We start from the raw sequence: 46,511 nt of genomic DNA, 5'->3' as shown, positions 1-46,511 counted from the left end.
CAGCCAGCAACCACCGTCGACTCAGGCGACGACCAAACCGGCGACAACAAAGACGGCGCCGACCAGACCCTCCAAAACGCCCTCAACCAAACCGGCTCCGTCATCGGAGAGGTCAGCTACGGAGATGATCTCTATGAGGCGATGGCCAACGACCCCGCCCGCCCCCATCCCGACCGCTTCTTTGAAATGGCCGGATGTTTCCCAGGCCCAAACTGCGTCATGCCCGAAGGCTGGGTGGGCGAGTACGGAGACTACCTCCCCCTACCAGGCGAAGATCTATTCGGAGAACTGTTTCTGGCCGCCATTCCTCTGCCACTTCCCACTAAGCTCCTGGCGCTCGGCCGTGGCGCCAAGCTTCTGAAGGGAGCGATAAAAGGTGGAAAGGCAGGGAAGCTAACGGGTGAGATCGCCAAGCGTTGCAATTCCTTCCTGCCAGCGACGGCCGTTCTGATGGCTGACGGCACCACCAAACGAATCGACCAGATCAAGGTCGGTGACAAGGTAATGGCCACGGATCTTGAGAATGGCAAGACGACGGCGCAGTCGGTGACGAAGGTTTATGCCCACCGCGGCGACGAATTGATGGTCGAGGTCGACGTGGAGGAGAGAACCCAGTTCGGTCTGCCGCTGCATGGAGGCGTGATCGCAACGGCGCAGCACCCCTTCTTCGAGCGGCGCAGCGAGTCGTGGATCGAGGCTGGCGATCTTCGGCCGGGTGATGAACTTGTCAGTCCGTCGAAGGAGCGCGTTCTCGTCGCAGGTACCAGGCAGAGCCAGATCTCGGTGCAGGTATACAACCTCACGGTAGCCAATGCGCACACGTACTATGTTCTTGCTGGCGTGGCGCCAGTGCTAGTTCACAATAGCAACGGTGATCTGACTCCTCGCCAACTTAAGACTATAGACACGTATAACGCTCTTATTGAGGAGCATGAGGCGAAGCTCAGGGACTACTTGGCGAACCCGGACGCATATGACAATAAAGGATTTTTGAAGAATGCGCCGAGCGATGCTGTTCGGCAACGGATAATCGATGGGCGCGCAAAACACTTGCGAACAGAGATTGAGACTTTCCGCAATAATATCGCAAAGATTACTGGGGGTGTTTGTTGATGGTTGAAATTCCAGTGGATAGGCTTGACGCGGTGCTTGGCTTGCTCCTGGATCGTCTTCGTGCTGACGGAGCGGTTGTGGAGATCGACAAGGAAGCGTTCTGGTCTGTTCCTCCGGATCAGATTTACGATGTCTACAATCAGCCGCAAGATCTCACAATTGGGATGCTTTCAGAGTCCTGGAGTCACCTAGAGGACATGTTGTCCAACCCTGACCGTGTAGTTGGCCATGGACTCATTTGGCTTGCTGAAGTGCTTCGTGCCATCGGCGACCAGGCGAGTTGATGGTGTCCTGGATGGATACCGTGCCGATGGGCCGCATTTGTGTGCGGTGCCGGCTGCCTACCGCACTTCAACAGCCACTGTCGCGATGAGGGTTTCTCAAGGGTGGCGTCGGCGTGAGTTGAGGGGAGGACTGGGGCTCTTTGCTGTGGCGGGGCGACCTAGACGGGCCCGGGCCGCGGGGCCGGCTGCGGGCTGGGCGGAAGTGCCGTGTCAGGATCTTGGGCATGCGGACCAAGGCGCTGTGGGGGTTGGCGGTTGGGGTCTGTGGGGTTGCCAGCATCGTGTTGCCGATGCTTTGGCAGCACTCGTTGGTGGATTTGAAGGTTTACAGGCTGGGTGGGGTGACGTTGCTGGATGATGCGGCGGGCCTGTATGACGTGCGGTTGGCGGGGTTGCCGTTTACTTATCCGCCGTTTGCTGCGGTGGTGATGGTGCCGTTCGCGGTGGTGCCGTGGGCGGTGGCTGTGGCGGGTTGGACCTTGGGGACGTTTGTCAGTTTGATTGCTGTTTGGCGGCTGTCGGTTGGCAAGGGGTTGGCTTCGCCGGTGTTACTGGCGGTAGTTGCGGGGTCGCTGGTGCTGGAGCCGGTGCGGGAGACGTTGGGGTTCGGGCAGGTCAATCTGATGTTTTGTGCGCTGGTTTTGTATGACCTGCTGGGGCCGGTGGAGCGGCGGGGGCGGGGGATCTGGGTTGGGTTGGCGGCGGCGGTGAAGTTGACGCCGTTGGTGTTCTTCGGGCTGCTGGTTGTGACGAGGCAGTGGAAGGCGTTGGCGCAGGCGGCGGCGGCTTTTGCGGTGACGGTGCTCGTCGGGTTTGCGGTGACGCCGCACGGGGCGAAGGAGTACTGGACGTCGTTGCTGGCGGATACGACTCGGATCGGTGGGTTGGCGTTCTCCAGTAATCAGTCGTGGAATGGGTTTTTGGTCAGGCTCACGGGGGATCTGGACGGCGGGGGTGTGGTCTGGGCTGGGTTGGTCGCTGTGACGGTCGCGGGTGGGTTGTGGTTGGCCGGGCTGCTTTGGGTGCGGGGCGAGCGGGTTGCGGCGGTGTCGGTGACGGGGTTGGTGGGGTTGTTGTGTTCGCCGGTTTCGTGGAGTCATCACTGGGTTTGGGCGATTCCGTTGGGGGTGGCGGTGATCGGGCGGCTTACGAAGTACCGGGTGGTTTTTGGGGTGTTGTGGTTCGGGGTTTTTGCGATCGCGCCGATCTGGTGGCCGCCCAACCATGAGAATCGGGAACTGGGCTGGTCGTTCGCGGAGCAGTTCAGTGGGAACGCGTATCTGATCGCGGCAATGGTCGCGGTGGTCATACTCGCGCTCGGGTTGAGACAGAACTGTAAAAGTGGCATAGACCGCCGTGACCCCAGTGGCTGTCAGGCTGACTTGGGTGATATTGGGGATCCTGGGGGACCCGGCCAAGCGCCGGTGGTGGGTGGCGGCGGGGGTTTGCGTCGTCGTCGCGGCGGTTCTGCCGTTGGTGTGGGACCACACCGGGGCTGATCTGAAGGTCTACCGGCTGGGCGGGGCGGCGTTGCTGTCCGATCCGGCGAGCCTCTACATGGCTCGGCTGCGGTACATCGCGATGCCGTTCACCTACCCGATCTTCGGCGGCGTGGTGATGGCACCGGTCTCGCTGCTGCCGTGGGGGCTCGCGTACGGCGCCTCGATCGCGGTGTCGCTGATCGCGCTCATGGCGATCTTGCGGATGAGCCTGACGAAGCTGCTCAAAGACCGCATGCACCCTGCGGTCCTGATCGCCATCACAGCAGCATCCCTGCTGGTCGAGCCGGTCCGCGAGACGCTGTCGTACGGGCAGATCAACCTCATTCTCTGCGCTTTGATCCTGTACGACGTACTCGGCCCGAAGGACCGGATGGGGAGAGGTGTCTGGCTCGGGCTGGCGGCCGGCATCAAGCTGACCCCGTTGGTCTTCTTCGGCCTTCTCCTGGTCACCCGCCAATGGAAGGCGCTCGCGCACGCGTCGGCAGCCTTCGCGGGGACTGTGTTGATTGGATTCTTGATCATCCCGCGGACGGCGTACGAGTACTGGACACATCTGATCTCCGACACCAGTCGGATCGGCGGGCTGGCTTACTCGGGCAACCAGTCGTGGAACGGCTTCCTCGCAAGGCTGACCGGCGATCTCGATGGTGGGGGGAACGTCTGGCGGGGCGTAGTACTGCTGACTGTGATCGCAGGGCTCTGGCTGAGTCGTAGCCTATGGCTGCGGGGTGAGCAGTTGGCGGCGGTTTCGGCCACGGCGTTGATCGGCCTGCTCTGCTCGCCGGTCTCCTGGAGTCACCACTGGGTCTGGGGCATACCGCTCGGCGTCTCGTTGCTGACGGCAACGCAGGTAGGCCGGAGATATCCGTTGCCAACAGCCCTCACTTGGGCCGGCTTGTTCATGCTGGCGCCGATCTGGTGGCCGCCGAGAGGCAACAACCAGGAATTCGACTGGAACTTTCTCCAGGTTCTGGTCGGCAACTCCTACCTCTGGCTCTCGATCTCCGCCGCCGTCCTGCTCGCCGTCGGCCGTCGGCACGAAAAAGACCCCGCAGCATCGGTCGTCCAACTGGATGCGGTCACGTAGCTCTACTGGTGAATGGCGTCCAGCCATTCGTCCAGCTCAGCGAGGAACTCGGTCGGTCGCGTGCGTTGGATGGCGTGGCCGGCGCCCTCGATCGTGACGAGCCGCGCTGCCGGGATCCGATCGGCCACCTCGACGAGCTTGCCCTGCGGTACCGGGCTGGTGGAGCCGCCGCCGAGGATCAGCGTCGGTACGGCGATCGCCGGCAACTCGTCCCACCAGGCTGGGTCGGGTTTCGCCAACTGCCCGAAGATCGCGGGGAGCACCTCCCAGTCGAATCCGGGCTCCTCGTCAGGCCGCTCCGGTACCTTCCACTCGCCCTCACCGTCCGGCGGCGGGCTGTCGACCAGGATGAGCCCGCTGAGCCGATCGGCGTACCGCTCGGCGAAGAGCGTCGCCACCGTCCCACCCATCGAATGCCCACACAGCAGAAACTCCCCGAGCTCGAGTTTCTCGACCAGCTCCAGCAGATCGTCCCGCATCTCTTCGAAGGAGTACGTCGGCGTCCAAGCGCTCTGCCCGTGTCCGCGCTGATCCACCGCATAAACCCGAAACCGCTCACCCAGCCCCGGTACCACCTGCCCCCAACCCGACGAGTCCGAGTTGGTCCCATGCAACAACACCATCGGCGGAGCACCCTCAGCCCCCGACACCTGAACGAAAATCTCCCCAGCGGACAGCTGAACCCTCATCCACATCCCCTCACCTGAGTCGCTCACAACCAGCAAACCCTGCTGGAGGGTCAGCCCGGTCGAGGCGAGGCCGACCGGCCGTAGGCTGCGGTGGCTGCTGGACGGCGTCAACCGCTCCGCGTCGCCGCGCCCACTCCAGCCAGGGTTCTAGACTCCCGGCCATGGCTCAATACCTTCAGGTTTCGACAGCGACTCCGTCCCGCGATGAAGCAGTTCGCTTGGCGGGGTCGTCGGTAGAGGCTGGTCTCGCGGCGGGTGCGCAGGTCGTCGGGCCTGTCGTCTCGGTGTTCTGGCACGAAGGTCAGTACGGCGAGGGTGAGGAGTGGCAGGTCTTGTTGAAGACCACCGAAGCCCGGTACGCCGAGTTGGAGGCTCACCTTCTGAAGCAGCACCCATGGAGCAACCCCGAGGTGGCAGCGGTATCGCTCATCGCCGGATCGGCGGGGTACTTCGAGTGGTTGGACCGCACGACAGCTAAGCACTAACCGCGTGCCCTTTCCAGTACTGCGGATACCTCGGGTCCGCCGTACTGCGTAAGCCGACTGATGCCAGACGGGTCGGCCACCAATTACGTGCCCTCGGCAGTGGTCCGGGTAGGCTCAAGACGCTGGTGCGCAACGCGAGTACGGGTGGGTGTGTGCGCCGGTCGGGCCAATGCCGAGATGAGTCAGCCCATGCGGGTCGCCGACGGTGGTTTGGGCGGGCTCAGGACGCTGGTACGCAACGCGGCACGGGTGGGGCTGCGCGCCGGCCCACGGACGCCAGACGGGTCGATCACTCAGCGCGCCGCACCGCTAATGATCTGGGCGGGCTCAAGACGCCGGCACGCAACGCGGGTCCGGGTGGGGTTGTGCGCCGGTCGGACCGATGCCAGATGGAGGGTTGCTCAGTGCGTGCGCTCGACGATGGTTCGGGTGGGCTCAAGACGTCAGGCCGCAACACGAGTACGGGTGGGGCCGTGTACGGAAAGAGAAAACCACCGGAAGCGTGAGGCTTGGGGTGGTTTGGGGGTGGGTTTAGAAGTCGCCGCCGCCGAAGTCCCAGCCGTCGCCGCCGTCGAAGCCGCCGCCGTCGCCGCCGGGGTTGTCGCCGAACCTGCAAGCAGCTCCACAATTGCCCGGAACCGACTTGCAAGCAGCTCGGCAATTGCCCGAAGCCAACTTGCAAGCAACTCGGCAATTGCCCGAAGCCAACATGCAAGCAACTCGGCAATTGCCCCAAGCCCCCGCCGCCGGTCTGTGACCCCGAGTGCGAACGCAAGAAGAAGATCGATCGGGAGCCGATCGCATAGACGACGGCGCCCAGAACGATGACCACAACCCGCCCGGCACCCCTGACTGCGCCGCCGGCAACCCTGCCCTCTGCCCACGCAACCCCAACAAGCCAGCAACCACCGTCGGTGCCGGCGATGACCAAACAGGCGATAACGGGGCAGGCGCTGACCTGACCTACCAAGATGCCCTGGACCAGACCGGCTCCGTCATCGGCACCATCAGCGACGGCGGCCGCAATGACCTGTTCTCAGCCATGGCGAACGATCCAGCCCGCCCCCACCCCGACCGCTTCTACGAAATGGCCGGCTGCATCCCAGGCCCATCCTGCGTCATGCCCGAAGGCTGGCAAGGCGAATATGGAGATTACCTGCCGTTGCCCGGCGAAGAGCTATTTGGCGAAGGTCTCCTACTTCTAATTCCAATTCCAATTCCGAAGTTGATGGCGCTCGGCGATGGCGCCAAGCTACTCAAGGGAATCATCGGAGGTGGTAAAGCGGGCAAGGCGGGAGAGGTTGGCAAGGGGCTTGCCGAGCGGTGCAATTCTTTCCTTCCTGCAACGGCAGTTCTCATGGCTGATGGAACCACGAAGCGAATCGATCAGGTCAAGATCGGTGACGATGTTCTGGCCGCCGACCCGATAGATGGCCGGACTGGGTCCCATCCAGTCACCCGAGTTATTGTAGGTGACGGCCAGAAGTCGCTGATTGAAATCTCGATCGTAGAGCGAAAGAATATCCTTTCACCCTCCTTTCCGTCGAAGATCGTTGCAACCGGAGGCCATCCATTCTTCATTCGAGGAACACAGGCTTGGGTAAATGCTGATCATCTCCATGTGGGGGATCAGTTGTCTCCGTTCCGAAGCCTCGATCGAGTTACTGTTTCGGCTGTCAGGGCCTACGGCGCTCATGCTCGAGTTTATAATCTGACGGTCGATTCTGCGCATACGTATTACGTGGTTGCCGGGACTGTTCCGGTGCTTGTTCACAACGCTAATGGTCCAGATTGGGATGATTGGCGGAAACTGGTGGAGAAGAACTGGGATCCGGGCGATCGAAGTAAAGACGATGGCTACCGGGCGCCACGGGGAAATCAAGCCGAAAATAAGCAGTTCAACGACGCGGTTCGTGAGTATGAGCGGCAAAGTGGACGCAAGGTGAGTCCTGCCGAGCGGCAGGCTCTCCACAAGAGGATCGGCAGTCAAGGGTACGATTACCATCAGATTCTCGACGAGGCAAAGGATATTTTCGGTGGCTGTGGATGAACTGGCGAGGGTGATTCACGACCTGATGGAAGGAGCGGTTCTGCGGTCGGTCGGCCGGGCGGCCGGTACCGGGATGGTAAAGCTTTTCGGAACTGAAGGGGAGCTCATTATACATATTCAATGTCCCTTCCGAATGGTGAGAGATGGGCGCATCCTGGTTGGATCTGCGGATATGAATTTCTCCTTGGAGTCTGCGGGTGACGATGCTTTTGACAACTTCGATACTCTGTACGATGCGCGCGTGCGTGATATCAATGAAATTGTTCAGAAATTCAATCTGAAAGTCTCTGATGTCTCTTTGGATGGCGCCGGAGGGTTGGTGTTGACCTGGGCAGAAGAGCTGTTCCTGGAGATTTTCCCGAACTCATCCAGGGAAACCGAGGCTTGGCGCGCCTTCTATCTATCTGGTGCGCATTATGGGTATCCTCCTCACTTGATTTGAGCTTGGATCCGTGCGCATTCGAAGCGGTCCATGATGCGGCGGCGCAGGGAAGTCATGTGGTGTTGTGCGGTGTTGCCGTTGTTGCGGTGGCATTCGTTGGTGGATTGGAGGTTTACCGGTCGGGCGGGGAGGGCGCCGGTTGAGTGCGCGGATCCGGGTTTTGGTATGCCGAATTGGTTTCGATAGTTGGTTGAGATTCAGTTGGCGGCGGAGAGGCTTGGGTGGGTACGCGGTGGAGTTGTGTGGAGGCGCTTCGGAGGCAAGTGGCGGTGGGGGATGTTGTGCTGCAGTCGTTCATGCCTGAGGTTCGGCACGGGGTGGTGAGGTCGTATCGGTGTTTGGTGCTGTTTGCGGCGGAGGGCGATGGTGGGGCGGGTGCGGTCACCACCATTGATCGTGAACCGGCCAGGTTCTTGTCGCTGGAACGGGGTGACCACGATGCGGATGACCGGGCGGCGTTCGTGCGGATGTTCGCGCTGACGACGAGTGGGGTTTCGATGGCTATGAAAAAGTAGTTGGGTCCTGGGGCGTGGGAGAGGCGGAATGCGTGCCGTGCCAGGCTCTTGGGTATGCGGAGCAAGGTGTTGTGGGGGATGGCCGTTGGGGTTTGTGTTGTGGCGAGTGTGGTGTTGGCGATGCTTTGGCGGCATTCGTTGGTGGATTTGAAGGTTTATCGGTTGGGGGGAAACGCTGCTGGATGATGCTGCCGCATCTTATGACGTGCGGTTGGCGGGGTTGCCGTTTACTTATCCCCGTTTGCTGCGGTGGTGATGGTGCCGTTTGCGTTGCTGCCGTGGTCGTCGCGGTGTCGGTGTGGACGTTGGGGACCTTCGTCAGTTTGGTTGCTGTCTGGCGGTTGTCAGCTGGGCGGGTGCTCAAGTCGCCGGTGCTGTTGGCAATGGTGGCGGGGTCGCTGGTGTTGGAGCCGGTGCGGGAGACGTTGGGGTTTGGGCAGGTCAACCTGATGTTGTGTGCCTTTGTTTTGTACGACTTGCTGGGGCCGGCCGGGGCGCCGGGGGCGAGGGGTTGGGTGGGACTGGCGGCGGGGGGAAGTTCACGCCGTTGGTGTTCTTTGGGCTGCTGGTCGTCAGTAGGCAGTGGAAGGCGCTCGCGTACGCGTCGGCCACCTTCGTGGGCACGGTGCTGATCGGATTCCTGATCACGCCGCGGACGGCGTACGACTACCGGACCCAGCTGATCTCGGACACGAGCCGGATCGGCGGTCTGGCCTATTCGGGGAACCAGTCATGGAACGGGTTCCTGATCCGGGTGACGGGCGATCTCGACGGCGGTGGGTGGCTGTGGCAGGGCGTCGTCCTGCCTGACCGTGATCGCCGGCCTCTGGCTGAGCCGCATCCTCTGGGACCGGGGCGAGCAGTTGGCCGCGGTCTCGACGACCGGCCTGATCAGCTTGCTCTGCTCACCGGTCTCCTGGAGCCACCACTGGGTCTGGGTTATCCCGCTCGGTACTTCGTTGCTCACGGCAACCCGACTCGGCCGGCGCTGGCCGTGGCAGGTCGCGGCGACGTGGGCCGCGCTGTTCATGCTCGCCCCAATCTGGTGGGTGCCGCGAGGCGACAACCAGGAACTCCACTGGAACTCCATCGAGATCCTGGCCGGCAACGCCTACCTCTGGCTATGCCTGCTCGCCGCAATCCTCCTGGCCCTCGGCGCCCGACGGCAAACGGTGCCGATAGCAACAAAGATCGAGCTGGGCGCGAAGACCTAGCGATCGCGGAGCCACTCGCCGACCGCGGCGAGGAACTCGGTCGGGCGGGTCCGCTGGATGGCGTGGCCGGCGCCCTCGATCGTCACGAGCCGCGCTGCCGGGATCCGATCGGCCACCTCGACGAGCTTGCCCTGCGGTACCGGGCTGGTGGAGCCGCCGCCGAGGATCAGCGTCGGTACGGCGATCGCCGGCAACTCGTCCCACCAGGCTGGGTCGGGTTTCGCCAACTGCCCGAAGATCGCGGGGAGCACCTCCCAGTCGAAACCGGGCTCCTCGTCAGGCCGCTCCGGTACCTTCCACTCGCCCTCACCGTCCGGCGGCGGGCTGTCGACCAGGATGAGCCCGCTGAGCCGATCGGCGTACCGCTCGGCGAAGAGCGTCGCCACCGTCCCACCCATCGAATGCCCACACAGCAGAAACTCCCCGAGCTCGAGTTTCTCGACCAGCTCCAGCAGATCGTCCCGCATCTCTTCGAAGGAGTACGTCGGCGTCCAAGCGCTCTGCCCGTGTCCGCGCTGATCCACCGCATAAACCCGAAACCGCTCACCAAACCCACCTACCACCTGCTCCCAGGCGGACGAGTCCGAATTCGTCCCATGCAACAAGACGATCGGCGACGCACCCTCGTGCCCCGACACCTGTACGTAGAACTCCCCGGCAGATAGCTGAACCTTCATCCGCATCCCCTCACCTGACGTCGCTCAAAAGCAGCAAACCTTGCCGAGGGGTCAGTTCCGATCGAGGCCGGCGTGGGCAATGCGGTCGAGTTCGAATCAACCAGGCGTGCCCGTCGATGGATCCGGATAGACCAGAGGTGCAAGCACACGCGCGGCGGCCTCGGCGCCCTGAGTTGCTTCGACCGCGAAAGCTTTGGCAATCAGAGCCCGCGCCTTTGGCGATGTCTCGGCCGCGTGCTCCTCCGCGAACTCGCGCGCATCCCGAGAACGCCCCGCCAGCAATGCGCTGTGGACAGTCGCCGCAATGACATCGGCTCCAGCCGTTCCTGCCCAGCCGAGCCCTTCAACCCGCCAGTCGGTGTCGGTCTCGCCGGTAGCCGGATCGTCGTCCTGGTCGCCCATACGTCCAGAGTGTAGGCAGCCAATGCAGCCGAAGGTCAGCCGACAGTTACGCCCGACCACCCGCACCCGATCCCCCGCACACGACCCTGCGCCCACCACAAGCACCCGACCCGACCACCTGCGCCCTATCCCGCGCCCGGCGCGCCCGACCCTGCGCCCGGCCACTCGCGCCCGACCCTGCGTCCGGCCAGACCCGGCCACGCGCGCCCGAACCGACGGTGGGCCAGCCCGTCGAGTCGGACTCCAAACCAGAAAACCGCGGACCTGCTCAGCCCAACCCGAGTCAGTCAGCCCGTTGCAGCGCCGGTGTGTTCGTGGGCTCAGGCCGCTGGCTCCCGGGTGCCGGGCGAGCTTAGGGCCGCCCCAACGCCAAGCGAGTCGGACCCCGCCCTGCCCCATCGCCAGGGGCAGAGATGAGCTCAAGACACTGGCGGGGCAGCGGAGACGGGTGGAGCTAGGGCCGCCCAAACAAGTGCCAGACGGGTCGATCAGGCAGCGCGCTGCATCGCTGGTGGTTTGGGTGGGCTCAAGACGCTGGTGCGCAACGCGGGTACGGGTGGGGTTGTGCGCCGGTCGCGCCGATGCCAGGGGTCCGAGGCGCTGCATAGCGGGTGGTTCGGGTGGGCTCAAGACGCTAGTGCGCAACGCGAGTACGGGTGGGCCTGTGCGCCGGTCTGGCCAACGCTAGACGGGTCGGTCACCCGAGGCGCTGCATCGCTGGTGGTTCGGGTGGGCTCAAGACGGTGGGGCGCAACGCGGGTACGGGTAGGGCTGTGCGCCAGTCGGACCGATGCCAGATGGGTCGGTTGTTCAGCGCGTGGCCTCGACGGTGGTTTTGGTGGGCTCGAGACGGTGGGGCCCGACGCGGGCACGGGTGGGGCTGCGCGCCGGTCGGACCGATGCCAGAGGGGTCGGTTGCCCATTGCGTGCGCTCGACGATGGTTCGGGTGGGCTCAAGACGTCAGTCCGCAACGCGAGTACGGGTGGGGCCATGTACGGAAAGAGAAAACCACCGGAAGCGCGAGGCTTCCGGTGGTTTGGGGGTGGGGTTAGAAGTCGCCGCCGCCGAAGTCCCAGCCGCCGCCGCCGTCGCCGCCGTCGAAGCCGCCGCCGTCGCCGCCGGGGTTGTCGCCGAAGTTGAAGTCGCCGTTGTCGCCTCCGCCGCCGTCGCCGCCGTCGGACATGCCGGCGTCGTAGCCGGCTGCGTAGTCGCCGTAGCCGCCGCCGGCGAACATGCCGCCGAGCATGGTGCCGAGGAACATGCCGGTCATCACGCCGCCGAGGCCGCCGAACATGCCTTGGGCGTAAGGGGAGTAGGCCGGGCCGGCTTCCCAGTACGGGACGCGCTGCGGGCCGACCATGACCTTGCGGACGTCGGGCTCGGCGCCGGCCCGGACGCGCTCGGCGTCGGCGGCGCAGGCGGGGACCTCACGGGGGGCGCCGCCGGGCGGGGACCACATGACGTCGACGACCGAGGGGCCGTGCTGGGGGTTGAAGAAGCAGGACGGGCGGCGCTGGGGCAGCGGCTCGTTGTTGACCCGGGCGCGGACGCAGGCCATCGCGTACCGGCCGTCCTCGAGGATCTCGATCACGTGCCGGATCTGCTCGGCCTCGGTGACCTGGCCGACCGCCTGCTTGGCCGACTCGTAGGAGTCGAGCGCGCGCTGGTAGTCCTGCCGGGCGCCGTCGCCGAGGTCCTTGCCGACCATGTCCAGGTCGAGATCCTGCAGCTCCTCGCCGAACCGGGTGATGTCCTCGTCGGCGGTCTTCTTCACCGACTCGAGCTCGGCCGCGGTGATCTCGTGCTGCTTCCTGTTCTGCAGCTGCGTTCGCTGGTAGGAACGGTACGCCAGGACGCCGATCACGACGAGCGCGATCAGCAAGATGACTGTGAACATGTCGGGCCTTCCTCGACTGGTGTTGCGTCGAGCCTACCGGGCGGTCGAATCCGACCGAAATCTCCTGAGAATCTCCTGAAAATCAACGCATTCCAAGGCTATGCATAACGCTGGCGCATCGCTTCCGAGGCAGCAGGCCCGGCGGTGAAGACGTAGTCCGGCCCGTCGATCCGCCGCCCGGTCGACCGGTCCACGACGACCGGCTCGACCTCCTCGCCGGTACCGGCGTCAACGAGGATCATCGAGCGCTCATCGGCCGCCAGCCGCGAGTTTCCCCACGCGGCGAGCGTGATGATGACCGGGCGCAACGACCGCCCGAGCGGCGTCAGCACGTACTCGTAACGCGGCGGTTTGTCCTGGTACTTCGTACGCTCCAGCAGCCCGTCGTCGACCAGGCTCCGCAATCGCGTCGTCAGCATGCTGGACGAGATCTTCAGGTTGCGCTGGAACTCGTCGAACCGGGTGTACCCGTCGAAGGCGTCGTGCAGGATCAGCAGCGTCCACCACTCGCCGACGTGCCGAACCGTCGTCGACAACGGGCAGGACAGATCCTCGTCCCGGAACCGGTTGGCACCCGTCATCACGCCGCCTCGAAGTCGCTTCGATTTCAGCAGTCATCTTAGCAAGCGACCAGCGCCACGCAGGGTGACGAAAATGCCGGGCGAGCGCTCACGCAGTGCGCATAATCGATTACTGCTGTCCCGTCTAGCAGAAGGCTGTCCGATGAGCAAGACCTTCTCACCCCGACTGGCGCTGACCGCGGTGACTGGCCTGGCCCTGTTCGTACCGCTCGCGCCCGCCCCCAGCCAAGCCCTCCCCGAGCTGACCCAGCAGGCCAAGACCCAGCAGACCCAGCGGCCGACGATCGACCCCGACTACGTCGAGATCCCTTTGCGGCAAAGCGGTCGGTACGTGACCGCCGCCGCCCATCAGACCAAGCCCTTCGGCATGCTCGGCGTCACCTGGCCCTACCGCAAGAACTCCGCGCCGGTGCAGGTCAAGATCCGGATCCTCCGCAACACCCAATGGTCGGCCTGGGAGACCCTCAAGGTCGAGGACGACCACGGCCCGGCGACCGGTACGGCGGAAGGCAACGAGCGCTCCGGCACCGAGCCCTACTGGGTCGGCACCGCGAACGGCATCCAAACCGCCCTCACCACGACGGACGGTACGACCGTCACCGACGCGAAGGTCGTCCTGATCAACCCGGGCGTGCAGGCGACCGACGACGACCCGGCGACGGCACAGGATCCGATCCAGACCAACACCGCCAAAGCGCCGTACCCGATGCCCCTCATGGTCACCCGCCGCGGCTGGGGCGCCGACGAGCGACTCCGCGCCCTGAACGGCAAGTCCTGCGTGAAGCCGAAGTACACCGGCACCATCCAGGCCGCCTTCGTCCACCACACCGCTGACCGCAACAACTACACCCGCGCGCAGGTGCCCGCGATGGTCCGCAGCATGTACGCGTACCACGTGAAGAGTCGTGGCTGGTGCGATCTCGGCTACAACTTCCTCGTCGACCGCTTCGGTCGTGCCTTCGAGGGCCGGTACGGCGGTGCGCAACTGCCCGTGCTCGGCGCCCATACCGGCTCCTTCAACGCGAACTCGTTCGGCGTCTCGCTGATCGGCAACTTCGACCAGGTCGCGCCGCCGGCGCCGATGCTGGAGATGACCGCCCGCATCATCGCGTGGAAGATGGACGCCAACTACCGGTCGCCGACGGCAACGATCGTGCTCGACGGCAGCAAGCTCCACACGGTTTCCGGACACCGCGACACCAAGGCGACCGCCTGCCCCGGCAAGAACCTCTACGCCAGACTTCCTTGGCTGAAGCAACGAATCCTCACCCTGATGAGCAGAGGCGTGTCCACCGAGATCTACCGGTACGCCGTGAAACTCGGCGGATTCAGGGTGACCGGGCAACCATTCTGGGGCGAACACCGGACCAGGACCGGCCGGGCGACGTACTTCAAAGCCCGCGACATCTACTGGTCGCCCAAGACCGGAGCGCACTCGGTGCGCAGCCTGTTCCGGACCCGCTACCGCCAACTCGGCGGCCCGGACGGGCTGCTGAAGCAGCCGACGAGCGAGTACCGTCTCGGCCGCGCCAACAACAGCAAGGTGCAGAGCTTCCAGAACGGCGGCCTGTACTGGTCGAAGCGGACCGGGATGCGTCCGGTCGCCGGGATGATCCATCGCAAGTACGCCGCACTCGGCGCGGAGCGCTCGCGACTCGGGCTGCCCACCTCGGACATGTACCGAATCAAGGGCGGCCTGCGGCAAAGGTTCCAGCACGGCTGGCTGACCTACAACAACCATGAGCGCAAGGTCTTCATCTCATGAAACGCGTCTTCGTTGCCCTGATCGCCGGTTCCACGTTGCTGAGCGCAACGGCCGTGGCCGTCCCGCCGCCCGAGCCGGAGGCGGTCCAGACGATCACGGGTCGCGGCTTCGGCCACGGCCGCGGCATGTCGCAGTACGGGGCTCAAGGCGCCGCGCTGGCCGGCCGGTCCGCCAAGACGATCCTGGACTTCTACTACCCCGGTACGACGGTGGGCAAGGCGACCGGCAACATCCGGGTGCAGCTCCGCGCCGACACCACCGACGGCGTACGGATCGCCGCCGTCGACAAGCTCCGCCTCCGCGACCTGAAGACCGGCAAGGTCTACACGTTGCCCAAGGCATCGACCCGGAACCAGTGGTCGATCGACCCCAACGGCGAGCACGGCGCGAAGGTCAGCTCGTACAACACCAAGACGAAGACCTGGACGCTCTGGAAGAAGCTGACCGGAATCGGCCAGTTCGAGGGCCCGACCGTCATCTCCCTGATCCTGCCGAGCGGGGCCGTCAAGCGCTATCGCGGCGTACTGCGGCCCGCCGATCTGTCCGGCGCGCATTTCGACACCATCAATGTGCTGCCGTTGGAGCTCTACCTGCGCGGCGTCGTCCCGCGGGAGGCCGTGACGACGTGGAAGCCGGCCGCGCTCCAGGTGCAGGCCGTTGCCGCGCGCACCTATTCGGTCTTCCATCGCAATCGGTCCACCAAGCGGGCGTACGACCTGTGTGACACGACCTCGTGCCAGGTCTACGGCGGGTACAACGACGAGGAGAAGACGACCAACGCTGCCATCACGGCAACCGCTGGGCAGATCCGGCTCTACCAGGGCAAGCCGATCATGGCCGAGTTCTCGTCCTCCAATGGCGGCGCGACAGCCGATGGCCCAGTGGCGTACCAGGTGATGAAGGTCGACAGCTGGGACAGCTACCCCGGCAACAAGAACCCGAACGTCACCTGGACCGTCACGCGGACCAGTTCACAGCTCCAGGCGACGTTCGGCGTCGGCACACTTAAACGCCTCCGCGTCGTACGCCGAACCGGTATCGGGCCGTCAGGCGGCCGGGTGCTCACGGTCGAAGCGGTCGGCTCGAAGGGCAAGGTCGTGCTCACCGGCGACCAAGTCCGGATACGGCTGCACATGCGCTCGGCATGGTTCACGTTCGCCGGGGTCCAGCCGCTCGTACTTGATATGCCAACTAAGCCCTGATCGGACGAGCCATTGACGGCGAATCCCTTGGCCAGCTAGAACGTGACATCGATGTCAACCGCTGCCGCCCCAGGAGGAGCAGGTCGATGCGCAGAAAATTTGGTATATCAACTCAACGGTTCGCCGGGGGTTTGCTCGCGGTCGGAATGCTCGCCGCGCTGCACACCCCAGCGGCCACCGCGAAGGTCGACGACGTGACCGGCGGCCCGCATTCAGCGGCGGCCAGGGCACAAGCGTCGTACCAGGCCCTGAACAAGTATTTCGACACCGGCAACCAAAACCTGCTGCTGGAGGAGTACCCGAACACCCAGCAGAACCCGTACTCCTACGTCTGGCCGTACTCGCAGGCCGCTGTCGCCGCGGAGAACCTGGCCGGCATCCCAGGCTCCGGCCGCAAGGCTGACCGCGAAGCCCAACGCCGGCTGGACGGGTACCAGCCGTACTGGAACGCGACCACCACTCCGAAGGGCTACGACTCATACGTCCGGCCGCCGCTCGGGCAGGGTGGCGACAAGTTCTACGACGACAACGAGTGGATCGGCCTCAACCTGATCCAGCACTACCAGCGGACTGGTGACCGCTCGTCGCTCGCCCGGGCGAAGGAGATCTTCGCGCTCGTCGAGTACGGCTGGGACAACGCCCCGTCGCATCCCTGCGCGGGCGGGACGTTCTGGACCCAGGCGCCGTGGAGCCAGGACCGCAACACCATCTCCAACGGGCCGGGCGCCGAGCTCGGTGCGCACCTCTACCTGCTGACGCACGACAAGTCGTACCTGACCTCGGCGAAGCGGATGTACGCCTGGGCGCAGCAGTGCATGCTCGCACCGAACGGGCTGTACTGGGACCACATCGACCTGGCCGGCAACGTCGAGAAGACCCAGTGGAGCTACAACCAGGGCGTGATGCTCGGCGCCGGGGCCCTGCTGTACAAGGCGACTCACGACCAGAAGTACCTCACCGACGCGAAGGCGCTGGCGAAGGCGTCGCTGGCCTTCTACGCGGCTGAGGACCGGCTGTGGAAGCAGCCGACCCGGTTCAACGCGATCTACTTCAAGAACCTGCTGATCCTCGACTCGGTCTCCCACGACCGCGCCTACACCAAGGTCGCGCAGGCCTACTCCGACCGGGCATGGAAAGAGACCCGCGATCCTGCCACGGGCCTCTTCCACTTCGCCGATGGGCCGGTCACACTGCTCGAGCAGTCCGGCATGGTCCAGATCGACGCCTTGCTGGCCTGGCCGCGCAGCAAGTACGACGAACTGGCCTAGGGCTTCAGGCGGCCGCGGTGGCCGTCTTGATCTTGACCTCGGTGGCGGGCTTGCCGTCGGTAGGCCCGCCCTGGGGGATCACGCCGGCCTTGGCGACCTTGTCGATCGCCTCCAGGCTGGCCTTGTCGAGCGTGCCGAAGGCCGTGTACGACGGGGGCAGCTCGGCGTTGCCGTAGACGATGAAGAACTGGCTGCCATTGGTGTTGGGGCCTGAGTTGGCCATCGCGAGGATGCCACGGCCGTACTTGAGCGTGGGGTAGACCTCGTCCTTGAAGCTGTACCCTGGGCCGCCGCTGCCGGTGCCGGTGGGGTCGCCGCACTGCAGTACCTGCAGGCCGTCGCCGACGGTGAGCCGGTGGCAGATGGTGTTGTCGAAGTACTTCTGGCCGACCAGGCTGAGGAAGCTCTTCACCGTGCAGGGCGCCAGCGCGCTGTCCAGGGTCAGGTGCAGATCACCGATCGAGGTGGCGAGCGTGACCGGCTTGGTGCCGCTGGCCTTGACCTTGCCGTTGGAGGGCAGGTCGGCCTTCTTGCTGGCCGGCTCGGCGGACTTGGTGTAGCTGCAGTCCACCTCCGCCGCGAGCGGCGTGGCCCGCTTCGGCGCGGGCGCCAGCGCGGTCGGGATCGACTTCGGCTTGTTCTCCGGCCCGGCTGACGTCTGCGCCGAGGGCTGGTCGGACGGATTCGCCGACGGCGTGCTGGCTGCCGCGGGCGTGTCGTCCTTGCCGGTGTTCTTCGCGACGACCACGAAAACTCCGGCGATCACCACGACCACCGCCACGATCGAGGTGATGGTGATCGCCAGCATCCGCCGCTGCCGGGCGCGCTCAGCCTGCCGCTCGGCCAACCGCTGCGCCTTACGCTGAGCCAACTGATGCTCGTGGGTCTTCCTGGACATGCAGAGTTCTCCTCACCTCGCGGCAATACTTCGCGGCAATCCTGGAGGGAAGCTACCGGTAAATGCTGAGAAACGGCTGTGTTTTCAGTCCTTGATTTCGCAGATAGCCGCACCGGCCGCCACCGTCGCGCCGACTTCGGCCGACAGACCCGTGATCGTACCGGCTTTGTGGGCGTTCAGTGGCTGCTCCATCTTCATCGCTTCCAGGACGACGATCAGGTCGCCCGCGGCGACCGTGGCGCCTTCCTCGACGGCGATTTTGACGATGGTGCCCTGCATCGGGGAGGTGAGGGAGTCGCCGGAGGCCGCCGCGCCCTTGCCGCTGCCGCCGGCCCGCCGGGACGGCTTCTTCTTCGAACCAGAACCAGAACCGGTACCACCGGAAGCGACCGACGCGCCGAGACCGGCCGGCAGGACGACCTCGAGCCGCTTGCCACCCACCTCGACGGTGACCGTCTCCCGCTCGGCCGGCTCGGCCACGTCGGCGGCTCCGTCGTACGGCGGGATCTGGTTGTCGAACTCGGTCTCGATCCAGCGGGTGTGCACCTTGAAGCCGTCGGTGCCGACGAACGCCGGGTCGCTCACCACGGCCGCGTGGAACGGTACGGCGCTCGGCATGCCCCCGACGACGAACTCCTTCAGCGCGCGGCGGGACCGCTCGAGCGCCTGGGTCCGGTCGCGGCCGGTCACGATCAGCTTGGCCACCAGCGAGTCGAACGCGCCAGGCACCGTCTCGCCCTGGTCATACCCGCCGTCGAGCCGGATGCCCGGTCCGGACGGCGCGTGCCACTTGGTCAGCGTGCCCGGCGCGGGCAGGAAGCCACGACCCGGGTCCTCGGCGTTGATCCGGAACTCGATCGAGTGCCCACTCACGATGGGGTCGTCGTACCCGAGCTCTTCGCCATCAGCGATCCGGAACATCTCCCGGACCAGATCGATCCCGGTGACCTCTTCACTGACCGGGTGCTCGACCTGCAGTCGCGTGTTGACCTCCAGGAAGGAGATCAGCCCGTCCTGGCCGATCAGGAACTCACACGTGCCGGCGCCGACGTACCCGGCCTCGCGCAGGATGGCCTTCGACGACTTGTAGAGCGTCTCGAGCTGCTCGGCCGTGACGAACGGCGCGGGCGCCTCCTCGACCAGCTTCTGGTACCGACGCTGCAGCGAGCAGTCGCGGGTGGAGATCACCACGACGTTGCCATGGGCATCGGCCAGGCACTGGGTCTCGACGTGCCGCGGCTTGTCCAGGTACCGCTCGACGAAGCACTCGCCGCGACCGAAGGCGCTGACCGCTTCCCGGGTGGCGGACTCGAACAGCTCCGGGATCTCCTCGAGAGTTCGAGCGACCTTCATCCCCCGGCCACCGCCGCCGTACGCCGCCTTGATCGCGATCGGCAGCCCGTACTCCGTTGCGAAGGCCACCACCTCGTCCGCGTTCGCGACCGGATCAGGCGTACCCGGTACCTGCGGGGCACCCACCTTGTCCGCGATGTGCCGCGCCTTCACCTTGTCGCCGAGCGAGTCGATCGCCGACGGTGGCGGGCCGATCCAGATCAGCCCGGCGTCGATGACCGCCTGGGCGAACTCCGCGTTCTCGGCCAGGAAGCCGTAGCCCGGGTGCACCGCGTCCGCGCCGGAGCGGGCCGCGACGTCGAGGATCTTGGCGATGTTCAGGTAGGAGTCGGCCGGCGTCGCGCCGTCCAGCGAGTACGCCTCGTCGGCGAGCCGGACGAACAGGGCATCGCGGTCGGGCTCGGCGTACACGGCGACGCTGCCCAGACCGGAGTCGGCCGCGGCCCGGACGACCCGGACGGCGATCTCTCCACGGTTCGCGACCAGGACCTTGGTGATGCGCTTGCTGTCAGACACAGCTGAACTCCCTTCGGCCCGGCTGAGTCTAGGGTGAACCAGGCCAGGAGGGTGACAGGTTCTATGTCACATCACCGTCGGTGGCCGCTCGAAGAAGGACTCCAGCACGACGACTGTCTGAGTGCTGGTCACGCCGTCCACCTGGTGGAGCGCGCGCAGCGTCTGCTGGAGGGCCTCGGTGCTGCCGGTACGCACTTTGACCAGCACGGAGGCGGGGCCGGCGATGATGTGCGCCTCCTCGACGGCAGCGATGCCCTCGAGTGCCTCGACCGTCGGCGCGTCGCCCATCCAGGCGTCGGTGTCGAGCAGGACATAGGCCAGTACGCCGTTGCCGAGCGCCGCCGGGTCCACCTCGATGGTCGTACGCCGGATCACGCCGGCAGCTCGCAGCTTGCGTACCCGCTCATGTGCTGCCCCCGCCGACAACCCGACGGCCTCCCCAAGTACTGCGTAGGACTGCGTGGCGTCCTCCTGCAGCCGTGCAAGCAGGTCGCGGTCTGTCTGGTCGATGGTCATGATCACCGAATCTCATCTGGTCTATCAAGTAGCTCACAGGATAGCATTCAGCACATGACGATCACGCTGACTGACACACCGGTCCGATCGCGGGCCGAGCTGGTGACGCTGGACGAGCGGTTCGCGCTGGTGGCCCGCGGCGATGACTACGTGGAGCGCCTCTACGACGGCGGTCGCTGGCTGGAGGGCCCGGTCTATGTCCCGGCCTGGCGCAGCCTCGTCTTCAGCGACATCCCCAACGACCGGATGCTGCGCTGGGACGAGCTGTCCGGCGCGGTCTCGGTCTTCCGCCAGCCGGCCGGCTACACGAACGGCAACACCCTCGACGGCCAGGGGCGGCTGATCAGCTGTGAGCAGGGCAATCGCCGAGTCACCCGGACCGAGTTCGACGGCTCGCTGACGGTCCTCGCCTCACATCTCGACGGTCTGCGACTGAACAGCCCGAACGATGTGGTGGTCCGGCGCGACGGCTCGATCTGGTTCACCGATCCGCCGTACGGCATCACTTCGAACTACGAGGGCCACGCTGCCGAGCAGGAGCTCCCCACCTGCAACGTCTATCGCCTCAGCCCGGCTGGTGAGCTGACCGTCGTCGCGGACGATTTCACCCGGCCGAACGGCTTGGCCTTCTCGCTAGACGAATCCCAGCTGTACGTCGTGGACACCCCCGCCAAGCACATCCGGCGGTTCGAGGTGAAGGACGACCGGCTGGTCGGGGGAGAGGTCTTCGTACCGTGCGAAGCCGGCATGTTCGACGGCATCCGGCTGGACGCCAACGGCCGCATCTGGGCCGCCACCCACGAGGGCGTCCACTGCTTCGACCCGGACGGCACTCTGCTCGGCAAGCTGCTTTTCCCAGACGTCGTCTCCAACCTCTGCTTCGGCGGTCCTAAGCGGAACAGGTTGTTCGTCACGGCAACCACCTCGGTCTACTCCTGGCTACTCACCACGGACGGAGCACCACAGCCGTACGATCGCGGGTGACAACCGAACTTGAGGAGCCCCAGGATGCCCCTGCTCGAGCCGTTGGCCGGTACCGTCCCCGCTGAGTGGGTGAAGCTGGATGACCGCTTCGCCGGGATCCGGGGTGACTCGCACCTGGAGCGGCTGTGGACCGGCGGGCGATGGCTGGAGGGGCCCGTCTACTCGGCGGCCGGGCGGTACGTGTTGTGGAGCGACATCCCGAGCGACCGGATCCTGCGCTGGGACGAGACGTCGTACCAGGTGTCGGTGTTCCGTGAACCGGCCGGGAACACCAACGGGCACACGCTCGACGAGCAGGGACGGCTGGTCAGCTGCGAGCACGGCAACCGGCGCGTGACTCGCACCGAGCACGACGGCTCGGTCCGCGTGCTTGCCGACAGCCACAACGGTGGTCGGTTGAACAGCCCGAACGACGTCGTGGTGAGTCCCGACGGAGCGGTCTGGTTCACGGATCCGGCGTACGGGATCGACAGTGACTACGAGGGCCACAAGGGTTCTATCGAGGTCGGTGGCTGCCACGTGTATCGGGTAGGCCCCGATGGCGCGCTGACCGTTGTCGCCGATGACTTCAATCGGCCGAACGGGTTGGCCTTCTCCAATGACGGCAGCCTGCTGTACGTCACCGACACCGAGGAAGCGACGATCCGCGTCTTCACGGTCGAGGGCGACAAGCTGCAGGGCGGCGAGCTGTTCGCGGAGTGCGGCAACGGCGCCTTCGACGGCATCCGGATCGACAGCGAAGGCCGCGTCTGGGGCGCCGCCGCCGACGGCGTCCACGTCTACCACCCGGACGGCACCCTGCTCGGCAAGCTCCTCGTCCCGGAGACCGTCTCCAACCTCTGTTTCGGCGGCCCCAAACGCAACCGCCTCTTCCTGACCGCGACCACCTCGCTCTACTCCCTCTTCACCACGGTGAACGGCGGCCGCCAGCCGTACGACCCGACCGCCCAGTCGCAGGCCGTCTGATGGCCGAGTTCGCCTCCGTACTCCGGGGCTTCCGCCGCGCCGCCGCTCTGACCCAGGAAACGCTGGCCGAGAAGGCGGGTGTCAGCGTCGAAGCCATCAAGACGCTGGAGGCCGGCCGTCGACGCTATCCGCGGCCGGCCACGGTCGAGGCGCTCGCGGCGGCGCTCGGCCTGTCCGAGGCCGAGGTGGAGCAGCTGACCGAAGCGGCTGCCCGCCCGAAGGCTCGTGGCGCGAACCAGTTGCCGGACGACCTGGTCGACTTCGTCGGCCGGAGTGCCCAGTTCGAGGACCTCACCGGCAGGCTGACCCGGATGCCGGACAACAGCCGGGCCGTGGTGATCTCGGCAATCGCCGGAATGGGCGGCGTCGGCAAGACCGCACTCGCTGTGCACGCGGCGCACGCGGTGACCGCGGCCTATCCCGACGGCCACTTCTATCTGGACCTCCGCGGAGTCGCCGCGGCCGAGCCGATGGAGACCATCGAGGCGCTCGGCATCCTGCTGCGCCGGCTCGGCACCCCGGCGAACCTGATTCCGGAGTCGCTCGACGAGGCGTCCGCCCGCTACCGCTCGGCGATCGCGGGCCACAAGATGCTGCTGATCCTGGACAACGCGGCTGACCAGTCGCAGATCGAGGCGCTGGTTCCGGGTACCGGCGAGAGCGCGGTGATGATCACCAGCCGGCGGCTGATGACTGGTCTGCCCGGTGCGTTCCACCTGGAGCTCGAGGTACTGCCGGACGGCGACGCCCTGAAGTTGCTGGAGGCAACGGCAGGTAAGGAGCGGCTGGCATCGGATCCGGACGCGACGGCAGCGGTGATCCAGCAATGTGGTGGCCTGCCGCTGGCGCTGCGGATCGCCGGTGCGCGGCTGGCCGCCAGGCCTGACTGGAGCGTCGCCGATCTGCGTGACCGGCTGGCCGACGAGCGGAGCCGGCTGGATGTCCTGGCCGACGAGGACGTCAGCGTCCGGGCCACCATCGGCCTGTCGCTGAACGATCCCGCGCCGGCGGACCGCGAGGCCGTCGCGCTGTTCCCGCTGCTCGGGTTGTCCGAAGGCGCCGACGTGGACCTGTTCGTGGTCTCCGCCCTGGCCGGCCGGCCCGAACGAGAGGTCGAGGCGCTGCTGGAGCGACTCGTCGACATCCACCTGCTGGAGGCCGCGGAACCGGGGCGCTATCGTCTGCACGACCTGGTGCGGGTGGTCGCCCAGGAACTCGTCGAACGGCAGCTGGACGAGGGTGAGAGGTTCGTGGCGCGACTGCGAGTGCTGGACCTCTACGTCGGGATCGGCTGGAAGTACCGCTCATCCTTCGGGCTGGGTCAGATGAGCGGTGACTGGCTGCAGGACGAGTGGCTGACCGCGGCCCGGGATGTCGGTGAGGGGCAGGAGGTCGTCAGCTGGCTGGACGCCGAACGCCACAACGTGCTGGCCGCCGCCCGGCGGGCGGTCACCGGACCGATCGAGGCCAGGCGACTGGTTGCCAGGATGCTGTCGGGTGTGAGTCCGGGCTTCGTCAGCCGCCTGCGTCACCACGACTGGCGCGACCTGGGCCTGCTCGCCGTCGAGGCCGAGCGATCGGTCGGCGATCCGTACGCGGGGGCTTTCGCGCCGTTCGAGCTGGGCATGGCCTACGCGATGCTGGAGGACTTCCCGGCCGCCGCCGAGCAGTTCAGCGCGTCGATCGCCGCGCCGAAGGTCGTCGAGTACCCGGAGCACCGGCAGTTCTGCCTGATGAACCTGGCCGATTGCCTGCAGAAGTCCGGCCGGCCCGAGGACGGCCTGGAGTGGGCCCGCGAGTCACTGGCGATGACGATCGAGCGCCAGGACGAACGAGGCGAGCCCGAGGCTCGCCTGACGCTGGGGATGATCTACGGCCGGCTCGACCGCCGCGAGGAGCAGGACGAGGAGCTCGCCCGGGCCGCGGAGCTCGCCCGGGCGTCGAAGATCGACACCCAGCATCACTGGATCCTGCTCCATGTCGGCAGGTCGTACCGCGAGACCGGCCGTCCCGAGCTCGCCGTGCCGGTGCTGGCGGAGGTCGCGGAATTCAACCGGGAGCGGGGCGCCGAGCTCCGGCTCGTGGAGACCCAGGTCCAGCAAGCACTGGCGGAACTGGATCTCGGCCGGGGCGAACAGGCCAGGGACCTTCTGCTGGCCGGACTCGAGGTCGCCGAGCGCTTCGAGAACCAGTCGCTGGAGGCCACAATCCGTCTACACCTGGGCCAGGCCTACGCGGCCCTGGGCAGCCCTGAGCGGGCGCGGACGGAGTGGACAACCGCCATCGAGATCTGCTCCCGCTACGGACTGCCACAGGTAGACGAAGCGCAGGAGTTGCTGACTAGAAGTTCTTCTTGACCTGGTCGATGATCGTGAAGACCGCCAGGAAGCCGAAGGCCAGGAAGGAGAAGAGCATCACGGCGGTGCGTAGCCTGCTGATCCGGATGGCCCGGGGGAGGGCGCGGGAGTTCATCCACCAGAGCAGTCCGGAGTACACGAACATCATCGTGCCGGCGGTGCAGGCCGAGATGACCAGCAGGACGAGTGGCTGATCCAGGCCGGCCAGCAGAACGATGATGCCGAAGGCAACCAGTCCCCAGACCAGCCAGAAGTACAGCTTGGACTCGGTGATCGCCGACGTTCGCAGGTACCGGGCCTTGATCATGTCCGAGGCGAGCCGGGAGGTGTAGTCGACGATGCCGGCCGCCGCGGCGAACAGCGAGAACGCGCCGATCGCCCAGAACAGGTAGCCGAACCAGCCGCCCACCAGGGACTGCAGGGTGACGCCCTCGATCTTGAGGAAGCTGATCTTGTTCTGTACGGCCGGATTCCCGAACAGGGTGGCGTGCGCGAGCATCGAGGTGAAGACGATCGTCAGCACGGTGATCAGGACGAACGTCAGCGCCTGCTCGAGGTTGGTGAACTTCCACCAGCGCCGCCAGCGGGCCAGGTTCTCCGCGTTCGGCGGGAAGGTGTAGCCGTTCGCGGTCGGGTCGGCCTCCTTCTCGCCGGTGACGGGCGAGGTCAGCCGGGGGACGTGAACGCCCATCCCGAAGCCCTTGTCGCGGATCCAGTTGCTCTGGCACAGGTTCTGCCCGCCGCCTGCGCCGGCGTACGCGATCGCGCCCATCATCAACGCGAAGCCCAGCGTGTTGACCGGGAATTCGGGGTGGGTCACCGCGTCGCCGAGCGCGTTGTAGGTCTTGGCCCGGATGGCGAAGATCAGGGCCAGTACGACGAGCAGCGCGACGGCCGCGATCTTGACGAAGATCAGCCGCTCGAGCATCACGTAGACAACCGGCGCCAGGGTGAGGATCAGGCCGATCACGACCAGGATGCCGATCGCGATCCAGCGGGGGTCGCCGGCCCCGAACAGATAGGTGAGCATCGAGGCGGAGCTGGTCGCCCAGCCCGGCCAGAGGTTCGCGAAGTACGTCATCAGCGCGAAGAACAGGCCCCAGTGCTTGCCGTACCGGTTGAAGCCGGTCAACGCTGTCTCACCAGTGGCCAGCGTGTACCGCTCGATCTCCATGTTCAGGAACCACTGGATCCCGACGCCGACGACGGCGCCCCAGAGGAACACCAGCCCGACCTGCGACGAGATGTAGGGCCAGAGGATGAATTCCCCGGACGCGAGGCCGACCCCGGCCCCGACCATCCCGGGCCCGACGATCCGCCAGGTCTGGGTCGGCGGCTCGGGCAGGTCGCGAACCTGCGGCGCGGGCAGGTTCTTGGTCGGCAGGTTGAACCTGCCGTGGTCTGTGGACGTGGTGTCTGCCATCGGGCTCCTCACCTTCCTCGACCCCCAAACCGGACCATAACCAAGTCCCGCGCCACAGGCGACCCGACACTGCCTATCTCTTCAGCGGCGGCAGGTCGAAGTTGTCGTTCGAGGACCTGAGCAGCGCGTACGACGCTCCGGCGAAACCGATCGCGGCGATGACCAGGCCCGCGCCGGCCGCCAGGTGGCCCGGCATGAACGGGTGGGTGAAGCCGCCGAAAGCAAGGGCGATGCCCATCCAGGCCGGAGCCACCTTGCTGCGCCACAACGCGATCCCGAGCAGCAACAGCCCGAAGGTGACGGCGAGGATGAACAGCAGGCCACCGATCTGTACGGTCGCCTGCTTCTCGACAGTATCCGCGAGCTTCTCCACCGCCGACGCGTCCAGCCCGTCGTGGACGACCAGGTACGTCGGCGTCACGACCCCGTCCAGCAGGAAGAAGCCGGCGCTCATGCCACCGACTGCGAGCAGTCCGCCGGCGGTGGCCAGCCGTGGTGCCGTACGCCGGGAGACCCAGGCGGCAGCGAACATCGCCGGGATCAGCAGGAAGAACGGCACCTGAAGCCACTGCATCAGCTCGAACCGACCGGGGTCGGCCGCGGTGGCCGCGAGGGTCTCGTTGAAGGGTGCGTCGCCGTCGACCGGGCTGATCAGGTAGTAGATCCCCATGAACAGCATCGGCAGCGGTGCGACCACGGCGAGCAGTACCCGCCAGAAGCCGCGGACGTCGCGTGGCTTGCGGACGGCCTTCGTGTTTGCGGGGGTGGTGAGTTGGGTTTCTGACATGACTTGCTCCTCAGTGCCGAAGTGATTGCTTCAGCGTCGGCCGCGATCGCCCCTGGCTGGCAGGTGCGCGGACCGTAGTACGGGCGAGAAAGGTTCCTGGGTCGTTTGGGGGCATGCCCCTACTCGATCGGGGGCTGGCGGCCTGATGATGAGGAGATGAGCGATAGACGGCGTACCGCGGCCTGGGTGCTGCTCGCTGTCGCGCTGCTGGAGGCCGTCGTCACGGTTGTGGCGGCGACTGCCTCGGACTTGAGTTGGTCTGAGCTGACCGATCTGTTCGTCGTGTCCAACGCGACGATCGGCTTCAGTCTTGCTTTGGCGGGCTGGCCGATCGCGCACTACCGGCCGGCCAATCCGGTCGGCTGGTCGTTGCTGGTGGGCGGTTGTTGCTATGCGTCCACGGCGACCGGGTTGTGCGTGCTCGCTTGGCTGGGTGAGCCCACGGTGGGTTGGCGTTTGGTTGCGACGGTGACGAATGGCGGCTGGGCTCCGGCGTTGGCGTTGTTCATTCCGCTGACGTTGGTGCTGTTCCCTGATGGACGGTTGCTCTCGCCTCGGTGGCGCTGGCTGGTCGTCGGGCTGGCGGTCAATGCGGTGTTGTGGACGGCAACCGGCGTACTGGATCGCAGGGGTGGGTTGTCGGCCGAGATCGGCATTCCGGGGTATCCGCACTGGACCGGCTTTGCTGCGGTTGATGTCTTTGGCGCTATCAGCAGTGCCGGGTTGCTGGTCAGCTTCGTCGCGTCGTTGGTTGCGGTGGTACTGCGGTATCGGCGTGGGTCGGAGCAGGTGCGTCGCCAGGTGTTGTGGTTGCTGCTCGCGCTGCTGGTCATCGTGGCCTGCTTCGGGCTGGAGATCCTGGTGTCGTCCGAATCGCTGGTGCTGGGCGTGCTGCCGTTGCTGCTGATTCCGTTGGCGATCGTTGTCGCTGTGCTGCGTCACCAGTTGCTCGACATTCGGCTGGTGGTCTCGCGGTCCTTGCTTTATCTGATCCTGGTCGGTGGGGTGGTCGCGGCTTACTTCGGGCTGATCGCGCTGCTCGATCGCAACGCGTCGGTGCTGGCGACGTTGGTGATCGCGCTGGCCTTCAATCCGGTGCGGGTTTGGCTTCAGGGCTTGATTCATCGTGCGTTCTACGGTGCTCGGCGGGATCCGGTGCGGGCGATGGCGGAGGTCGGGGCGCAGATGGGGTCGGGGCTCACCGGCGTACTGGCGGCGCTCTGCCGGGTGATGCGCTTCCCGGCCGCCACGATCGTTGTCGAGGGCAAGGAGATTTCGGCGTACGGCGAACTGCCGGCGGCTCGGCACGCGATCGAGCTTCGGTCGGGTTCGGAGCGACTGGGAGAGCTGGTCGTCGGGCTGCGGTCGGGGGAGTCGCGGGTGAACGCGGCCGATGAGCAGGTGCTCTCGTTGCTGGCGGCACCGTTGGCGGTCGCGGTACAGGCCAAGGGTTTGGCTGATGAGCTGCGGGACTCGCGGGAGCGGATCATCAGCGGGCGGGAGGAGGAGCGGCGACGGATCCGGCGGGATCTGCATGACGGGTTGGGGCCGGTACTGACCGCGGTGGTACTGAACGCGGACGCGGCTCGGCGGTTGATCGAGGCCGAGCCGGAGCGGTCGGCGGCGCTGCTCGCGGAGTTGCGGGACCAGGCGATTGGGGCGGTGGACGAGATTCGCCGGCTGGTCTATGAGCTGCGGCCGCCGGCGCTCGATGGGCTTGGGTTGCTGGGGGCGCTGCGTGAGTATGCCGCGATGGCGTCGCGTCGTGGGGATGGCGGGGCGTTGACGGTGACCGTGGATGCGCCTGCGACGTTGGCCGAGTTGCCTGCCGCGGTGGAGGTGGCTGCTTATCGGATCGCCACCGAGGCGCTCACGAACGTGATCCGGCACTCGACGGCTTCGACGGCCGCGGTACGGCTGAGTGTCGAGACGGATGTGTTGCGGCTCGGCGTACTCGACAACGGGGTGAACGCCGGTCCAGAGTGGAAGGCGGGCGTCGGGCTCACCTCGATGAGCGAGCGGGCGAGCGAGTTGGGTGGACGCTGCGAGATCCGGTACGACCGAACTGGCTGCAGCGTCGACGTCGTACTGCCGTTGGAAGGGACGCGTCGATGAGTGGATCCGGAGCTGGTGCGGACCTGAGGATCGTGGTTGCGGACGATCATGGCATCGTCCGCGAAGGGCTGGGCGCGCTGCTGTCGGCCCATGCCGGCTTCGAACTCGTCGGTACCGCGGCCACCGGCGCCGAGGCCGTGCGCGCGGCAGTCACCCTGCGCCCCGACGTACTGGTGATGGACATCCAGATGCCCGACCTGACCGGGATCGAGGCGACCCGCGAGCTCGCGAAGGGCGCACCGGAGGTCGCGGTGCTGATGCTGACGATGTTCGACGACGACGAGTCGGTGTTCGCCGCGATGCGAGCAGGTGCCCGCGGCTATGTGCTCAAAGGCGCCGCACCCGACAACGTCATCCGCGCAATCTCCGCAGTCGCTGCCGGCGAAGCGATCTTCGGCCCCGGCGTAGCCCGCCGTGCCCTGGCCTACCTCTCCGGCCCACGCCCCGACCAGCCCGCGTTCCCCGAGCTGACCCCACGCGAGCGCGAAGTCCTGGACCTGATCGCCACCGGCCTCGGCAACGCCGCCATCGCCCACCGCCTGTCCCTGGCCCCCGCCACAGTCGGCAACCACATCACCAGCATCTTCGCCAAACTCCAGGTAGCCACCCGCCCCCAAGCCATAATCCGAGCCCGCTCAGCCGGCCTCGGCGACTCCTGAAGAGAGCAACAGGCAAGAGCAACAGACAAGAGCAACAGAGGGTCCCCGGTGGGCTTGTGGTTGCTTTGGGTGCCGGGGCGATAGCCGGCATGAGGATTGACTGGGTGCTGTGGGCAACAAGTGCAACGGCCAAGTGCAACGGCCAAGTGCAACGGCCAAGTGCAACGGCCAAGTGCAAATAGGCACTGTCCCCGGTCGGCCGGTGGTTGCCTTGGGCGCCGGGGGTGGCAGGCTGCGTTGGGTTGACGACGGCCGAACTCAAGTGGCGAAGGCACCTTCCCTGACCAACCAATCAAACAGCCAACCAGCCAACAGTCAATCAACCTACAGGGGTTCGGTCTGTTTGAAGTGGTGAGGAATTCACCTTGTGGATAAGGGCTTTCCGGTCTGAAAGTGTCGGTGGCGTGGTCTAGCGTTGCGGGTATGGATGATCGGGCGGTGGCGATGATGAGCGACGAGGAGCTGGTGTGCTTTCTCGACGACACTCGCACGAAGCTGGCTGTCCTCCAGGGCGTCGAGACGGAGATCTTGGACCGGCTGGAACAGACCGGTTACGCCAAGACGATCGGTGCTCATGACCTGGCCCGGTTCATCTCGACCCGGTACCGTCTCGACCTGGCCGAGGCCGGCAGGCTGGTGAAGTTCGCCGTCAACCTGCGCAAGTATCCCGCGGTCGCTGCCGCGCTTCCGTCCCCGGCCAGGGTGATCGGCGACGACGAGGTAGTGCTGAACCAGGGCCAGGCCCGCGCGATCGTGGCCGCTTTGGAGCAGATCCCGAAGAAGGCGAACGTCCAGCCCGAACAAATCGACGCGGCCGCTGCCCAGATGGTTGAGGCGGCCCGGCACATGAACCCCGGCGAGTTGCAGTCGATGGGCGTACAGGTCCGCAACATCCTCGACACCGACGGCCCCGAACCCCGCGAAGACGCCGCCCGGGCCCGTGAAGAGGTCTGGGTGAAGAAGGCCGATGACGGCGTCAAGTTCGGCGGCTACCTGGCCGCCGAGAACGCCGAGAAGCTGCAGACCGTTCTGCAGGCCGGCGCGAAACCCCACAAGACCCCTGACGGCGACCAGGATCCCCGGCCGCGCGGCAAACGCCAGGCCGACGCCCTGGTCGATGCCCTCGACATCGCGCTGGCGTCTGGTGACCTGCCGACCCGGGGCGGGATCAAGCCGCACATCGCGGTCACCATCAACCTCAACGACCTCCTCGAGGCAGGCCGGCACGCCACCGGCGACCTCACCTACGGCGACGGTCTCTCTGCCGCCGCGATCCGCCGCCTGGCCTGTGATGCCGGGATCATCCCCATCGTGCTCGGCTCCGACAGCCAGCCATTGGACGTCGGGCGCGAGTACCGGTACGTCACCACCGGCCTGCGCAACGCGTTGAACCAGCGTGACCGGGGCTGCGTGATCTGCCACGCCCCACCCATCTACTGCGACGCCCACCACCTGATCAGCTGGCACGACGGCGGCCCCACCAGCCTCACCAACCTGGTCCTACTCTGCCGCGTCGACCACACCTCCCTGCACGACGGCCACTGGACCATCACCATCACCGACAACCAGGTCCACATCACCCGCCCCACCTGGGCCGACCCACCACCCCGAAGCACCGCCCAAAGACTCAACCAGCCCAGCACCACCCCCGCCACCGGACCCGCGACGGGGGACGCTGACCCCTGGTCTTCAACAGCCACAACCACACCACCCCCGACCACGACGGCCACTGACCCCTGGCCTCCAACACCCACCACAACAACACCACCCCCGACCACGGGGGACGCTGAGCCCTGGTCTTCAACAGCCGCTACAACGGCACCGCCTGGGGCGAGGTCGGTTGGTGAGTCCTGGTCTTCAACGGCCGCTGCAGCGACACCGCCTGGGGTGACGGCGGTTGGTGAGTCCTGGTCTCTGACGGCCGCCACGGACACAGAGCCCGATGCGGTGGGTGGCAGCATCAGTACGGAATCAGCAACCACGCTTGCTTGGCCTAGGGCGTCGGGTCCTGTTCAGGCACCCAGACTGAACTGGCCCTACAACGGTGATGCTGCTTGGGTCAGCGCCGAGGAGGCCGTCGCGCTCGACCCCTGGGGTGAGAGATCGGCGGGTGCAGCGACAGCTCCTGCTGCGCCTGGCCCAGCAGCCGCAGCCACGCCTGGGCAAACCGCCAGCGAAGCCGGTCCGTGGGCGACACCCGCGGAGGCGGCTGGCTTCGATCCATGGGCCGACAGCGCGTAAATGATCCATGGGTCGACGGCGCGTGGTGTATGCAAGCAGTTGAGCCGCCACAACCAGGCTGCCGTTGTCATCGCGCGCCACTGTGCTTGACGGGACTCAGAGTCTCTCCTCCATCCACGGTCAGCTGAAGCACAGTGCTGCCCCCGCCAAGACCTCCCAAGCCTGTTAGAACGTGGGGAACCGCAGAGCCGCCAGCACCCGGTCGTTATACGTCTCCCCGAGGGCATGGTCGATCAGCACCTGGAACCCCGCCTCCCGGAGCACCTCGCACAGCGCCCGGACGATGATCTCCGAGGCGTTCACTACGTACGAGAACAGCCCGCTCGTCACGTCCTCCGTCAGGACTTTCTCGACGTACTCCGGACTGCCCGTGACTGGCGGATCCCAGTCGATCGTCACCTCGAACGGCTCGACCGTCATCCTCGTCACTGGTGCTGATCTTCCGCGGTAGCGCCGGCGTCTTGGCCTGGCAGAGTTCGCGCACGGCTTCGCCGAGCAGCAGGTCGATCCGGGAAAGTTCGTCCAGCCCAAGGTCAGTGGGGCGCTTTGCTTCAGCGGCTGGTACGACGCGACGTTGCGGTCGGCCGCCCTGCGGGGCCTGCTGCACGTCGGTTTCATCGTTGTCGGTTCGTTGTCCTGCTGGCCGCCTCCACGAGCCGCGCCGCGGCAACGGTGACGGGCAAGGGGCAGGCGAGGGTGGCCGGGCGAGGCGACGGCGAGGGCGAGGGCGACGGCAACGCCGATGGACGAGGGAGAGGGTGAGGGTCAGGGGTGAGGGGTCAGGGGTGAGGGGTGAGTGTGAGGGGTCAGGGGTGAGGGGACGGGTAGGGGCCTTGGTTGGGTGGGAGTGGGGTCGCTGGTGGGGCGGCGGTTGAGGGGGCGGTCGGCCTGCTTGGCGGGGCGGGGTCAGGTTTTGGGGGTTGTGGTTTCGACTGTTTTGGTGATTCGGCGGGTGCGGGTTTCTGGTTTTTTGGCGTTTTCGATTGCTTGGATGTGTTCTCGGCGGTGGCTGAAGCTCATCGCGTCGAAGGACTCTTTCGCGCCGGCGGCCTCTAGTGCCTCGGCTAGGTTGGGTGGTACTTCGATAGTTCGGGCGGCTGTGTCTCGTTCGAGCGTCACGGTGACCGGGTCGCCGATGGCCTTGCCCAGTTCGGCCCGGATTGCCTTCAGTATGCCCAGGGCCATGCGGCCGCCCATTGATGCGATCGATCCGCGGTACTGCACGCCGTCGAACGTCGCCAGTACTGGGATTCGGCCGCCTCCGCCCAGCGCGGCGACGACCTCGGTCGGCACCTCGACGTATGCGCCGCCGCCGTTGGCTTCTTCGATCACGGCCTCGAAGGTCTCCATGCTGCTCACAGTAACGCCGCGGCGGGACGAAAACCGTGGGCTCTTTCCGGCGGGCTGAGGCAGGGTGGGGTCATGACCACGACCATTCGGACGGCGATCACCGACGCTGACTACGAGGCCTGGCGGGCGATTCGGATCGCTGTCCTGCCGTACGAGCGGTGTTCGACCGTCGCGGAGTTGCGCGCTCTCGACCGCCCCGGCCGGCTGATGCTGCTGGCGGAGGTCGATGGGGAGCTGGCCGGCAGCGGACTGGCGGATCGCTCGGGCGACGGGGAGCGGGCGGCGTTGATGCCACGCGTCCACCCGGACTTCCGCCGCCGTGGCGTGGGTACTGAGCTGCTCCGGGTGCTCGCCGACCATGCCGTTGCCGAGGGCTATGACACCGCTGGGGCCAGCGTCGACGACGAGGAGTCGCGGCTGTTCGCCGAGCGGTTCGGGTTCGTGGAGACGAATCGGCAGGTGGAGCAGGTACGGCGGATCGGCGACGAGCCGTGGCCGGTGCCGCCGGAGGAGTACCAGATCGTCTCCGTCGCCGAGCGGCCTGAGCTTTGGGCGAAGGCCTATCACCAGGTCGCGCTGCCGACTCTCCCCGACATGGATCACCCGGTCGCGATCAAGGTTTCGGCGTACGAGTGGGAGCAGGAGTGGATCAACGATCCGGCCGCGATGTTCGTCGCCGTTGCCGGTGACGAGGTGATCGGCGTGGCCGGCCTGTTGCTCGACTCCGACCGCCCGGAGCGCGCCGAGGTCGCCTACACCGCCGTACGCCGGGAGTGGCGCGGCAAGTCGGTCGCGTCGACCCTCAAGCGGACCAGCATGGCCTGGGCCGCAGAGAACGGCATCACCGAGATCTACACCTGGACGCAGCGCGGCAACGACTCGATGCGCCGCCTCAACGAACACCTCGGCTTCAGCTACGGCATCGTCAGCCTCAGCCTGCGGGCACCGCTACCGCTGACCGGACTCCTTCGCTAGTTTGCTCGGCCACCAGATCTTGGGGCCGATGTCGTACGAGAGGGCCGGGACGAGCAGTGAGCGGACGATGGTGGTGTCGAGGAGGACGCCGAAGCCGACCATGAAGGCGATCTGGGCCAGGAAGAGGATCGGTACTACGCCCAGAGCCGAGAAGGTGGCCGCCAGGACGACACCGGCGGAGGTGATGACACCGCCGGTGACGGCCAGGCCGGTGAGAATGCCTGGGCGGGTGCCCTGTTCGATCGATTCCTCGCGGACTCTGGTCATCAGGAAGATCGAGTAGTCGATGCCCAGGGCAACCAGGAAGACGAAGGCATAGAGCGGGATCGAGGCGTCCGCGCCGGGGAAGTCGAACAGGTGGTTGAAGACCAGGGCGCTGATCCCGACCGTCGCGCCGAACGAGAGCACGTTGCAGATCACCAGCAGGACCGCCGCGACGACCGAGCGGAGCAGCAGCATCAGGACGACGAAGATGACCGCGAGGATGGCCGGGATGATCACCTTGAGGTCCCGGTTGCTGGCGTCCATCACGTCGAGGTTGATCGCGGTGTTGCCGCCGACCAGGATGTCGGGGCTGACCGTGTCGAGTTCCGTCCGCAGGTGCTTGACCACCTTGGTCGCGTCGGGGGAGTCCGCCGCGACCTTGAGGGTCGCTTGGACGAGGACCTTGCCGTCGACAACCTTCGGCGGGGCACCCGGCGCCACCGACGCGGTCGCCGTGGCAACGCCATCGACCTTGAGGGCTGTCTGCACGACCTTGTCCGCCTGGTCGGCCGGGGTCAGGATCTGTACCGGCGTACCGGCGCCGGCGTCGAAGTGCTTGGCGAGTTCTTCCTGGCCGGTGACGGACTCGACCTTGTTGAGGAACAGGTCCTCCTGCGAGATGCCGGAGGCCTTGAAGGTGGGCAGGAAGAGGCCGCAGGCGATCAAGAAGAGCGCGCTGAGAGCCCACACCTTGCGCGGGCTGCGGCCGACCAGGCCGGAGACGCGACCCCACAGCTTGCGGCCGCCTACCTGGTCCTTGGCGTGTACGTGGTCGAGACGGGGGATGGCCGGCCAGAAGATCCGGCGGCCGAAGGCGAGCAGGACCGCTGGCAGGAACGTCATCGCGGAGATCAGCGCGCCGGCGATGCCGATGGCGCCGACCGGGCCGAGGCCCTTCGTGCTGCCGAGCTGGGACAGCAGCAGGCAGAGCAGACCGAGGATGACGGTCGCTGCGCTGGCGGCGATCGGCTCGATCGCGGCCCGCCAGGCGACGCGCATCGCTTGGTACTTGCTCTCGTAGTCGTGCAGCTCTTCCTTGTACCGGGAGACGAGCAGCAGTGAGTAGTCCGTCGCGGCGCCCACGACGAGGATGAACAGGATGCCCTGACTCTGCCCGTTGAGCTCGATCACGTTGTTCTTGGCGAGCGGGTAGACGACCGAGGCGGCCAACGCGAGACCGAAGACGGCGGTCAGCAGGACGGCGATCGGCAGTACCGGACTCCGGTACACGATCAGCAGGATGATGAACACGACGGCGAGCGCGACCCCGAGCAGGATCCCGTCGATGCCGCCGAAAGCGGTGACGAAGTCGGCGAACACGCCACCCGGACCGGTCACGTAGACCTGCAGCCCGGTCGGGGTGAGCGACTGCTTGATCTCGGTGCGCATCTCGTCGGCGACCGCGAACAGCGCGGTCTCGCCCTGTTTGACCACGTCGTCGAGCTGGTCGCCGTTGAGTTCGAGGGTGATCAGCAGCGCCTTCTTGTCGGCTGACGGGATCACCGTCTTGGCCGGCGCGGCGAGGTACTGGCCGATCGTCTTGCCGTCACCGAGGTCGAGCGACGGGACCTTGGCGAGGAACTCGTTGGCCTTCGCGACGTCCGCGGGGGTGATTCCGCTGTCGCGCTCGATCAGCACGAAGTACGGCAGCGCCTTGGAGTCGACGAACTTGGCCGACTCGTTGTTGACCAGCGTGGACTCGGCCTGTTTGGGCAGGAAGTTGGCGTTGTCGTTCTCCTGGACCTCGCTCAGCTTGCCGACCGTCGGGCCGCCGATCGATCCCAGGATCAGCCAGGCGATCAGTACGGCGGCCACTCCGGCTCGCCACGCCCAGCGCCGGTTGTGTCGAAGGCCGGTCTTCTCCTGCTCCACGGGTCCCCCTTGTCGGTTCGGTGGCACGACAGTACCCAAAGCTCTCACCGCCACCCGGCAGGTGTGCGGGAGCCGTTTCGACGGCGTAACAACGAGATGACCACTCGGAAACACCCCGGTCATAGCGTCCTGGCCTAATCAGTGGAGTCAGATGATCGGAGACGGAAGATGACGCTCGAAGCACGACCGGAGGTCGCTACTCTTCGCGACCAGGCCGGCGCGGTGGGTACGGTCGAGGCGCCCCGTCGTGGGCGGTGGATCGATGTCTGGGACCCTGAGGACGGCGGATTCTGGGCGGCGAAGGGGCGCCGGGTGGCCCGGCGCAACCTGTGGCCGTCGATCTTCGCCGAGTTCCTCGGCTTCTCCGTCTGGCAGCTGTGGAGCATCGTCGTCGTCTCCCTGCCGGCCGCCGGCTTCGGCTACACGACCGACCAGATGTTCTGGCTGGTCGCGCTGCCGAGCCTGGTCGGGGCCACCCTGCGGCTGCCCTACACGTTCGCGGTGCCGAAGTTCGGCGGCCGCAACTGGACGATCGTCTCGGCGCTGCTGCTGCTGATCCCGGCCTCCGGGCTGGCGTTCTTCGTCAGCCGGCCGGAGACGCCGTTCTGGCTGATGGCGCTGGTCGCGGCCACGGCGGGCGCCGGCGGCGGCAACTTCGCCAGCAGCATGACCAACATCTCCTTCTTCTTCCCCGAGCGGGACAAGGGCTTCGCGCTCGGCCTGAACGCGGCCGGCGGCAACCTCGGCGTCGCGGTGGTCCAGCTGTTCGTACCGATCGTGATCGTGGCGGGCGCCGGGCTGACGCTCAACCGGGCCGGGCTGATGTGGATCCCGCTGATCCTGCTGGCCGCGGTCCTGGCCTGGCGGCTGATGGACAACCTGTCCGCTGCCACCTCGTCCTTCCGGGCGTCGATCACGGCGGCCAAGCGGCCGCACACCTGGGTCATCTCGTTCCTCTACATCGGCACCTTCGGCTCGTTCATCGGCTTCGGGGCGGCCTTCCCGCTGCTGATCAAGACGACCTTCCCCGAGATCACGGTGGCGCACATCGCGTTCCTCGGTGCGCTGGTCGGCTCGGTGTCGCGGCCGTTCGGTGGCAAGCTGGCCGACCTGGTCGGAGGCGCTTGGGTGACGGTCTGCGCCTTCGTGGTGATGGGCGCCGGGATCCTGTCGGCGATCGCGGCTCTGCACGCGGGCAGCTTCACCTGGTTCCTGCTCAGCTTCCTGGTGCTGTTCGTGGCCAGTGGCGCGGGCAACGGATCGACGTACCGGATGATCCCAGCGGTGTTCCGGCAGACGACCCGCGATCTGGACGGCAAGCCTGAGCCGATCCGGGCCCGGCGCGAGGCGGCGGCCTGTATCGGGATCGCGTCGGCGGTCGGAGCGTATGGCGGGTTCCTGGTACCGCGCGGCTTCGCGATGTCGACCGGCCACTACGGGTCGCTCGTGCCGGCGCTCTACACCTTCTGTGGCTTCTACGTCGTCTGCCTGACCGTCACCTACTTCTGCTACCTGCGCCGCGGTGGCCCGCTCAGCCAGGAGCGTGTCTGATGCCGGGCCGGCATTTGGTGGTCGTCGGGGGCGGTATGGTCGCCCACCGGCTGGTCGAGGCGCTGCGGTCACGCGACACCGACGCCGCTTGGCGGATCACCGTGCTCGCCGAGGAACCGCGGATGCCGTACGACCGGGTCGCGCTGACCAGCTACTTCTCCGGCCGCGACCCGGCCGATCTCTCCCTCGGCGACCCGACCTTGTGGGACGACCCAGCTGTGACGTTGCGCAAGGGCGTCGTGGTCGCCTCGCTGGATCCGGCGTCGAAGGTGGTCCGGACCACGCGTGACGAGGTGATCGAGTACGACGAACTGGTGCTCGCCACCGGCTCGTACGCGTTCGTCCCGCCGATCAAGAACAGCGACGCGGAAGGCTGCTTCGTCTACCGGACGATCGACGACGTCGCGGCGCTGCGGGTCTATGTCGAGCGGTTGCGGGCCGAGGGCAAGGATGTCAACGGCGTCGTGGTCGGTGGTGGTCTGCTCGGCCTGGAGGCTGCTGGGGCCTTGCGGGCGCTCGGTGCGACGACTTCGGTGGTCGAGTTCGCGCCTCGGTTGATGGCGCTGCAGGTCGATGAGGGTGGCGGTAGCGCGCTGGCCCGGTTGATCCGCGGGCTTGACATCGAGGTGCTGACGTCGACGCAGACGACGCGGGTCAAGACGACCTCGCAGGGTGCTGCGCGGGCGATGGCGGTTGCTGATGGCAAGGATCTGCCGGCCGATGTGGTGGTGTTCGCTACCGGCGTACGGCCTCGGGATGAGCTGGGGCGGGCTGCTGGGCTGGAGATCGGCGAACGCGGTGGCGTGATCGTCGACGAGGGTTGCCGCACGTCGGTGGATGGGGTCTGGGCGATCGGTGAGGTCGCGTGCATCGAGAGCCGTGTCTGGGGGCTGATCGCGCCGGGCTATGCGATGGCGGAGATCGTCGCCGACCGGTTGCTGGGTGGCTCGGCGACCTTCCCCGGTGCCGACACTTCTACGAAGCTGAAGCTGCTCGGGGTCGATGTCGCGAGCTTCGGCGACGCCTTCGGGACGACCGAGGGCGCGCTCGACATCGTGTACGCCGACCCGGTGGCTGGGGTTTACAAGAAGCTCGTACTGTCCGACGACGCGCGCACGTTGCTCGGCGGCATCCTGGTCGGCGACGCTTCGGCGTACTCGGGATTGCGGCCGATGGTCGGGCGGCAACTCGGCGCGGATCCGGCGTCGTACCTGCTGCCTGAAGGCTCGGCGCCGTCGCAGCTGGAGCTGCCGGATGACGCTCCGGTGTGCTCGTGCAACAACGTCTCGGCCGGCACCATCCGGTGTGCGGTGCGGGAAGAGGGCTGCGGCGATCTGAAGTCGCTGTGTGGCAAGACGCGGGCCGGCACGAGCTGTGGATCGTGTCTGCCGATCGTGAAGAACCTGCTCAACGCGGAGCTCGCCGCGGCCGGTGTCGAGGTGAGCAAGGCGCTTTGTGAGCACTTCGCGATGTCGCGGGCGGAGTTGTTCGACGTGGTCCGGGTGACCGGGTTGCGGACGTTCAGTTCGCTGGTCGAGCGGCACGGCACCGGACGCGGTTGCGACATCTGCAAGCCGGTGGTCGCGTCGATCCTGGCCAGCCTCGACCCGGCCGGGCATGTGCTCGACGGTGAGCGGGCGACGTTGCAGGACACCAACGACCACGTGATGGCGAACATCCAGAAGGACGGGACGTACTCGGTCGTACCGCGGATCCCCGGTGGCGAGGTGACGCCCGAGGGGCTGATCGCGATCGGCGAGGTGGCGCGCGACTTCGGGCTCTACACCAAGATCACCGGCGGGCAGCGGGTCGATCTGTTCGGGGCACGGATCGAGCAGTTGCCGGCGATCTGGAAGCGGCTGGTGGAGGCCGGATTCGAGTCGGGGCACGCGTACGGCAAGGCTCTGCGGACCGTGAAGTCGTGCGTAGGGTCCACCTGGTGCCGGTACGGCGTACAGGACTCCGTCGGGATGGCGATCGCGCTGGAGCTGCGCTATCGCGGGCTGCGGTCGCCGCACAAGATCAAGCTGGGCGTCTCCGGGTGCGCGCGAGAGTGCGCCGAGGCGCGTGGCAAGGACGTCGGCGTGATCGCCACCGAGAACGGCTGGAACCTGTATGTCGGTGGCAACGGCGGGATGACGCCTCGCCACGCTCAGCTGCTCGCGTCGGACCTGACCGACGAGCAGTTGCTGCAGGCAATCGACCGGTTCCTGATGTACTACGTCCGCACCGGCGACCGGTTGCAGCGGACGGCCGTCTGGATCAACGAGATCGAAGGCGGCCTCGACCACGTCCGCGACGTCGTGATGAACGACAGCCTCGGCATCGCGGCCGACCTCGACGCGGCGATGGCGGCGCACGTCGACTCGTACGTCGACGAGTGGCAGGCGACGTTGCAGGACCCGGAGAAGCTGGCCCGGTTCGTGTCGTTCGTGAACGCGCCCGACCAGCCGGACGCCGACCTGCGCTACGTGGTCGAACGCAATCAACCGCGGCCGGCGACCCCGGCCGAACGCGGTCAACTGGAACCGGTCCTGCTCGCCGGTCCCCGACTGGAGGTACGCCGATGACCCTTTCGACGACGGCGGTGGTGGTGTGCACGTACGAGGCCCTGCTGCCCGAGCGTGGTGTCGCCGCGCTGCTCGGTGATCTGCAGATCGCGCTGTTCCGGACCTTCGACGGGGAGGTGTTCGCGCTGGGCAACCAGGATCCGGTGAGCGGGGCGAACGTGATGTCGCGCGGGATCGTCGGGAGCCGCGGGGACGTGCCGACGGTGGCGTCGCCGATGTTCAAGCAGGTGTACGACCTGCGGACCGGGGTGTGCCTGGACGATCCCTCGCTGGTGCTGTCGGTGTATCCGGTCCGGGTCGTCGACGGAGAGGTGATCGTCGGTGAGTAGGCCTGGTCCGTTGAGCGGCTGCACGATCGCCGTCACAGCGCACCGGCGGGCGGACGACCTGATCGCGTCGTTCGAACGCCGGGGCGCGAAGGTGCTGCACGCGCCGACGCTGCAGATCGTGCCGGCCGCCGACGACCAGCCGCTGATCGAGGCGACGCGGCGGGTGATCGCCAATCCGCCGGATGACGTGGTTGTCACCACCGCGGTCGGCTTTCGCGGATGGATCGAGGCTGCCGACACTGTCGGGTTGGCGGCTGATCTGCTGAGCACACTGGAACAGTCGCGGTTGCTGGCGCGCGGTCCGAAGGCGCGGGGTGCTATCCGGGCAGCGGGGTTGGTGGAGCATTGGTCGGCTCGGTCGGAGACGACGGCAGAGGTGGTCGAGTGGTTGCGTGACCAAGGGGTGGCTGGGCGCAAGATCGTCGTACAGCTGCATGGGTTGTCTGATCCGGCATTGCAGGATGCTTTGCGTGCTGTTGGGGCTTCGGTGCGGGGGCTGGAGGTTTATCGGTGGGGGCCGGCGCCTGACCCGGCGGCGGTCGAGCGGGTGATCGGGCAGATCTGCGCTGGTGGCGTGGATGCGGTCGTGCACACGTCGGCGCCCGGTGCGCAGGCTTTGCTGGATGCTGCCGCGTTGAACGGTCAGTACGACGGGTTGGTGTCGGCGCTGCGTACCGGCCGGGTTCTGAATGCTTGCGTCGGGCCGATCACGGCCGGTCCTTTCCTGGCTCTTGGTCTGGAACCGTTGATCCCCGATCGCTTTCGGCTCGGTGCGCTGATCCGGATCGTCACCGACCGTCTCACCGACGACAACGCCCGCTCCATCGAAACCGCCTTCGGACAACTGGTGATCCGCGGCGGCGCTGCAGTCCTCGACGGCGTGGTCCTACCGCTGGGCCCTGGTCCCCGAGCGGTACTGGCCGCGTTGGTCGCGGCCCGCGGCGATGTCGTCTCACGCCCGGATCTCTTGGCTGTCCTGCCCGGCGCCGAAGACGTCCACGCTGTCGAAGTCACCGTGAACAGACTCCGCACCGCGGTAGGTCGCCCCGAACTGGTCCGCACGGTAGTCCGCCGCGGCTACCGGCTGGCCATCGAACCCGTAGGAGCGTCCACATGATCGATCTGGTGGCTGCCGCGCATGGGACCGCGGATCCTCGGGGGATCCGTGAAGTGCATGCGCTGGTTCGGTTGATCGCCGAGTTGCGACCTTCGGTGCCTGTTTCGCTTGGTTTTGTGGATGTTGACGTGCCCGCGCTGCCGGGGTTGGTCGATCGGGTGGTTGCTGATGGCAATCAGGCTGTGGTGGTGCCGTTGCTGTTGAGCAGTGGGTATCACACGGCGGTCGACATCGCGCGTGAGGCGGAGCGGCGACCGCGTCAGGTGCAGGCGGCTGCGGCGCTGGGACCGGACCCCTTGCTGGCTGATGTGCTGGCCGATCGACTGCGGGCTTGTGCCGAGTTGGAGTCGATGGATCGGGTGGTGCTGGCCGCGGCCGGGTCGTCGGATCGGCGGGCTTTGCTGGACTGCTCGGCGACGGCGGCATTGCTCGCCGAGCGGATCGACCGGCCAGTGGAGGTCGGGTACGTGTCGGGCGCTGGGGAGCGATTGGGGTCGGTTCTTGCTCGTAGTACCGGGCGGGTGGCCGTTGCCACCTATCTGCTCGCACCTGGGTTTTTCGCCGACCGCGTACGGCGGATCGCGGGGGATCTGCCGGTGAGTGCTCCGCTGGGCGCCGACCCGCGGATCGCGAGGCTGGCGCTCAATCGGTACGACGCTGTGCTGTCGACAACCGGCGAGGCGGGCCCGACAGGCCCGGGGTCAGCAGCTGTCGTCAGTCTTGTTCGCGCCGCTGCTCGTTGATCCGCAGCGCCTCGGCGAGCTGGTCTTCCAAGATGATGATCCGGCAGGCCGCCTCGAGGGCGATCCCCTGGTCGACGAGTTCGCGGGCGCGGGTGGCGATCCGCAACTGGTAGCGGGAGTAGCGGCGGTGACCGCCCTCGGACCGCTGCGGGGTGATCAGTTTGGCCTCGTCCAGGCTCCGCAGGAAGCCCGGCGTGGTGCCGAGCATCTCGGCGGCCCGGCCCATCGTGAACGCGGGGTAGTCGTCATCGTCGAAGTTGGCCGGGCCGGCCGGGGTTGAGCTCATCGGGGTCTCCGTGTACACGTCTGGGGTCATCGAACCTCCATGCCGAAGGGCCCCGGTGCCGAAGCACCGGGGCCCAGGGTTAGTGGATTATCACCATCTACCGACCATTTGGCCGGCCTTGCATGTCCGCAGCAGGCCACGTGAAGGCTGTCGCTGCGTGGATCGCTGAATGCGTAACCGAAGACCACCTTCTTCCCGATGGAACCACGGCACCCGCCCGGCAAAGTACTGGCACTGGCGGGCGATCCGACGGTGAAAACCCTTCCCTTCTCTCTTGAACCACTACCTACTGTTACTTCGAACAACAAACAACTACTGCAAGCAACGGCACTGCCAACTACTACTGCAACTACAGGTACGGAACTACGAACTGCAACTACAGGTACGGAACTACGAACTGCAACTACAGGTACGGAACTACGAACTGCAACTACAGGTACGGAACTACGAACTGCAACTACACCTACTGAACTGCAACTACTCGAACTGCAACTTCCATCCGTCAAGCCTGGAACCCTTTCCAACCACTGGCTCCAGCAACTCTGACCGGATCCTGGCGCGAAACCCGAGCCCCTTCACTGATCGGCCCGGCGGAGTCCGCCGTCGTACTGACTTCACAATCACACTCTTGGACAGAACGTTAGCTGTCCACGTCAGCTTCGCTGTTCTTCTCTGTCAACGAGAAGGACACTACACAGCCCGCCATCGAATGTCTAATCCCGCCACCACAGATTTTCGTAAAGAAGATCACCTGCAACGGCCGCCCCCATGACTGCGTCCTCCGGGTGAGGTGAGGCGGATGATCCGAGGCTGGCTAGGAGTGGTTGTCGCGGTCGGCGTGCTGGCCGGCTGTGGAGGCTCATCTGCTGAAGCTGAGCCTCCGCCGGGGATCCCATTCGGCTCGCCGACGTGGTCGGTCCAGAACGACCCGGGGCTGACGACGGCCGCCGATCGATTGGAGCCGATCCTGCGACTGCAGTTCACGGACTCGTACGCCGGATTGGTGATCGAGCACGAGACCCGCACCCTCGTCGTCTACCGCAAACCTGACGCCACCCTCGACGAACGGGTGCGAGCCGAGGCAAACGACGTGAACGTCGTACTACGGAACGCCCGGCTGACCCTGGTGGAGATGCAGGCGCTGAGCGACCGGGTCGTGGCTGACATCCCGTACTGGGCCCGGCGCGGCATCGTGATCGGCAGCGTCGGACCGATGCCCGATGGGTCGGGTATCTCCGTGATGACGGCCAATGGCAGCACCAGCGACCGGGAGAGCCTGGCCAGGCGCTACGCGACGGATGCGATCGCCATCTCCGCAGGCACGATCGTCCCGGCTGACATCCCGGCTGCAGGCTGATCCACATGCGAGGCGGGCGGGCGGATGCGAGCGCTGGGGCAGTGCGGGCGTGAGTGCCGGGGCAGATGCGAACGCCGGGGCAGTGCGGTGTGAGTGCCGGGGTCGGGCGGTGGGGTGGTGGGGCGGGCGAACCTGCTCGCGACGAAGGAGCGGGCGTGGGAGCCTGCGCGGGGTCAGTGCTTATCTGTTGCGGAGGGTGTTGAGGTCGGCTTGGCAGCGGGCTTCTACTTCGGCCAGTTCGGCGAGGGTTTCGTCGATGTCGCGGCGGCGTTGTTCGAGTTCGGCGCGGCGGGTGGTGATCTGGTTGAGGAGGTAGACGAGCTGGCCTTCCTCGCCGGGTTCGCGGTCGTACATGTCGACGATGGTGGCGATCTCGTCGAGGCTGAAGCCGAGGCGTTTGCCGCGCAGGATGAGGGCCAGCCGGACGCGGTCGCGGGGGTGGTAGATCCGGACGGTGCCGCGGCGCTCGGGGGTGAGCAGGCCGCGGTCCTCGTAGAAGCGGATCGTGCGCAGGGTGACGTCGTACTCGGCGGCCAGCTCGGCGATGGACCAAGTAGAGGTTTCGGCAGGCACCCGGACATTGTGCACACAGGCCATCGTGCTTTACGTTTACGTAAGCGTCAATCACGAGCGAGCCTGAGCCTGGGAGTCAGAAGATGTCGTACGAGCTGTCCGAAGAGCACCGCGAGTTCGCCCACAGCGTGCGCGACTTCGCCCAGGCCGAGATCGCGCCGCATGCCGCCGAGTGGGACCGCAAGCACTACTTCCCGGTCGAGGTGGTCCAGAAGATGGGCAAGCTCGGGCTGTTCGGGCTGACCGCGCCGGAGGAGTTCGGCGGGTCCGGGGGCGACTTCACCAGCCTGTGCGTGGCGATCGAGGAGATCTCCAAGGTCGACCAGTCGATAGGCATCACGCTCGAGGCGGCCGTCGGGCTGGGGATCAACCCGATCCTCACCTTCGGCACCGACGAGCAGAAGAGGCAGTGGCTGCCCGACCTCATCGCGGGGCAGAAGCTGGCCGGCTTCGGGCTGACCGAGCCCGAGTCGGGCTCCGACGCCGGCGCCACCAAGACCAGGGCCGTACTCGACAACGGCGAATGGGTGATCGACGGCTCCAAGCAGTTCATCACCAACTCCGGCTCCGCCATCACCAGCCTCGTCACGGTGACCGCCCGGACCGGTGAGAAGCCCGACGGACGCCCCGAGATCTCCACGATCATCGTCCCGACCGGTACGCCGGGATTCGTGGCCGAGGCCTCGTACGACAAGCTCGGCTGGCACGCGAGCGACACCCACCCGCTGTCGTTCAGTGGCGCACGGGTGCCCGAGGCGAACCTGCTCGGCGAGCGCGGCAAGGGGTTCGGCCAGTTCCTCGCCACCCTCGACGACGGCCGGGTCGCGATCGGCGCGGTCGCGCTGGGCTGCATCAAGGCGTGCCTGGAGATGTCGGTCCAGTACGCCGGTGAGCGCAAGACCTTCGGCGTACCGATCGGTCAGAAGCAGGGCGTCGCCTTCCAGATCTCCGACCTGAAGGTGATGGCCGACGCGGCCGAGCTGCTCGTGTACCGGGCAGCGGCGCTCAAAGACGCGGGCGCTCCGATGCAGGAGTTCAAGCAGGCGGCGGCCGTCGCGAAGCTGTACGCGACCGAGTCGGCGGTGACCGCCACCCGGATCGCGACGCAGGTCTTCGGCGGCTACGGCTTCATGGAGGAGTACCCGGTCACCCGGTTCTACCGCGACGCCAAGATCCTGGAGATCGGCGAGGGTACGTCCGAAGTACAGCGCATGCTCATCGCCCGCGGCCTCGGACTTCCCGTTGAGTGACAGGATGACCGCATGAGCAGGGATCACTGGACAGAGTTCAAGGTCGCGCGCGAGGCGACGATGACGCCGCCGGAGAAGGCGGCCGAGAAGCTCGCCAAGCAGAACAAGCTCTACGTCCGGGACCGGATCGCGCTGCTCGTCGACGAGGGCAGCTTCGTCGAGGAGGCGCAGCTCGCGAACGCGCTGAACCCCGGTCTGCCCGCGGACGGCGTGGTCACCGGCCGCGCGCTGGTCGATGGGCGCCCGGCGCTGATCGTCGCCAACGACCCGACCGTCAAGGCCGGC

General features: G+C 66.5%; 43 protein-coding genes and 1 pseudogene (1 of these 44 cut by a window edge). 29 read left to right on the top strand and 15 right to left on the bottom strand.

The features are described from left to right. The 4 genes from ACIA12_RS18945 to ACIA12_RS18930 all read left to right on the top strand — a co-directional run. Positions 1 to 1,113 (top strand): Hint domain-containing protein (locus ACIA12_RS18945; protein WP_396368285.1); only part of this gene is annotated, 1,113 nt, incomplete at its 5' end. Between the two features lie 77 nt (positions 1,114 to 1,190). After that, positions 1,191 to 1,397: a hypothetical protein gene (locus ACIA12_RS18940; protein WP_396368284.1), complete on the top strand. Its 207-nt coding sequence runs from the start codon at positions 1,191 to 1,193 to the stop codon at positions 1,395 to 1,397. Between the two features lie 224 nt (positions 1,398 to 1,621). Then, positions 1,622 to 2,896 (top strand): glycosyltransferase 87 family protein, encoded by a 1,275-nt coding sequence (locus ACIA12_RS18935; RefSeq protein ID WP_396368283.1) that lies wholly within the window; start codon positions 1,622 to 1,624, stop codon positions 2,894 to 2,896. After that, the gene (locus tag ACIA12_RS18930; RefSeq protein ID WP_396368282.1) at positions 2,829 to 3,986 is read left to right on the top strand and encodes a glycosyltransferase 87 family protein; all 1,158 of its coding nucleotides are present in this window, start codon (positions 2,829 to 2,831) and stop codon (positions 3,984 to 3,986) included. The genes ACIA12_RS18935 and ACIA12_RS18930 overlap by 68 nt, the downstream gene beginning before the upstream one ends. A gap of 2 nt (positions 3,987 to 3,988) precedes the next feature. Here ACIA12_RS18930 and ACIA12_RS18925 read toward each other — a convergent pair whose 3' ends face one another. Further along, positions 3,989 to 4,675 (bottom strand): alpha/beta fold hydrolase, encoded by a 687-nt coding sequence (locus tag ACIA12_RS18925; RefSeq protein WP_396368281.1) that lies wholly within the window; start codon positions 4,673 to 4,675, stop codon positions 3,989 to 3,991. Between the two features lie 161 nt (positions 4,676 to 4,836). Between ACIA12_RS18925 and cutA the strand changes: the two genes are divergently transcribed. From cutA to ACIA12_RS18890, 7 genes and pseudogenes are all read left to right on the top strand, one after another. Beyond that, positions 4,837 to 5,160, top strand: coding sequence for a divalent-cation tolerance protein CutA (cutA, locus tag ACIA12_RS18920; protein ID WP_396368280.1), 324 nt, complete (start codon positions 4,837 to 4,839; stop codon positions 5,158 to 5,160). Between the two features lie 763 nt (positions 5,161 to 5,923). Continuing rightward, positions 5,924 to 7,210 carry a Hint domain-containing protein gene (locus tag ACIA12_RS18915; protein ID WP_396368279.1) on the top strand — a complete coding sequence of 429 codons (1,287 nt, stop codon included), beginning with the start codon at positions 5,924 to 5,926 and terminating at the stop codon, positions 7,208 to 7,210. Then, positions 7,197 to 7,652 (top strand): hypothetical protein, encoded by a 456-nt coding sequence (locus ACIA12_RS18910; protein ID WP_396368278.1) that lies wholly within the window; start codon positions 7,197 to 7,199, stop codon positions 7,650 to 7,652. The genes ACIA12_RS18915 and ACIA12_RS18910 overlap by 14 nt, the downstream gene beginning before the upstream one ends. A gap of 338 nt (positions 7,653 to 7,990) precedes the next feature. Further along, a complete protein-coding gene (locus ACIA12_RS18905) occupies positions 7,991 to 8,167 on the top strand; it encodes a hypothetical protein (protein WP_396368277.1) in 177 nt (58 codons plus the stop codon). A gap of 182 nt (positions 8,168 to 8,349) precedes the next feature. Continuing rightward, entirely contained in the window at positions 8,350 to 8,799 is a 450-nt protein-coding gene (locus ACIA12_RS18900) for a glycosyltransferase family 87 protein (RefSeq protein WP_396368276.1), read from the top strand. Continuing rightward, positions 8,718 to 8,903, top strand: a pseudogene (locus tag ACIA12_RS18895) (glycosyltransferase 87 family protein); the annotation flags it as partial. The gene ACIA12_RS18900 and the pseudogene ACIA12_RS18895, both read left to right, overlap by 82 nt. A gap of 40 nt (positions 8,904 to 8,943) precedes the next feature. Beyond that, positions 8,944 to 9,381, top strand: coding sequence for a hypothetical protein (locus tag ACIA12_RS18890; RefSeq protein ID WP_396368275.1), 438 nt, complete (start codon positions 8,944 to 8,946; stop codon positions 9,379 to 9,381). Here ACIA12_RS18890 and ACIA12_RS18885 read toward each other — a convergent pair. The 4 genes from ACIA12_RS18885 to ACIA12_RS18870 all read right to left on the bottom strand — a co-directional run bounded on the left by ACIA12_RS18885 (position 9,378) and on the right by ACIA12_RS18870 (position 12,939). Beyond that, positions 9,378 to 10,058 (bottom strand): alpha/beta fold hydrolase, encoded by a 681-nt coding sequence (locus tag ACIA12_RS18885; RefSeq protein ID WP_396368274.1) that lies wholly within the window; start codon positions 10,056 to 10,058, stop codon positions 9,378 to 9,380. The two genes, ACIA12_RS18890 and ACIA12_RS18885, sit on opposite strands and share 4 nt — an antisense overlap. Positions 10,059 to 10,154: 96 nt before the next feature. Continuing rightward, complete coding sequence (locus ACIA12_RS18880) at positions 10,155 to 10,460, bottom strand: hypothetical protein (RefSeq protein WP_396368273.1); 306 nt, start codon at positions 10,458 to 10,460, stop codon at positions 10,155 to 10,157. Between the two features lie 1,049 nt (positions 10,461 to 11,509). Continuing rightward, positions 11,510 to 12,358, bottom strand: coding sequence for a hypothetical protein (locus ACIA12_RS18875; protein WP_396368272.1), 849 nt, complete (start codon positions 12,356 to 12,358; stop codon positions 11,510 to 11,512). A 98-nt stretch (positions 12,359 to 12,456) separates the two neighbouring features. Then, on the bottom strand, positions 12,457 to 12,939 hold the full coding sequence (locus ACIA12_RS18870) for a winged helix-turn-helix transcriptional regulator (RefSeq protein ID WP_396368271.1): 483 nt from the start codon (positions 12,937 to 12,939) through the stop codon (positions 12,457 to 12,459). Positions 12,940 to 13,081: 142 nt separating this feature from the next. Here ACIA12_RS18870 and ACIA12_RS18865 point away from each other — a divergent pair, with 142 nt between their 5' ends. From ACIA12_RS18865 to ACIA12_RS18855, 3 genes are all read left to right on the top strand, one after another. Further along, positions 13,082 to 14,704 (top strand): N-acetylmuramoyl-L-alanine amidase, encoded by a 1,623-nt coding sequence (locus ACIA12_RS18865; protein ID WP_396368270.1) that lies wholly within the window; start codon positions 13,082 to 13,084, stop codon positions 14,702 to 14,704. Then, positions 14,701 to 15,906 carry a SpoIID/LytB domain-containing protein gene (locus tag ACIA12_RS18860; protein ID WP_396368269.1) on the top strand — a complete coding sequence of 402 codons (1,206 nt, stop codon included), beginning with the start codon at positions 14,701 to 14,703 and terminating at the stop codon, positions 15,904 to 15,906. The genes ACIA12_RS18865 and ACIA12_RS18860 overlap by 4 nt, the downstream gene beginning before the upstream one ends. A gap of 131 nt (positions 15,907 to 16,037) precedes the next feature. Next, complete coding sequence (locus ACIA12_RS18855; RefSeq protein ID WP_396368268.1) at positions 16,038 to 17,174, top strand: glycoside hydrolase family 76 protein; 1,137 nt, start codon at positions 16,038 to 16,040, stop codon at positions 17,172 to 17,174. 4 nt (positions 17,175 to 17,178) lie between these two features. Here ACIA12_RS18855 and ACIA12_RS18850 read toward each other — a convergent pair whose 3' ends face one another. From ACIA12_RS18850 to ACIA12_RS18840, 3 genes are all read right to left on the bottom strand, one after another. Beyond that, positions 17,179 to 18,072: a peptidylprolyl isomerase gene (locus ACIA12_RS18850; protein WP_396368267.1), complete on the bottom strand. Its 894-nt coding sequence runs from the start codon at positions 18,070 to 18,072 to the stop codon at positions 17,179 to 17,181. An 84-nt stretch (positions 18,073 to 18,156) separates the two neighbouring features. Then, the gene (locus ACIA12_RS18845; protein WP_396368305.1) at positions 18,157 to 19,923 is read right to left on the bottom strand and encodes a biotin carboxylase N-terminal domain-containing protein; all 1,767 of its coding nucleotides are present in this window, start codon (positions 19,921 to 19,923) and stop codon (positions 18,157 to 18,159) included. An 84-nt stretch (positions 19,924 to 20,007) separates the two neighbouring features. After that, the gene (locus ACIA12_RS18840; RefSeq protein WP_396368266.1) at positions 20,008 to 20,457 is read right to left on the bottom strand and encodes an Lrp/AsnC family transcriptional regulator; all 450 of its coding nucleotides are present in this window, start codon (positions 20,455 to 20,457) and stop codon (positions 20,008 to 20,010) included. 54 nt (positions 20,458 to 20,511) lie between these two features. Between ACIA12_RS18840 and ACIA12_RS18835 the strand changes: the two genes are divergently transcribed. Genes ACIA12_RS18835 through ACIA12_RS18825 form a run of 3 tightly spaced genes read left to right on the top strand, consistent with a single transcriptional unit; the run spans position 20,512 to position 24,764 of the window. Continuing rightward, on the top strand, positions 20,512 to 21,441 hold the full coding sequence (locus tag ACIA12_RS18835; RefSeq protein ID WP_396368265.1) for an SMP-30/gluconolactonase/LRE family protein: 930 nt from the start codon (positions 20,512 to 20,514) through the stop codon (positions 21,439 to 21,441). A 24-nt stretch (positions 21,442 to 21,465) separates the two neighbouring features. Continuing rightward, positions 21,466 to 22,407, top strand: coding sequence for an SMP-30/gluconolactonase/LRE family protein (locus ACIA12_RS18830; RefSeq protein WP_396368264.1), 942 nt, complete (start codon positions 21,466 to 21,468; stop codon positions 22,405 to 22,407). Next, positions 22,407 to 24,764 carry an NB-ARC domain-containing protein gene (locus ACIA12_RS18825; protein ID WP_396368263.1) on the top strand — a complete coding sequence of 786 codons (2,358 nt, stop codon included), beginning with the start codon at positions 22,407 to 22,409 and terminating at the stop codon, positions 24,762 to 24,764. The genes ACIA12_RS18830 and ACIA12_RS18825 overlap by 1 nt, the downstream gene beginning before the upstream one ends. Here the strand turns inward: ACIA12_RS18825 and ACIA12_RS18820 are convergent. Both ACIA12_RS18820 and ACIA12_RS18815 read right to left on the bottom strand, forming a co-directional pair. Beyond that, entirely contained in the window at positions 24,748 to 26,187 is a 1,440-nt protein-coding gene (locus ACIA12_RS18820) for an Nramp family divalent metal transporter (protein WP_396368262.1), read from the bottom strand. The two genes, ACIA12_RS18825 and ACIA12_RS18820, sit on opposite strands and share 17 nt — an antisense overlap. Positions 26,188 to 26,260: 73 nt before the next feature. Next, entirely contained in the window at positions 26,261 to 26,974 is a 714-nt protein-coding gene (locus tag ACIA12_RS18815) for a hypothetical protein (protein ID WP_396368261.1), read from the bottom strand. A gap of 156 nt (positions 26,975 to 27,130) precedes the next feature. Here ACIA12_RS18815 and ACIA12_RS18810 point away from each other — a divergent pair, with 156 nt between their 5' ends. From ACIA12_RS18810 to ACIA12_RS18800, 3 genes are all read left to right on the top strand, one after another. After that, entirely contained in the window at positions 27,131 to 29,089 is a 1,959-nt protein-coding gene (locus tag ACIA12_RS18810) for a sensor histidine kinase (protein ID WP_396368260.1), read from the top strand. After that, positions 29,086 to 29,748: a response regulator gene (locus ACIA12_RS18805; protein WP_396368259.1), complete on the top strand. Its 663-nt coding sequence runs from the start codon at positions 29,086 to 29,088 to the stop codon at positions 29,746 to 29,748. The genes ACIA12_RS18810 and ACIA12_RS18805 overlap by 4 nt, the downstream gene beginning before the upstream one ends. Before the next feature lie 423 nt (positions 29,749 to 30,171). Next, positions 30,172 to 31,989, top strand: coding sequence for a DUF222 domain-containing protein (locus ACIA12_RS18800; RefSeq protein WP_396368258.1), 1,818 nt, complete (start codon positions 30,172 to 30,174; stop codon positions 31,987 to 31,989). A gap of 165 nt (positions 31,990 to 32,154) precedes the next feature. Here the strand turns inward: ACIA12_RS18800 and ACIA12_RS18795 are convergent, their stop codons facing one another. Both ACIA12_RS18795 and ACIA12_RS18790 read right to left on the bottom strand, forming a co-directional pair. Further along, positions 32,155 to 32,418, bottom strand: a complete 264-nt coding sequence (locus tag ACIA12_RS18795; protein WP_396368257.1) for a hypothetical protein — start codon at positions 32,416 to 32,418, stop codon at positions 32,155 to 32,157. Positions 32,419 to 32,895: 477 nt separating this feature from the next. After that, positions 32,896 to 33,339 carry a YdeI/OmpD-associated family protein gene (locus ACIA12_RS18790; RefSeq protein ID WP_396368256.1) on the bottom strand — a complete coding sequence of 148 codons (444 nt, stop codon included), beginning with the start codon at positions 33,337 to 33,339 and terminating at the stop codon, positions 32,896 to 32,898. 72 nt (positions 33,340 to 33,411) lie between these two features. On the opposite strand from ACIA12_RS18790, the gene ACIA12_RS18785 reads away from it, so the two are divergent. Continuing rightward, positions 33,412 to 34,314 (top strand): GNAT family N-acetyltransferase, encoded by a 903-nt coding sequence (locus ACIA12_RS18785; protein ID WP_396368255.1) that lies wholly within the window; start codon positions 33,412 to 33,414, stop codon positions 34,312 to 34,314. On the opposite strand, the gene ACIA12_RS18780 is transcribed toward ACIA12_RS18785, so the two are convergent. Further along, on the bottom strand, positions 34,288 to 36,450 hold the full coding sequence (locus tag ACIA12_RS18780; protein ID WP_396368254.1) for an MMPL family transporter: 2,163 nt from the start codon (positions 36,448 to 36,450) through the stop codon (positions 34,288 to 34,290). The two genes, ACIA12_RS18785 and ACIA12_RS18780, sit on opposite strands and share 27 nt — an antisense overlap. Before the next feature lie 168 nt (positions 36,451 to 36,618). Between ACIA12_RS18780 and ACIA12_RS18775 the strand changes: the two genes are divergently transcribed. From ACIA12_RS18775 to ACIA12_RS18755, 5 genes are read left to right on the top strand one after another with little or no spacing between them, the layout of a single operon-like run. Continuing rightward, a complete protein-coding gene (locus ACIA12_RS18775; RefSeq protein WP_396368253.1) occupies positions 36,619 to 38,001 on the top strand; it encodes an MFS transporter in 1,383 nt (460 codons plus the stop codon). Next, on the top strand, positions 37,998 to 40,571 hold the full coding sequence (gene nirB / locus ACIA12_RS18770; protein ID WP_396368304.1) for a nitrite reductase large subunit NirB: 2,574 nt from the start codon (positions 37,998 to 38,000) through the stop codon (positions 40,569 to 40,571). Before ACIA12_RS18775 ends, nirB begins: the two co-directional genes overlap by 4 nt. Then, positions 40,568 to 40,900, top strand: coding sequence for a nitrite reductase small subunit NirD (nirD, locus tag ACIA12_RS18765; RefSeq protein ID WP_396368252.1), 333 nt, complete (start codon positions 40,568 to 40,570; stop codon positions 40,898 to 40,900). The genes nirB and nirD overlap by 4 nt, the downstream gene beginning before the upstream one ends. Further along, positions 40,893 to 42,017 carry a uroporphyrinogen-III synthase gene (locus ACIA12_RS18760; RefSeq protein ID WP_396368251.1) on the top strand — a complete coding sequence of 375 codons (1,125 nt, stop codon included), beginning with the start codon at positions 40,893 to 40,895 and terminating at the stop codon, positions 42,015 to 42,017. The genes nirD and ACIA12_RS18760 overlap by 8 nt, the downstream gene beginning before the upstream one ends. Then, positions 42,014 to 42,760 carry a sirohydrochlorin chelatase gene (locus tag ACIA12_RS18755; RefSeq protein WP_396368250.1) on the top strand — a complete coding sequence of 249 codons (747 nt, stop codon included), beginning with the start codon at positions 42,014 to 42,016 and terminating at the stop codon, positions 42,758 to 42,760. Before ACIA12_RS18760 ends, ACIA12_RS18755 begins: the two co-directional genes overlap by 4 nt. On the opposite strand, the gene ACIA12_RS18750 is transcribed toward ACIA12_RS18755, so the two are convergent. Next, complete coding sequence (locus ACIA12_RS18750; RefSeq protein WP_396368249.1) at positions 42,732 to 43,076, bottom strand: MerR family transcriptional regulator; 345 nt, start codon at positions 43,074 to 43,076, stop codon at positions 42,732 to 42,734. The genes ACIA12_RS18755 and ACIA12_RS18750 overlap by 29 nt on opposite strands. Positions 43,077 to 43,845: 769 nt before the next feature. Here ACIA12_RS18750 and ACIA12_RS18745 point away from each other — a divergent pair. Continuing rightward, on the top strand, positions 43,846 to 44,403 hold the full coding sequence (locus tag ACIA12_RS18745) for a hypothetical protein (protein ID WP_396368248.1): 558 nt from the start codon (positions 43,846 to 43,848) through the stop codon (positions 44,401 to 44,403). Positions 44,404 to 44,583: 180 nt separating this feature from the next. Here ACIA12_RS18745 and ACIA12_RS18740 read toward each other — a convergent pair whose 3' ends face one another. Continuing rightward, positions 44,584 to 44,976: a MerR family DNA-binding transcriptional regulator gene (locus ACIA12_RS18740; RefSeq protein ID WP_396368247.1), complete on the bottom strand. Its 393-nt coding sequence runs from the start codon at positions 44,974 to 44,976 to the stop codon at positions 44,584 to 44,586. Between the two features lie 83 nt (positions 44,977 to 45,059). On the opposite strand from ACIA12_RS18740, the gene ACIA12_RS18735 reads away from it, so the two are divergent. Both ACIA12_RS18735 and ACIA12_RS18730 read left to right on the top strand, forming a co-directional pair. Continuing rightward, positions 45,060 to 46,226: an acyl-CoA dehydrogenase family protein gene (locus ACIA12_RS18735; RefSeq protein WP_396368246.1), complete on the top strand. Its 1,167-nt coding sequence runs from the start codon at positions 45,060 to 45,062 to the stop codon at positions 46,224 to 46,226. Between the two features lie 12 nt (positions 46,227 to 46,238). After that, positions 46,239 to 46,511 carry the start of an acyl-CoA carboxylase subunit beta gene (locus ACIA12_RS18730; RefSeq protein WP_396368245.1) on the top strand. 1,257 nt of this gene lie beyond the right edge of the window, so the window shows 273 of its 1,530 coding nt (coding positions 1–273); its start codon is at positions 46,239 to 46,241; its stop codon lies beyond the right edge, outside the window.

It is taken from the genome of Kribbella sp. NPDC051620, assembly GCF_044453825.1.
In the GTDB taxonomy this organism is placed as follows: domain Bacteria; phylum Actinomycetota; class Actinomycetes; order Propionibacteriales; family Kribbellaceae; genus Kribbella.
Note: the sequence above shows the minus strand (reverse complement) of the source record. Positions and strands in the feature narration are given on the sequence as shown.

What these genes read in the sequence shown, in the direction of transcription:
- ACIA12_RS18820 (WP_396368262.1), bottom strand. Translation starts at nt 26,187, where the DNA reads ATGGCAGACACCACGTCCACAGACCACGGCAGGTTCAACCTGCCGACC.
- ACIA12_RS18885 (WP_396368274.1), bottom strand. Translation starts at nt 10,058, where the DNA reads ATGAAGGTTCAGCTATCTGCCGGGGAGTTCTACGTACAGGTGTCGGGG.
- ACIA12_RS18880 (WP_396368273.1), bottom strand. Translation starts at nt 10,460, where the DNA reads ATGGGCGACCAGGACGACGATCCGGCTACCGGCGAGACCGACACCGAC.
- ACIA12_RS18925 (WP_396368281.1), bottom strand. Translation starts at nt 4,675, where the DNA reads ATGAGGGTTCAGCTGTCCGCTGGGGAGATTTTCGTTCAGGTGTCGGGG.
- ACIA12_RS18785 (WP_396368255.1), top strand. Translation starts at nt 33,412, where the DNA reads ATGACCACGACCATTCGGACGGCGATCACCGACGCTGACTACGAGGCC.
- ACIA12_RS18935 (WP_396368283.1), top strand. Translation starts at nt 1,622, where the DNA reads ATGCGGACCAAGGCGCTGTGGGGGTTGGCGGTTGGGGTCTGTGGGGTT.
- ACIA12_RS18805 (WP_396368259.1), top strand. Translation starts at nt 29,086, where the DNA reads ATGAGTGGATCCGGAGCTGGTGCGGACCTGAGGATCGTGGTTGCGGAC.
- ACIA12_RS18750 (WP_396368249.1), bottom strand. Translation starts at nt 43,076, where the DNA reads ATGACCCCAGACGTGTACACGGAGACCCCGATGAGCTCAACCCCGGCC.
- ACIA12_RS18835 (WP_396368265.1), top strand. Translation starts at nt 20,512, where the DNA reads ATGACGATCACGCTGACTGACACACCGGTCCGATCGCGGGCCGAGCTG.
- ACIA12_RS18830 (WP_396368264.1), top strand. Translation starts at nt 21,466, where the DNA reads ATGCCCCTGCTCGAGCCGTTGGCCGGTACCGTCCCCGCTGAGTGGGTG.
- ACIA12_RS18865 (WP_396368270.1), top strand. Translation starts at nt 13,082, where the DNA reads ATGAGCAAGACCTTCTCACCCCGACTGGCGCTGACCGCGGTGACTGGC.
- ACIA12_RS18860 (WP_396368269.1), top strand. Translation starts at nt 14,701, where the DNA reads ATGAAACGCGTCTTCGTTGCCCTGATCGCCGGTTCCACGTTGCTGAGC.
- ACIA12_RS18850 (WP_396368267.1), bottom strand. Translation starts at nt 18,072, where the DNA reads ATGTCCAGGAAGACCCACGAGCATCAGTTGGCTCAGCGTAAGGCGCAG.
- ACIA12_RS18735 (WP_396368246.1), top strand. Translation starts at nt 45,060, where the DNA reads ATGTCGTACGAGCTGTCCGAAGAGCACCGCGAGTTCGCCCACAGCGTG.
- ACIA12_RS18875 (WP_396368272.1), bottom strand. Translation starts at nt 12,358, where the DNA reads ATGTTCACAGTCATCTTGCTGATCGCGCTCGTCGTGATCGGCGTCCTG.
- ACIA12_RS18745 (WP_396368248.1), top strand. Translation starts at nt 43,846, where the DNA reads ATGATCCGAGGCTGGCTAGGAGTGGTTGTCGCGGTCGGCGTGCTGGCC.
- ACIA12_RS18870 (WP_396368271.1), bottom strand. Translation starts at nt 12,939, where the DNA reads ATGACGGGTGCCAACCGGTTCCGGGACGAGGATCTGTCCTGCCCGTTG.
- ACIA12_RS18815 (WP_396368261.1), bottom strand. Translation starts at nt 26,974, where the DNA reads ATGTCAGAAACCCAACTCACCACCCCCGCAAACACGAAGGCCGTCCGC.
- ACIA12_RS18775 (WP_396368253.1), top strand. Translation starts at nt 36,619, where the DNA reads ATGACGCTCGAAGCACGACCGGAGGTCGCTACTCTTCGCGACCAGGCC.
- cutA (WP_396368280.1), top strand. Translation starts at nt 4,837, where the DNA reads ATGGCTCAATACCTTCAGGTTTCGACAGCGACTCCGTCCCGCGATGAA.
- ACIA12_RS18790 (WP_396368256.1), bottom strand. Translation starts at nt 33,339, where the DNA reads ATGGAGACCTTCGAGGCCGTGATCGAAGAAGCCAACGGCGGCGGCGCA.
- ACIA12_RS18755 (WP_396368250.1), top strand. Translation starts at nt 42,014, where the DNA reads ATGATCGATCTGGTGGCTGCCGCGCATGGGACCGCGGATCCTCGGGGG.
- nirD (WP_396368252.1), top strand. Translation starts at nt 40,568, where the DNA reads ATGACCCTTTCGACGACGGCGGTGGTGGTGTGCACGTACGAGGCCCTG.
- ACIA12_RS18810 (WP_396368260.1), top strand. Translation starts at nt 27,131, where the DNA reads ATGAGCGATAGACGGCGTACCGCGGCCTGGGTGCTGCTCGCTGTCGCG.
- ACIA12_RS18840 (WP_396368266.1), bottom strand. Translation starts at nt 20,457, where the DNA reads ATGACCATCGACCAGACAGACCGCGACCTGCTTGCACGGCTGCAGGAG.
- ACIA12_RS18800 (WP_396368258.1), top strand. Translation starts at nt 30,172, where the DNA reads ATGGATGATCGGGCGGTGGCGATGATGAGCGACGAGGAGCTGGTGTGC.
- ACIA12_RS18900 (WP_396368276.1), top strand. Translation starts at nt 8,350, where the DNA reads ATGATGCTGCCGCATCTTATGACGTGCGGTTGGCGGGGTTGCCGTTTA.
- ACIA12_RS18825 (WP_396368263.1), top strand. Translation starts at nt 22,407, where the DNA reads ATGGCCGAGTTCGCCTCCGTACTCCGGGGCTTCCGCCGCGCCGCCGCT.